General features: G+C 63.2%; 51 protein-coding genes and 1 tRNA gene (1 of these 52 running past the window's edge). 20 read left to right on the forward strand and 32 right to left on the reverse strand.

Annotated features, from left to right (window positions below; translation table 11 throughout):
• Positions 1–905: 905 nt before the first annotated feature.
• Both KIO76_RS29080 and KIO76_RS29085 read right to left on the reverse strand, forming a co-directional pair.
• Positions 906–1,748 (reverse strand): alpha/beta fold hydrolase, encoded by an 843-nt coding sequence (locus KIO76_RS29080; RefSeq protein ID WP_213327402.1) that lies wholly within the window; start codon positions 1,746–1,748, stop codon positions 906–908.
• 346 nt (positions 1,749–2,094) lie between these two features.
• Positions 2,095–2,532 (reverse strand): DsrE family protein, encoded by a 438-nt coding sequence (locus KIO76_RS29085; protein WP_213327176.1) that lies wholly within the window; start codon positions 2,530–2,532, stop codon positions 2,095–2,097.
• 314 nt (positions 2,533–2,846) lie between these two features.
• On the opposite strand from KIO76_RS29085, the gene KIO76_RS29090 reads away from it, so the two are divergent.
• Positions 2,847–2,923: transfer RNA gene (locus KIO76_RS29090), tRNA-Arg, on the forward strand.
• A gap of 418 nt (positions 2,924–3,341) precedes the next feature.
• Here the strand turns inward: KIO76_RS29090 and KIO76_RS29095 are convergent.
• Positions 3,342–4,484, reverse strand: coding sequence for a recombinase family protein (locus tag KIO76_RS29095; RefSeq protein WP_291976264.1), 1,143 nt, complete (start codon positions 4,482–4,484; stop codon positions 3,342–3,344).
• 517 nt (positions 4,485–5,001) lie between these two features.
• Here KIO76_RS29095 and KIO76_RS29100 point away from each other — a divergent pair.
• From KIO76_RS29100 to KIO76_RS29110, 3 genes are all read left to right on the forward strand, one after another.
• Positions 5,002–5,160: a hypothetical protein gene (locus KIO76_RS29100; RefSeq protein ID WP_213327178.1), complete on the forward strand. Its 159-nt coding sequence runs from the start codon at positions 5,002–5,004 to the stop codon at positions 5,158–5,160.
• A 308-nt stretch (positions 5,161–5,468) separates the two neighbouring features.
• The gene (locus KIO76_RS29105) at positions 5,469–5,636 is read left to right on the forward strand and encodes a hypothetical protein (protein ID WP_213327179.1); all 168 of its coding nucleotides are present in this window, start codon (positions 5,469–5,471) and stop codon (positions 5,634–5,636) included.
• Positions 5,637–5,870: 234 nt separating this feature from the next.
• Entirely contained in the window at positions 5,871–6,197 is a 327-nt protein-coding gene (locus KIO76_RS29110) for a DUF736 domain-containing protein (protein ID WP_213327180.1), read from the forward strand.
• Positions 6,198–6,573: 376 nt separating this feature from the next.
• Here KIO76_RS29110 and KIO76_RS29115 read toward each other — a convergent pair whose 3' ends face one another.
• From KIO76_RS29115 to KIO76_RS29200, 18 genes are all read right to left on the reverse strand, one after another.
• A complete protein-coding gene (locus KIO76_RS29115) occupies positions 6,574–7,518 on the reverse strand; it encodes an electron transfer flavoprotein subunit alpha/FixB family protein (protein WP_213327181.1) in 945 nt (314 codons plus the stop codon).
• The gene (locus KIO76_RS29120) at positions 7,518–8,264 is read right to left on the reverse strand and encodes an electron transfer flavoprotein subunit beta/FixA family protein (RefSeq protein WP_213327182.1); all 747 of its coding nucleotides are present in this window, start codon (positions 8,262–8,264) and stop codon (positions 7,518–7,520) included. The genes KIO76_RS29115 and KIO76_RS29120 overlap by 1 nt, the downstream gene beginning before the upstream one ends.
• A gap of 94 nt (positions 8,265–8,358) precedes the next feature.
• A complete protein-coding gene (locus KIO76_RS29125; RefSeq protein ID WP_213327183.1) occupies positions 8,359–9,183 on the reverse strand; it encodes an MBL fold metallo-hydrolase in 825 nt (274 codons plus the stop codon).
• 183 nt (positions 9,184–9,366) lie between these two features.
• The gene (locus tag KIO76_RS29130; protein WP_213327184.1) at positions 9,367–10,116 is read right to left on the reverse strand and encodes an aspartate/glutamate racemase family protein; all 750 of its coding nucleotides are present in this window, start codon (positions 10,114–10,116) and stop codon (positions 9,367–9,369) included.
• On the reverse strand, positions 10,113–11,495 hold the full coding sequence (locus KIO76_RS29135) for an MmgE/PrpD family protein (RefSeq protein WP_213327186.1): 1,383 nt from the start codon (positions 11,493–11,495) through the stop codon (positions 10,113–10,115). The genes KIO76_RS29130 and KIO76_RS29135 overlap by 4 nt, the downstream gene beginning before the upstream one ends.
• A gap of 12 nt (positions 11,496–11,507) precedes the next feature.
• Positions 11,508–12,701, reverse strand: a complete 1,194-nt coding sequence (locus tag KIO76_RS29140) for an acyl-CoA dehydrogenase family protein (RefSeq protein ID WP_213327187.1) — start codon at positions 12,699–12,701, stop codon at positions 11,508–11,510.
• Complete coding sequence (locus KIO76_RS29145) at positions 12,694–13,632, reverse strand: hydroxymethylglutaryl-CoA lyase (protein WP_213327188.1); 939 nt, start codon at positions 13,630–13,632, stop codon at positions 12,694–12,696. Before KIO76_RS29145 ends, KIO76_RS29140 begins: the two co-directional genes overlap by 8 nt.
• Positions 13,625–15,028 carry an MmgE/PrpD family protein gene (locus tag KIO76_RS29150; RefSeq protein WP_213327190.1) on the reverse strand — a complete coding sequence of 468 codons (1,404 nt, stop codon included), beginning with the start codon at positions 15,026–15,028 and terminating at the stop codon, positions 13,625–13,627. Before KIO76_RS29150 ends, KIO76_RS29145 begins: the two co-directional genes overlap by 8 nt.
• Positions 15,028–15,720, reverse strand: coding sequence for an ABC transporter ATP-binding protein (locus KIO76_RS29155; protein WP_213327192.1), 693 nt, complete (start codon positions 15,718–15,720; stop codon positions 15,028–15,030). Before KIO76_RS29155 ends, KIO76_RS29150 begins: the two co-directional genes overlap by 1 nt.
• On the reverse strand, positions 15,720–16,457 hold the full coding sequence (locus tag KIO76_RS29160; protein WP_213327194.1) for an ABC transporter ATP-binding protein: 738 nt from the start codon (positions 16,455–16,457) through the stop codon (positions 15,720–15,722). Before KIO76_RS29160 ends, KIO76_RS29155 begins: the two co-directional genes overlap by 1 nt.
• On the reverse strand, positions 16,454–17,461 hold the full coding sequence (locus KIO76_RS29165) for a branched-chain amino acid ABC transporter permease (protein ID WP_213327196.1): 1,008 nt from the start codon (positions 17,459–17,461) through the stop codon (positions 16,454–16,456). The genes KIO76_RS29160 and KIO76_RS29165 overlap by 4 nt, the downstream gene beginning before the upstream one ends.
• 3 nt (positions 17,462–17,464) lie before the next feature.
• Positions 17,465–18,331, reverse strand: a complete 867-nt coding sequence (locus tag KIO76_RS29170) for a branched-chain amino acid ABC transporter permease (RefSeq protein WP_213327198.1) — start codon at positions 18,329–18,331, stop codon at positions 17,465–17,467.
• A 15-nt stretch (positions 18,332–18,346) separates the two neighbouring features.
• Complete coding sequence (locus KIO76_RS29175; RefSeq protein ID WP_213327200.1) at positions 18,347–19,525, reverse strand: ABC transporter substrate-binding protein; 1,179 nt, start codon at positions 19,523–19,525, stop codon at positions 18,347–18,349.
• A gap of 90 nt (positions 19,526–19,615) precedes the next feature.
• Entirely contained in the window at positions 19,616–20,425 is an 810-nt protein-coding gene (locus tag KIO76_RS29180; RefSeq protein ID WP_213327201.1) for an enoyl-CoA hydratase/isomerase family protein, read from the reverse strand.
• Entirely contained in the window at positions 20,406–21,569 is a 1,164-nt protein-coding gene (locus tag KIO76_RS29185; RefSeq protein ID WP_213327202.1) for a CaiB/BaiF CoA transferase family protein, read from the reverse strand. The genes KIO76_RS29180 and KIO76_RS29185 overlap by 20 nt, the downstream gene beginning before the upstream one ends.
• A 1-nt stretch (position 21,570) precedes the next feature.
• Positions 21,571–23,295, reverse strand: a complete 1,725-nt coding sequence (locus KIO76_RS29190; protein WP_213327203.1) for a hydantoinase B/oxoprolinase family protein — start codon at positions 23,293–23,295, stop codon at positions 21,571–21,573.
• 1 nt (position 23,296) lies between these two features.
• Positions 23,297–25,333: a hydantoinase/oxoprolinase family protein gene (locus KIO76_RS29195; RefSeq protein ID WP_213327204.1), complete on the reverse strand. Its 2,037-nt coding sequence runs from the start codon at positions 25,331–25,333 to the stop codon at positions 23,297–23,299.
• Positions 25,334–25,400: 67 nt separating this feature from the next.
• A complete protein-coding gene (locus KIO76_RS29200; RefSeq protein ID WP_349629442.1) occupies positions 25,401–26,588 on the reverse strand; it encodes a LacI family DNA-binding transcriptional regulator in 1,188 nt (395 codons plus the stop codon).
• 65 nt (positions 26,589–26,653) lie between these two features.
• Here KIO76_RS29200 and KIO76_RS29205 point away from each other — a divergent pair, with 65 nt between their 5' ends.
• The 16 genes from KIO76_RS29205 (at position 26,654) to pyc (ending at position 45,499) form a co-directional block, all read left to right on the forward strand.
• A complete protein-coding gene (locus KIO76_RS29205; protein ID WP_213327205.1) occupies positions 26,654–27,571 on the forward strand; it encodes an acetaldehyde dehydrogenase (acetylating) in 918 nt (305 codons plus the stop codon).
• Between the two features lie 13 nt (positions 27,572–27,584).
• Positions 27,585–28,607 (forward strand): 4-hydroxy-2-oxovalerate aldolase, encoded by a 1,023-nt coding sequence (gene dmpG, locus KIO76_RS29210; RefSeq protein WP_213327206.1) that lies wholly within the window; start codon positions 27,585–27,587, stop codon positions 28,605–28,607.
• A gap of 347 nt (positions 28,608–28,954) precedes the next feature.
• Positions 28,955–30,178: a branched-chain amino acid ABC transporter substrate-binding protein gene (locus KIO76_RS29215; RefSeq protein ID WP_213327207.1), complete on the forward strand. Its 1,224-nt coding sequence runs from the start codon at positions 28,955–28,957 to the stop codon at positions 30,176–30,178.
• A gap of 97 nt (positions 30,179–30,275) precedes the next feature.
• Positions 30,276–31,208: a branched-chain amino acid ABC transporter permease gene (locus KIO76_RS29220; protein WP_213327208.1), complete on the forward strand. Its 933-nt coding sequence runs from the start codon at positions 30,276–30,278 to the stop codon at positions 31,206–31,208.
• The gene (locus KIO76_RS29225; protein ID WP_249730232.1) at positions 31,205–32,470 is read left to right on the forward strand and encodes a branched-chain amino acid ABC transporter permease; all 1,266 of its coding nucleotides are present in this window, start codon (positions 31,205–31,207) and stop codon (positions 32,468–32,470) included. The genes KIO76_RS29220 and KIO76_RS29225 overlap by 4 nt, the downstream gene beginning before the upstream one ends.
• The gene (locus KIO76_RS29230) at positions 32,467–33,243 is read left to right on the forward strand and encodes an ABC transporter ATP-binding protein (RefSeq protein WP_213327209.1); all 777 of its coding nucleotides are present in this window, start codon (positions 32,467–32,469) and stop codon (positions 33,241–33,243) included. The genes KIO76_RS29225 and KIO76_RS29230 overlap by 4 nt, the downstream gene beginning before the upstream one ends.
• A 23-nt stretch (positions 33,244–33,266) precedes the next feature.
• Complete coding sequence (locus tag KIO76_RS29235) at positions 33,267–33,962, forward strand: ABC transporter ATP-binding protein (RefSeq protein WP_213327405.1); 696 nt, start codon at positions 33,267–33,269, stop codon at positions 33,960–33,962.
• A gap of 79 nt (positions 33,963–34,041) precedes the next feature.
• Positions 34,042–35,184 carry an acyl-CoA dehydrogenase family protein gene (locus KIO76_RS29240; protein WP_249730234.1) on the forward strand — a complete coding sequence of 381 codons (1,143 nt, stop codon included), beginning with the start codon at positions 34,042–34,044 and terminating at the stop codon, positions 35,182–35,184.
• 41 nt (positions 35,185–35,225) lie between these two features.
• On the forward strand, positions 35,226–36,398 hold the full coding sequence (locus tag KIO76_RS29245) for a thiolase family protein (protein ID WP_213327210.1): 1,173 nt from the start codon (positions 35,226–35,228) through the stop codon (positions 36,396–36,398).
• On the forward strand, positions 36,395–36,790 hold the full coding sequence (locus KIO76_RS29250; protein WP_213327211.1) for a Zn-ribbon domain-containing OB-fold protein: 396 nt from the start codon (positions 36,395–36,397) through the stop codon (positions 36,788–36,790). Before KIO76_RS29245 ends, KIO76_RS29250 begins: the two co-directional genes overlap by 4 nt.
• Positions 36,787–37,710 carry an SDR family NAD(P)-dependent oxidoreductase gene (locus KIO76_RS29255; RefSeq protein WP_213327212.1) on the forward strand — a complete coding sequence of 308 codons (924 nt, stop codon included), beginning with the start codon at positions 36,787–36,789 and terminating at the stop codon, positions 37,708–37,710. The genes KIO76_RS29250 and KIO76_RS29255 overlap by 4 nt, the downstream gene beginning before the upstream one ends.
• Before the next feature lie 26 nt (positions 37,711–37,736).
• Positions 37,737–38,591: a MaoC/PaaZ C-terminal domain-containing protein gene (locus tag KIO76_RS29260; protein WP_213327213.1), complete on the forward strand. Its 855-nt coding sequence runs from the start codon at positions 37,737–37,739 to the stop codon at positions 38,589–38,591.
• A gap of 16 nt (positions 38,592–38,607) precedes the next feature.
• Positions 38,608–40,224 carry an AMP-binding protein gene (locus KIO76_RS29265; protein WP_213327214.1) on the forward strand — a complete coding sequence of 539 codons (1,617 nt, stop codon included), beginning with the start codon at positions 38,608–38,610 and terminating at the stop codon, positions 40,222–40,224.
• 60 nt (positions 40,225–40,284) lie between these two features.
• Entirely contained in the window at positions 40,285–41,037 is a 753-nt protein-coding gene (locus KIO76_RS29270; protein WP_213327215.1) for an SDR family NAD(P)-dependent oxidoreductase, read from the forward strand.
• A gap of 25 nt (positions 41,038–41,062) precedes the next feature.
• Positions 41,063–41,734 carry an EthD domain-containing protein gene (locus tag KIO76_RS29275; RefSeq protein ID WP_213327216.1) on the forward strand — a complete coding sequence of 224 codons (672 nt, stop codon included), beginning with the start codon at positions 41,063–41,065 and terminating at the stop codon, positions 41,732–41,734.
• 303 nt (positions 41,735–42,037) lie between these two features.
• Positions 42,038–45,499, forward strand: coding sequence for a pyruvate carboxylase (pyc, locus tag KIO76_RS29280; RefSeq protein WP_213327217.1), 3,462 nt, complete (start codon positions 42,038–42,040; stop codon positions 45,497–45,499).
• A 306-nt stretch (positions 45,500–45,805) separates the two neighbouring features.
• Here the strand turns inward: pyc and KIO76_RS29285 are convergent, their stop codons facing one another.
• The 11 genes from KIO76_RS29285 to KIO76_RS29335 form a co-directional block, all read right to left on the reverse strand.
• Positions 45,806–46,813 carry an NADPH:quinone oxidoreductase family protein gene (locus KIO76_RS29285; RefSeq protein ID WP_213327218.1) on the reverse strand — a complete coding sequence of 336 codons (1,008 nt, stop codon included), beginning with the start codon at positions 46,811–46,813 and terminating at the stop codon, positions 45,806–45,808.
• Between the two features lie 35 nt (positions 46,814–46,848).
• Positions 46,849–48,792 carry a 3-hydroxyacyl-CoA dehydrogenase NAD-binding domain-containing protein gene (locus tag KIO76_RS29290; RefSeq protein ID WP_213327219.1) on the reverse strand — a complete coding sequence of 648 codons (1,944 nt, stop codon included), beginning with the start codon at positions 48,790–48,792 and terminating at the stop codon, positions 46,849–46,851.
• A gap of 65 nt (positions 48,793–48,857) precedes the next feature.
• Entirely contained in the window at positions 48,858–49,913 is a 1,056-nt protein-coding gene (locus tag KIO76_RS29295) for a phosphotransferase family protein (protein ID WP_249730235.1), read from the reverse strand.
• Positions 49,906–51,117: an acyl-CoA dehydrogenase family protein gene (locus tag KIO76_RS29300; RefSeq protein ID WP_213327220.1), complete on the reverse strand. Its 1,212-nt coding sequence runs from the start codon at positions 51,115–51,117 to the stop codon at positions 49,906–49,908. The genes KIO76_RS29295 and KIO76_RS29300 overlap by 8 nt, the downstream gene beginning before the upstream one ends.
• A gap of 14 nt (positions 51,118–51,131) precedes the next feature.
• Entirely contained in the window at positions 51,132–51,884 is a 753-nt protein-coding gene (locus tag KIO76_RS29305) for an SDR family NAD(P)-dependent oxidoreductase (protein WP_213327221.1), read from the reverse strand.
• 14 nt (positions 51,885–51,898) lie between these two features.
• Entirely contained in the window at positions 51,899–53,080 is a 1,182-nt protein-coding gene (locus KIO76_RS29310; protein ID WP_213327222.1) for an acetyl-CoA C-acyltransferase, read from the reverse strand.
• A gap of 11 nt (positions 53,081–53,091) precedes the next feature.
• Positions 53,092–53,874, reverse strand: coding sequence for an SDR family oxidoreductase (locus KIO76_RS29315; RefSeq protein ID WP_213327223.1), 783 nt, complete (start codon positions 53,872–53,874; stop codon positions 53,092–53,094).
• Entirely contained in the window at positions 53,871–55,043 is a 1,173-nt protein-coding gene (locus KIO76_RS29320; RefSeq protein WP_213327224.1) for an NADH:flavin oxidoreductase/NADH oxidase, read from the reverse strand. The genes KIO76_RS29315 and KIO76_RS29320 overlap by 4 nt, the downstream gene beginning before the upstream one ends.
• Positions 55,044–55,059: 16 nt before the next feature.
• A complete protein-coding gene (locus tag KIO76_RS29325; RefSeq protein ID WP_213327225.1) occupies positions 55,060–55,830 on the reverse strand; it encodes an enoyl-CoA hydratase/isomerase family protein in 771 nt (256 codons plus the stop codon).
• 20 nt (positions 55,831–55,850) lie between these two features.
• A complete protein-coding gene (locus tag KIO76_RS29330) occupies positions 55,851–57,014 on the reverse strand; it encodes an acyl-CoA dehydrogenase family protein (protein WP_213327226.1) in 1,164 nt (387 codons plus the stop codon).
• 17 nt (positions 57,015–57,031) lie between these two features.
• Positions 57,032–57,671: the 3' portion of an acyl-CoA dehydrogenase family protein gene (locus tag KIO76_RS29335; RefSeq protein WP_291976290.1), read on the reverse strand. 242 nt of this gene lie beyond the right edge of the window; 640 of the gene's 882 nt are visible here — the last part of the coding sequence; the start codon falls outside the window, past its right edge; its stop codon occupies positions 57,032–57,034.

The following is a 57,671-nucleotide window of genomic DNA, read 5'->3' on the forward strand; positions in this document are numbered from 1 at the left end:
TCCATCACCCCTGATTTTAGTGAAAAGGCCACTAAGCGGGATGATTCGACTCCGCCGTTATGCGGCGTCAACAGTTTTTTGATCAAATTTTATTACCACAAAGCGCGGTGTAACGGACGCCTCGTTATCATGCTTAGAACGAGTAAGGTCTCGGAGCCAGTCAGGAATCGAAGGCACGGTCCATCCCGGCCAGGCACCAAGGTCAGAATCACCCCCAAAACACCCCACCGAACATGTACCGATCATGTTCATGAAAGGCCCACAAACCAACCCGAAGCCAGAACCGCCATGTTCAGCACAGGTTGACGTCAAGTGGGGCAGGAAATCCTCCAATCCCAGCAATCTCAGACGCTAAGCGAAACAGACAGCGAGAATGACACTCTGGATTAGCGCTAGAATGAGCAGGGACACGTCACAGAGACGCACGAGCTAAATAGCTAGAGCGAGATAGCGCAAACAGACAAAGAGCGCTCAGAAGCGATCCCACCGACATAAGCCCTGGCCAAAGGGAAAAGCAAACCGAGTGATCCGCACGAAGCGTCTCCCAAGTGAGAGATCCGGACATAGGGAGCAAGAACGGGGAGTGGGAAGGGCAGGGGAGCGCGTAAAGAGGGGTGAAGTGGGGGAGAGGTTTGGAGGGTAGAGAGGGGAGGGATGTGTGAGGTGTGGGGAAGCCACCATCTCCTAGCCTTCCCACGCATACCCAAGGATAACATCCCCGACAGACACCGATTCACAACCTGCAGCTTCTGATGCACTCTCAAACAGTTAGGGTTCTCGACATCGGCATAGAGCGCGGCGGAGCGGTCGCTATAGTTCGGCTTCATGGCTGGACTTCCCTCGCAGGGCTTATGGGAAAGCGCGTTGTGAAGGCGCCCCGGCGCACTCGCCGGAGCGCCGCTCCATCAGCCCTTCACGAAGGCGAGCAGGTCGGGGTTGATCACATCGGCATGGGTGGTGAGCATGCCGTGCGGATAGCCCTTGTAGAGCTTCAGCGTCCCGTGCTTCAGCAGCTTGACCGACTTTTCGGCCGCATCCTGATAGGGCACCACCTGGTCGTCATCACCATGCAGGACGAGGGTCGGCACGGTGATCGCCTTCAGGTCCCCGGTCTGGTCGGTCTCCGAGAAGGCCTTGATGCCGTCATAATGCGCCTTGGCCGAGCCGATCATCCCCTGCCGCCACCAGTTCTGGATGGTGCCGGGGATCGGCGTCACGCCGGGGCGGTTGAAGCCGTAGAACGGCCCGGAGGGCACATCGAGGAAGAACTGGGCGCGATTGGCAGCCAGGGCGGCGCGGAACCCGTCGAACACCTCGATCGGCGTGCCCTCGGGATTGGTCGCGGACTTGACCATGATCGGCGGGATCGCCGACACCAGAACCGCCTTCGCGACGCGCCCCTGCGGCTGGCCATGTTTCGCAACATAGCGTGCAACCTCGCCGCCACCGGTCGAGTGACCGATATGGACAGCATTGCGCAGGTCGAGGTGCTCGGCCACGACCGAGGCGTCGGCGGCATAGTGATCTATGTCGTGGCCTTCGCTGACCTGCGACGAGCGGCCGTGACCGCGCCGGTCATGGGCGACGACGCGATAGCCGTGCTGGAGGAAGAACAGCATCTGGGTGTCCCAGTCGTCAGACGACAGCGGCCAGCCATGATGGAACACGATCGGCTGCGCGGTCTTCGGACCCCAGTCCTTGTAGAAGATCTCGACACCGTCCTTGGTGGTGACGTAAGCGGAAGTCATGTAGTGGGATCCTTTCGCGGTCTGGACCTGTAGTGATTGCGCGATGCTCTCTCCCATCGGCAGGAGAGCCGCAGCCGAGATGCCGGCTGCTCCGGCAAGGAAAGTGCGCCGGCTATGTACGGATGCTGGAAGATCCATCGGGAACACCTCGTCTATTCGTTCTGAGATCAGCTATACCGGCATTCCGGGGTCCCGGTCGGACATAGACACTCAAGATCAGGACATTCTGAAGTGCCGCTTTATGCGCAAGAAATAACTATAAGAGAAGTGTGCATTCAAAATATCGTAATATTATAAAAATGAACTAGACGAACTGAATTCAGAATCATAATTCTAATCTAGAAGCCTATTCGGTTATTTTAACATAACCGCTTTGCACGAGCTCGATCGTACGGGACATGGCGTCGGTGTTCACCGGGATGGACGGAAGCAGGTCCTCATTGCCCCAGCCATGAGCTTTGGCCGTTGCGCCGCAAAGTTCGACGCGAACACCACGATCCTGCAGGTCCTTGATCATGTGGTTGTAGGGATTGCCGGTCGAAATATTGCGATCGGCGTGGTAGGCATCATCGTGCAGCGTGACGTGGCCGGCATTGGTGTGGAAGACCGCGACCACGTCGGCGCTGACTTTCCAGTCCGCAGCGTCGCCCGTGATGAGTCGCATATGGAATATCGAGGCGGGAAGATCGCCCTCGAATGCCAGGCTGCCGACGCTGAAGACGGCCTTGACCGATTTCAGGACGACCGGGATGTCGATGGTCAGAGGCTTTGCGGTGGAGGTCATCGGATGGCTCCTCATTGAGTATCTTGACTGCCGCGGCTCAGCGCCGGGCTGATGGCGCCTTGCTCGCGCCGAGCGGGGATCGCAGGCCGGAGCGCGCACGTTCCGGCCGGGTCGTCAAACGCCCTCGAAGACAAGCCGAGTGAAGAACGCGGGCGAGATCACCGCCTTGCCCCACTTCTCGTCGAAGGCACGTGTCAAGCCGGCTGATGTGAAAAGTGCGGAAAAAAGAGTATTGGAATACAAGGGTTTACAAGGGTTGCACGTAGGGGCTTAACACCTGCACAAAATCCGCGTAAGCACTACGTAAGCGGTAAGCACCCGTAGCTCAGCTGGATAGAGCGTCGCCCTCCGAAGGCGAAGGCCACACGTTCGAATCGTGTCGGGTGCGCCACTTCCGTTCAAAACTGCGAACACCCAGATTGCGCGCGGCATTGCCCGCGATCGCCTGCTCCAGGGTGGATTTATCCCCGATGATACGGACGAGATCGTCATCGACTTCGATACGATCGACGACCGCCTGGATGTAGGCCTTGCGAAACGCGATGTCGCCGGAGGTAACGCTTTCGCGCATCAGGCGTCCGAACCGTTCGATGGCTTCCGGCTCCAGGACGGTCGGCGGAGCGGCTTGGGCCTTGATCCGCTCGAGCGCAGCGGTTGCGCGATCACGCTCCAGCTTGAGGGCGGCGATCCGCTCCTTCAGCAGGTCGTCAAGATCGGTCACGCCGTCCTCGACCATCTTGTAGAGACGCTTCAACCGATCCTCGGCCTGGCTCGCCTCGCTCTGGAGCGTGGTGATCCGACCATCGACCTCAAGCGCACGCTCGGCGCGCCCCGCCGCGAGGCCCGCGAGCATGGTCGTGAGCCGGTCCCGCTGGAACAGGTGGTCGACGAGATGATCGGTGACGAGCGTGTCGAGCCTGTCCATCCGAATGGCTCGTCCCCTTGCAGGCCGTCTTGCCCATCCGGCCATGGACAGAGCATGAGTAGTAGCGGTGGACCTGCCCCGATTTCGAGGTGCCGGTCCGCAGCGTCATCGCGCCCGAGCAGGTGGCGCAGGTCGCAAGACCGGTCAACAGGATCGGGCCGGTGACGACACGCGGCGGCGTGGTCATCGGGGCGTTGACCTTCATGCGCGTCTGCACCGCGTCGAATTCGTCGCGCGGGATAATGGCCGGCACCTCGACAACGATGTGCTCGCTCGCCGGTTTCTGGGTCAGCGTCTTGGCCTCGCGCTTGTTGAAAACCCATTCGCCGATATAGACGGTGTTGGTCAGGATGCCGTGGACGGTCGCGACGCCGAAGCGGGCTCCCTTGCGCGTGCGGTAGCCGCGCTCGTTCAGCCAGCAGGTCACCTGCTTGATGCCGAGCGGTCCGCTCGTCCCGTCACCCGACCGGTAGAGCTTGAAGATCTGCCGCATGGTCTCCGCTTCGACCGGATCCTCGACGAGCTTCTTCTTGGTCCGGTTGCCGCGCTTCTCGACTTCAGCGGTGGTGAAACCGAGCGGAACCGGCGAGCCATTATAAAAACCTTGGCGTGCATTTTCTTTCATTGCACGTAAAACGTGTTTTGCGTTCTCCCGGCTCTGATATTCGTCGAAGAGTGCAATCACCTGGCGCATCATCACCTGAGCCGGATCGTCTCCCAGTTCCTGGGTAATAGAAACAAGGCGCACGCCCGCCTTCGCGAGCTTGCGGATATACATCTCCAGCCCGAAGGCATCGCGGAAGAAGCGGCTGAACGAGTGGACCAGGATCATGTCGAACGGCCGATCGTCGTCGCAAGCGCGCTCGATCATCTTCTGGAATTCCGGCCGGGCATCGTCGGTCGCCGAGGCGCCGGGCTTGACATATTCGGCGACGAGGTTCCAGCCTTTGCCGGCACAGAAAGCGAGGATCTGCTTGCGCTGATCGAAGATCGACAGGTCAGACTCGGCTTGCCTTCCGGTCGACACACGAAAGTATCCACACGCTCAAACGGAGCCGTCCGATATCGTCGACACAAAATTCGACTTGTGGAGATACTGGTTCATCTTTGCCTTCCCGCGCAGATCGATTTCAGATTGGAGCATAATTCTTGTTGTAGATCAAATGTTTACAACGAGACGACGAACGATATCCTCACTCGGATTGATCTCGCGCCAGTGACAACGGGGGCAAACCGGCGCTCGCTATCTCTCAGCCCCAGTTTGGCGGCGCCTGACCGCCGCCTCGTCGTCATCCGCTTGCCGGTGTATCCAACAAGGAGCCGATACGGGTCGGCGCCGTGCCCTGCATGCCCCGAGGGGAGCCCGGCCCCAGCGTCGAGCCAGGCCGACCTTCTCTCTGAGACCGCGAGCATACCGGCAGGCGGCGCGCGTCAAGGACGGGCGGTTCCCCCACCCGCCGGCAGGCCGGTCGCTGCGCGATCCCTGACCCGATCCTCCAACACCCGGTCAGCGACCTCCGTTATCGAGACAACGGAGGTTCACCATGACCAACTTCTTCGACATCCATGCCGAAATCGCCGAATTGCGCGCGGAACTCGCCGAGTGCATCCTCACCCGCAAAGAGCGCGCCACGACCCTTCGCCGCCTCGAAACCTTGCTCGTCGAGGTCGAGCGGCACCGCGAAAAGGAGGAGGGAGCATAAGCTCCCTCCTATTCTGACGCCGGTCGCGTCAGCGCGACCGGCGTCGTCTGTTCGGCCGGCGATGGCGATGCCCCACCGGAAGTGCTCCGCTGGGCAGGCGTGCTGCTCGCCTCGGCGCCGTCAGGCGAACGCAGCGCGGCGACCGATCACGTCATCATCGTCATCAAAGGGCGGGCAGGTCGATGGAGAGCGGGATCGACGTCTCCCGCCCATCCCGACAGCGCAGAGCGTTGGGCGCCGGGCGTCAGCATCATCCCGGTCGGACGGAGACAGGCGAACCGGCAGCATCTCCGTCGCAACGTCTCACCATGATCGCGCTTCACAGCCCGGACCGGATCGAGGCAGGCCGGCAGCCGGCGAGCCCCGGTGACGGTTATCGTGAACCCGCCGAGCCCGGCCAGATTCTCCTTACCCTGCCAGTTGCCGCGCTCCGAAACGGCCTCTCCAATGGGCTGATCTGGCCGAAGGACGGCTGACGCCTCGACCGCCTCAGGCGCAACAGCTCCGTCAAAACTTTCTTCCCCTGAGGGGTCACCCCACGCGACAGGTCGCGCGGGGACCCCGAACCCCTCATTCCTCGCGAAACAAGAAACTTCCTCCTCTGCTGTCAGGCCCCCTTTCGGGGGTGCGCCGGCGCTCGCCTCCGGCCTGCCGATCGCCATCGAGGCCGCACCGGTGCGGGCTCGAAGCAGACATCGAGGAGAACCACCATGGCCACCATCGGCACCTTCAAGCAGACCGCCACCAACGAGTTCGCCGGCGACATCGTCACCCTCAGCGTCCAGGCCAAAGGTGTCCGCATCGTCCCGGAGACCCGCATCACCGGCGAGAATGCTCCCAGCCACCGCGTCTTTGTCGGCCGCGCCGAGATCGGAGCCGCCTGGTCCAAGCGCTCCAGCGAGGGCCGCGACTATCTCGGGCTCAAGCTCGACGATCCCAGCTTCACCGCCCCGATCTTCGCCAACCTCTTCGACGACGAGGACGGCGAAGGCTTCAGCCTGATCTGGTCCCGCCCCAGCCGCCGCAGCGGCGAATGAGACCGGCACCCCAGCCCCGCCGGACATATCCGGCGGGGCATCGCCCAAGCTGTCGCGGAGACGGACCGGGCCGCGGAGACGCGCCCGGCTGATGTCATTGCTCCCGCCTCAGGCGGGCGGCTCGTTTCATATAGGCGAGAAGCGCATTGCCCTCCGGCTGCGCGGCGGGGCTTCCATCGGGGCCTGCGCTGCCGGCAGGCGGTTTCGGCAGAGCCCCTGGGAAAGCCAGCGTTCCCTCCGCAGGCTGCGGCTTTCGTCCGCGCGCGGGCTTGGTGCTCTTGCCCGCCGCAGGCAATCGAGCGGGGCCACAGGGCGGACGGCCGCCCTATGGCTCATGCTGATGCCGAGATCTGGTGATTCAGACGATGCTGCTCGGCTATTGTCCGATCTTGGCGAGCTCGGCCTCGAGCTCGGGCAGGACGGTGAAGAGGTCGCCGACGAGGCCGTAATCGGCGATCTGGAAGATCGGCGCCTCCTCGTCCTTGTTGATGGCGACGATGACCTTCGAGTCCTTCATGCCAGCGAGATGCTGGATCGCGCCGGAGATGCCGACGGCGATGTAGAGTTCGGGCGCGACCACCTTGCCGGTCTGGCCGACCTGCCAGTCGTTCGGGGCATAGCCGGCATCGACCGCGGCGCGCGAGGCGCCCATCGCGGCGCCGAGCCGGTCGGCCACCGGCTCGATCACCTTGCCGAAGTTCTCGGCCGAAGCCAGCGCCCGGCCGCCCGAGATGATGATCCGGGCGGAAGCCAGCTCCGGCCGGTCGGACTTGGCGACCTCCTCGCCCTTGAAGGACGAATTGCCGGGGTTCTCAGCCGCCGAGACGTTCTCGACCGCAGCCGAGCCGCCTTCGCCCGCCGCCGCGAAGGAGGCGGTGCGGATGGTCAAGAGCTTCTTGGCGTCGGTCGACTGCACGGTCTGGATGGCATTTCCGGCATAGACCGGGCGCTCGAACGTGTCGGGCGAGACGATCGCGCTGACATCCGAGACCTGCATCACGTCGAGCAGGGCGGCGACGCGCGGCAGCACGTTCTTGCCGGTCGTGGTCGAGGGCGCGACGATGGCGTCGTAGCCAGCGGCCAGCTTGGCGATCAGCGCGGCGAGCGGCTCGGCCAGCGCATGGCCATAGGCCGCGTTATCGGCAAGCAGCACCTTCTCGACGCCGGCGAGCTTGGCGGCCGCATCGGCCGCGCCCTTGGCGCCCTGGCCGGCGACGAGGACATGCACGGGGCCGCCGAGCTTGGCAGCGGCGGTCAGCGCCTTGGCGGTGGCGTCCTTGACGGAGGCGTTGTCGTGTTCGGCGATCAGCAGCGTGGTCATCAGATCACCCCGGCGGTCTTGAGCTTGGAGACGAGTTCGGCGGCGTTGGCCACCTTGACGCCGGCGGAGCGGCCGGCGGGCTCGACCGTCTTCAGAACCTTGAGGCGGGGCGCGACATCGACGCCGAGCGCATCGGCCGAGGTCTCGTCGAGCGGCTTCTTCTTCGCCTTCATGATGTTCGGCAACGAGGCATAGCGCGGCTCGTTGAGGCGCAGATCGGTGGTGACGATCGCCGGCAGCTTCAAGCCGACCGTCTGCAGGCCGCCATCGACCTCGCGGGTGACGTCGACCAAGCCGTCGCCGACCACGACCTTCGAGGCGAAGGTGCCCTGGCCCCAGCCGAGCAGGGCTGCGAGCATCTGGCCGGTCTGGTTGCAGTCGTCGTCGATCGCCTGCTTGCCGAGGATGACGAGGCCGGGATTCTCCTGCTCGACCACCTTCTTAAGGAGCTTGGCGACGGCGAGCGGCTCGACCACGCCGTCGACCTTCACGAGGATGCCGCGATCGGCGCCCATGGCCAGCCCGGTACGGATCGTCTCGGCCGCCTGCGCCGGGCCGATCGAGACAACGACCACTTCGGTCGCCTTGCCGGCTTCCTTCAGGCGCAGCGCCTCTTCCACCGCGATCTCGTCGAACGGGTTCATCGACATCTTGACGTTGGCAAGCTCGACGCCAGAACCGTCAGCCTTCACGCGGATCTTCACGTTAAAGTCCGCTACCCGCTTAACCCCGACTAGAATTCTCATCGGATCACCTTTATTTTGTCATGGAAATCAGGGACGATCGACTTTGTCGAACGCGGCCAAGGCCATCACACCCGCGCCGGCAGGCCGCGCGCAGCTATTTGCGCAGCACACTCCATATCTCGCCGATCTGCTCCACACGGTCTTCTGCGTGCAGCTTCTCGAGATGGGCCAGGACGTTGCGCTCGGCCGCCCGCCGCAGCCAGGGATCCGTCTTGGAGTAAAGCCGATCCATCAGATCCCAGGCGTTGGACGGCCCTGAGCGCAACGCTTCGTAGATCGCCTCCTCCCGTTCGATCCGGCGATTGAGAAGGTCCGCGACATAGGGCGCCGGATCCGGCAGCGGCGGGCCATGGCCCGGGAGGTAAAGACGATCGTTCCGCGAGAGCATCAGGCGAAGGCTTGCGCAATAGGTGGCCATGTTGCCGTCGGGTGGAGAGACGATGCTGCTCGACCACGACATCACGTGATCCGCGCTGAAAACGATTCCGTCCCGAGCTACGAAGCACAGATGGTCGCTCGCGTGGCCCGGCGTGTGAAGCGCGACCATTCCGGCCACGACGTCGCGATCCTGGACGAGAACATCCGGCTCGAAGGCCGGATCGGCCACCCGATGGAAGGCGAAGGTCGGTGCTCCCGTTTTGGCCTTGAGGGAGGAGGTGGCACCCAGATGGTCTGAATGCGTGTGGCTGAGGAGAATGGCGCAGACCTTGCCGCCCGTCGCCGTGATGATGTCGTCGAGGTGACCGGCGTCCTCCGGTCCGGGGTCGAGCACGATGACGCCCTCATCCGCCTCGATGAGGTAGGTATTCGTGCCGTGATAGGTCATGAGGCTCGGATTGTTCGCGACGATGCGCCTGATACCCGGCAGAACGGGCAAGGCTACGCCTCGTTGTGGCTCCGGCTCCTCGAGAAATGCCAATCTTCAGTCCCTCCGGGGCATATCCAGGGCTCCAGCCCGACGCGAAACGCTCCGAGCCGCCGGCGTCTGGGCGCGTTGAAATCACGCGGCGGGGAGAACCTGCCGACCATGGCGATGAGGCTGGCCCGACAGATCGGTCGAGGCAAACAATAGTTCAGGGTGGGTCAATTCAACGGGGTTAGGTCATTGTCGGTACGTCCATGCGCGGCCGGGCCGCAAATCCGTCGTGCGCCAGAGATCTGCCATCATCATCGCTTGTCGCCAGGCGACCGCGAACACGTCGAGTACTGGCGCGCCGGCAACGCTGGAAAGGCCCGCACCGGTGATAAGTCGGGCCAGTACCCCTTCGGCCGGGACGATTACGTCGGCACCCTTCGCGACAAGGCGTTCCGCAGTGGCGCGGAAATTGGCGACGATGGCCTGCGGATTGCCGTAGGCGCTCGCCAGTTCGAACTCGTCCACCGGCGGCTCCAGCGACGCGACTTCGATGACGCGGCTTGCAAGCGCATGTTTTTCGACAGAGCTCCGCGCCATCCACTGCACGTTTGGCGCATTGGAAATCAGCCCCGCAAAGCGTCCCAACGAGCATGAGGTGGTCAGCGCCGCCTCGGTCATCGAAACGACCGGAATATCGACGGCGGTGCGCGCCTCGCGCAGAAAAGGTTCGCTGAACGAGCCGATGACGAAGGCATCGAAGCCCTGGCGCTCGGCCTCGACGGCCAGATCGACGATTTGGGACAGCGCGCGGTGATAGGTCGCGGAATTACCAAGGGCTTCGGTCGGCGATTTTCCGCCATACGTCCCGGATGCGAGGCCGTTGACCGTCACGGTTACATCCATCGGCAAGACGTTTGCGGCATGCTGACTAATGGCCGCCCGATAGGCGGAGATATGGTCGAGTTCGTTGACTGACTGATGCCAGATGCGTGTCATGCAGTGTCCCTTTTGAGAGCCGGCGCGGTCGACAGGTCCAGGTCGCGCAGTGAGGCCAGCGTGGTGAGATCACGCAGTTGCGCCCATAGACGAGGGGCTGCATCCGCTCCCAGTGCCAGTGTCACGCAGGCGGTGAATTTTTCCATGAGTTCCGCATCGCTCAACGGCCTCTGCCAGCTACCCCGCGCATGGCTGACGGGTGGGCTGGACACGGTGTCGCCCGTGACCGTGGTCACCGCGACCTGGTCGAATGGCGCAAAAGTCTCGTCCCCCGCCATGCGTTCGTCGGTCGTCGTGATCGACACTTTTTCGAACTGCGACTGGACGTCGGCACGCTGGACGAAGGCGTCCGTCAGTTGATCCAGCCCGACCATCCGTGCCACCAGCGCCGAGGCCATGGCAAACTCCATGCTGAACTTTGCCTCCAGCCCGGTCCGCGGGCGGGCATTGCGCAACATGCCGTGCTGTGTGGAGCCGGTTCTAACCTGGATAAGGGCGACCTGATCCGGCGTCAGTGCCCGATCTTCGACGAGGCCCAGCATGGCATCGATGGATCGGTGGGTGGCATAACAGGTCGGGTATCGCTTGATGTTGACGCCGTTGCGCTCCAGCCGCCAGGGGCGGCCTGCATCGAGCGGCTGATGGAGCAGGGGCGCGCCGGAAGGCGAGTGGGCCTTCAGAAACCCGGACCGATGCTCGATCGTGTCAGGCGAGGCGGTAAAGCCGTCGCGGGCCAGCCGAGCCGACATGATGCCGGACTGTGCGGCGCGACCGACATGCAGCGATTTCGTCATGCTGCCAAAATTCGAGACAAGGCCCGATGCCAGCGATGCCGCGAGCGCCAGGGCGTGCGTGGTCTGCTCCGCATCGAGCCGATAGAGCCGGGAGGCCGCAGCGGCGGCGGCGATCGTGCCCATCACCGCTGTCGGGTGAAAGCCTCTGTCGTGCAACTGGCCGGTTTCGAGCGCCTGCAACTGGGCCCAGACTTCGTAGCCGGCGGCATAGGCGGCAAGCGCCTCTCGCCCGCTTGCCCCTTCGGTCTGTCCCACGGCGAGAATGGCCGGGGTCAGCGCCGCGCTCGGATGCCCGGACAAGGCGACGTCGTCGTAGTCGAGGACATGGGCGGCGGTGCCGTTGACGAGCGCCGCATCCGCTGCCGAAAGCCTGCCGCCCGTCACCGCCTCGGTGGCAAAGTTGTTGCCCGTCGCCGCGGCCACGGTCGCGGCGACCAGTTTCGGCGCCGGTTCTCCGGCGCCGGCAAGCATCGTGCCGATACAGTCCAGCATGCCGATATTGGCCGCTTCCAGTGCCAGTGCCGGAATCTCCTCGAAGCGGAGCCGGGAGACGAACTGGCCAAGCCCGCGTGTAACCTCGGTCATGAATTGCCCAGCTCAATAGGATCGCGGCAGGCCGAGCACATGCTGCGCCACATAGGCCAGCACCATGTTCGTGGATATCGGCGCCGTCTGGTAAAGGCGCACCTCACGCCATTTGCGCTCGATGTCGTATTCCTGCGCGTAGCCGAATCCGCCGAAGGTCTGGAGGGTCGTATCGGCGGCCTTCCATGTGGCTTCCGACGCCAGCATCTTGGCGATGTTTGCTTCCGGCCCGCAGGGCAGGTGCGCATCGAACATGGCGGCGGCCTTGCGGCACATCATGTCGGCCGCCTCCAGTTCCGCATGGGCGCGGGCGAGCGGGAACTGGATGCCCTGATTCTGGCCGATCGGCTTTCCGAACACGACGCGCTGTCCTGCATATTCGACGCCGCGCTTCAGGAGCCAGCGACCATCGCCGACGCATTCGGATGCGACCAGGATCCGCTCCGCGTTCATGCCATCGAGGATATAGCGGAAGCCCTTGCCCTCCTCGCCGATCAGGTTCTCGGCAGGTACGACGAGATCATTGATGAAGACCTCGGTGGTGTTGTGGTTGATCAGCGCCTTGATCGGCCGGATGTCGATGCCTTTGCCGCATGCTTCGCGCAGGTCGACGAGGAAGACCGACAGCCCGTCCGTGCGTTTCGTGACCTCCTCGGCTGGTGTGGTGCGCGCAAGAAGCAGCATCAGGTCGGAATGCAGCGCCCGCGATGTCCAGACCTTCTGGCCGTTGATGATGTAGTGGTCGCCATTGCGCACGGCGCGCGTCTTCAACTGGGTCGTGTCGGAGCCGGTGTTCGGTTCCGTGACGCCGAATGCCTGCAGGCGAAGCCGCCCGGCGGCGATCTCCGGCAGATATTTGCGCTTCTGCGCAGGGCTGCCGTGGCGCAGAACAGTGCCCATGATATACATCTGAGCATGGGCGGGGCTGGCGACGCAGCCGCTGGCATTGATCTCCTCGAGGATGACGGCTGCCGCCCGCAGCGGCAGGCCCGACCCGCCATAGTCCTCCGGCACGAGTGCGGCCAGATAGCCCGCCTCCGTCAATGCGGTGACGAACGCGGTCGGGTAGCCGCGTTCGTCGTCCAGATTGCGCCAGTAGGCGCCGTCGAACTTCTCGCAGACTTTGCGCACGCCTTCGCGCAGTTCGGGATAGTCCTCGCCTATGGCGATCGAAACGCTCTCCGGCGCCGGGCTGGAATCATGCATGCGCTTGGCTCGTCTTTCCCGAATAGGTTTTCGGAAGGCCGGCGCGGGCGATGGCACCGGAAAAGCGTTCGCCTGGCAGCCAGTCCTCGACCCGCCCGCGCAGGGCGATGAGCTTTCCGATATCGATACCGGTGTCGAAGCCCAGCTGTTCGAGAAGAAACGCTGTGTCCTCGGTATTGATGTTGCCGGTCGCGCCGGGCGCGAATGGGCAGCCGCCCAGCCCGCCGAGCGAGGAATCGAACGCCCGGACGCCGACTTCGAGGGCTGCCGTAACATTGGCGAGGCCGAGACCGCGCGTATCGTGGAAATGACAGGAGACCGGCAGCGGTGAAACGGCTGCGATGACTTGGGCCATGATGCGGCGCACGGCACCGGGATCGCCATAGCCGACCGTATCGGCAATCACGATCTCGTCGGCGCCCATCTGCGCATAGCGCGCCGCGATCTCCACGACCCGCTTTTCCGCCACCGCGCCCGAAATGGAACAGCCGAAAGCCGTCGCCACACACCCTCCGAGGTCGATCCGGGGGCCGTCTCGCAGATTGCGCTCGGCCACGATCCGCTCGAACTCGGCGAGCGATTCGTCGGTGCTGCGGCGTACATTCGCCTGATTATGCGCCTCGCTGGCCGAGAGCACGAAATTGACGAGCGGCAGGCCGCTTGCGAAGGCGTCGCGGGCGCCGCGCAAATTCGGAACCAGCGCCGCCGCTCGGAACGTGCCGATGGCCAACGCACCACGGGCCACCTCGCCGGCATCGGCAAATTGCGGCACGACCTTGGCCGGAACGAAGGAGGTGACCTCGATCTCCCGCATTCCGGCCTCGGCAGCCAATCTGCACCAGTCGAGCTTTCGCCCGGTGGACAGGATGTCATGGGCCATCTGCAGGCCGTCGCGCGGGCCGACTTCGCGTATATGGACCTGGTCACGCATGGGCTCGTCGTCCTTCCGTCTGCAATGCCGCGCGGATCGCATCGAATATGTCGGCAACCGGCATCGGTCTCTCGCCCGCCGCAGCGCCCAGTATCCGGGCCGCGAGATCTCCGGCCGCATCGGCTTGCAGGCCCGCACGCGAAAACCGCTCCCTGAACACCTCCACGGCGCGCGCTTCGTTCTGGAAGAGCAGTGTCTCGGGCGCCTCTTTCGCATCCGCCGTGACAATGGACCCGTCCTTGAGCGTGACGGTGACGGTCGAATCGAGTGCGCCGCGTTCGTCGTCGGGCACGATGGTCGTCTTCGCGACGAGCGCGTTCAGAAGCGGATCCGAGCGGCCGGTCGTGCCCATCTCGTAGGTCAGGTCGCCATGTATCAGCATGGCGGCGACGGCAAAGGCCGTGCTGGCCTGCGTCTGCACGATCCGTTCGAACGGCCCCTTGAAGGCCGTGCCGGGATACTCGCTGTAGGGGCGCCAGAGGGTGACACGGATCGAGCAGATGCGCGCGGGCTCGATGCCATGCGCGCGTGCGGCACGCGCCGCCATCACGGCCGGCATGTTGTCGCCCAGCGTCGCGAAGGGTTTTGCCATGATTTGCAGCATGATCGACGGGTCGGGATCGGTCTTCCAGGCGTCCGGCGGAGCGTCCATGCCGGCAAGCGCCATGAGGAAGCCACGCCGGCCGCAGAGCGCATCCGGCGCGCCGACCACGCCCTGTTGCGCCATCAGCGCGGCGAGCAACCCGCCCTGCGCCGCGCGACCGTTCTGGATGCGCCATTCGTCCGAGCCGCAGCGCACCGGCTCCAGCGTGCCGCCGGTGGTGGAGGCGGCAATCGCGACAGCGGATGCCGCCTCGTCAGCGCCGAGACCCAGCGCGGCAGCGCCTGCCGCCGCCGCGCCGATCGTCCCGAATGTCGGGCTGGTGCGCATGCCGCGCGCAATCAATCGGCGCGAGACGATCTCGTCCACACCGAGCCAGTTCATCACCGCATAGCCGGCGACCAGTGCCCGAAGCGCCTGCGCGACCGAGCCGCCCGACGCTTCCACGAGCGCGATGGCGACCGGGGGCACCAGCGAGCCGGGATGCGACCACGAGACGTGATCGGTATCGTCCTGGAAATGCGCGTGCACCGCGATGCCGTTCGCGAACGCCGCATCGGCTGGGCTGGCACGGGTTCCGTCCGCCCAGATGCTGGAAACGCCCTGGGACGTGGGCAAGATGACCCGGCGTGCGGCTTTCGCCGTCGTTTCCTCGCGCGCGACGACCGCAAGTCCAAGCGCGTCGATGAGGCAGATAGCAGCCTTGGTGGCGACATCGTTTCGAAGCGGCCGGGTCGCGGCCTGCGCCAGATACTGGCCGAGCCTTTGTGTGGACGTGAAGGTGCCGGTCGTCATCACAGATATTCCTCGGAAAGCGCGACGTCCCGGATCTCCGCAACGGTGCCCTGGCGCCGCACGGCCCCGCCTCGCATGACGTAGCCGCGTGTCGCGAGCTTCAGCGCCGGACGCGCCATTTGTTCAGTCATCAGGATGGTGATGCCGCGCGCCTGCATCTGCCGGATGGCATCGCTGATGCGGGCGATCCAGACCGGTGCGAGCCCGAGAAACGGCTCATCGAGCAGGAGGAGCTTTGGGAACGAACTCATGGCGCGGGCGAAGGCGACGATCTGCTGCTGGCCGCCGGATAATTGTCCGGCCGGTTGCCCGGCGCGCTCCTTCAGCATGGGGAAGACTCCGGAGAGCCATTCCCAGGCTTCGGCCTGCCGGGCGCGGCCGCGGCCGATGGCGCCGGCCATGACATTGTCGTAGACCGACATGCTGGCGAAAACCCGACGGCCTTCGGGCGAATAGCCGATGCCAGCCAGAGCCCGCCGGTCGCACGAAAGCCTGCCGATATCCTGCCCGTCGAAGCGGATGCTGCCTTTCTGCGCGTCGGTGAGCCCGATCACCGCGTTGATGAGGCTGGACTTGCCGGCTCCGTTGGCGCCCACGAGAAGCACGGTCTCGCCCTTGGCCACCTCGATCGAGACGCGCCGTAGCGCGACGATGCCGCCATAGCGCACGTCGAGACTGTCGACGGACAGCATCACGCCTCCTCCTCTTCCTGCGCGCCGACATAGGCGTCGATGACGTCCTTGCGGCTCAGCACCTCCGCGGGCGGTCCCGATGCGATCAGCCTCCCAGCATCGAGCACGAGGATGTTCGGACAAAGCCGCTTCACGAGATCCATGTCGTGCTCGACGATCATCACGCTGCATCCGAGATTGCCGCAGGCACGGCCGACGAAACTGTCGATACGCGTGCGCTCCCGGCCCTCCAGGCCGGCGGCCGGCTCATCCATCAGAAGCACGCGCGGCGAGGTGACATAGGTCAACATCAGGCCGAGCATCTTCTGCAGGCCATAGGGCAGGCTGTCGCTTCGCTCGTCGAGGCGCTGCGACAGTTCGAACTCCTCCAGCATGTCGGCGATCGACGCCCAGGCGACCTGCCGGCTGCCGGCAAACCGCATGGCGCGGGAGATGTTTTCCCTGACCGAGGCCGTCTTGAACGTGTTGGTCTGCTGAAACGTGCGCACCACGCCCGCACGCGCCATGCTGTGCATTTGGGCGCCGGTTACGTCCTGCCCTCCCAGCCGCACGCTGCCGGTGCTCGGCGGCAGCTTGCCGCAGACGATGTTGATCAGGGTCGTCTTGCCTGCTCCGTTCGGCCCGATGACGCCGAGGATCTCGCCGGGATCGAGCGAGAAACTGATCTCGTCGAAAACGAGCACGCCGCCGAACCGCTTGGAAATGCCGACGATTTCGAGTTTCGCCTTTTCGGTCACGGGCGTTCCTCCGTGGCGGCAAGGCGCAGGGGCTGGTTTCGGCCCTTCATCAGCGTCGCGAGGTTGAACAGAGTGCCGACGATGCCGGCGCGAGCGCTGAGCACGACCACGACGATCAGCAGGCCGAAGAGCATCTGCGAATATTCGCCGCGCAGCGAGAACAGTTCCGCCGCCCAGACCAGCACGCCGGCGCCGACCAGCGGCCCGAGTATCGAGGCCTGTCCGCCGATGAAGGCATAGGCGATGAAATTGACAGAGGAGAGTGGCGCAAACGAAGTGGGATGGGCAGTCAGAAGCATGTTGACGAGCGCGAACCCGGCCAGCCCGGAAACGCCGCCTGCGATCACGAAGCCGAACGCCTTGTAGTGCCAGACCACCAGGCCGAGGCTCTGCGAGAGCATCTCGTTTTCCTCGATTCCGGCGAATTGCTGGCGAAAAACCCGGGTCACGACGGCGGTAACGATGGCGGCGACCAGGGCAAGGCCGATCGTGGTCTGCACGACGGCGCGGTTGTCGGCGAGGCTTACGCCGAAAAAGGTCAATGCCGGCATGCCGATCAGCCCGTTCGATCCGCCCGTCAATGTCGGTGTCTCGAACAGCAGAAGCTGGGTGATTTCCGTCAGCACGAAGGTGACGAGCACGAAGTAGACGCCACGCAGCCGGAGCACCAGCGCGCCGATGGGCAGGGCAAAAAGCGCTGGGATGAAGAAGCACAAAAGGCCGATGACGATGACGTCGGTCATGCCGTAGTTGAGCCCGCAGATCGCGGAGGTATAGCCGCCGATCGCCATGAAGGTCGGCACGGCGAAGGTCATCAGGTTCATGCGCAGCATGATGTAGACGCTGAACGACGCCGTGGCCGCGATCAGGATCTGGTTGGTCAGGGAATAGGCGAGTGGGTTTGCCGTCAGTACCGGCACCGCGAAAGCGGCGGCGATGATCACGATGACGGCGATTTCGGCGGCTCCGGCTTTGCGCAGGAGCGTGGTCAGCGAGGTGCTCATGGGTCAGGCCTCCCGCGCCGTCTGGCCCATGAGCCCGGAGGGCCGGATGACCAGGACGATGAGAACCACGACGAACAGCAGCAGCGCACCCTTCGAGCCGCCGAGATAGACTGCGGAATAGGCTTCCACCATGCCAACCGCGAAGGCGGCGATCGTGGCGCCGGCAATGCTGCCCAGCCCGCCCAGGATGACCACGAGGAAGGAGATCGCCAGGACAGGATCGCCGACATGCGGCGCAAGCGAAAGGATCGGCGTGACCAGCGCGCCTGTCAGGCCGGCAAGGCCGGTGGCGAGCGCGAAGGCGAGCGGAAAGAGCAGGGTCGGACGCATGCCCTGGGCCATCGCCACGCGGCGGTCGTCCGCAAGCGCCCGCAGCGCCCGGCCGAAATCCGTCTTGTAGATCACGAGGTAGACCAGCACGATGGCGGTCAGGCAGACGCCGATGACCACGATATTTTCCAGCGGCAGATAGAGCCGCCCCGCCCGCAAGACGCCCTGGAGCGGGAAATCAAAGGCCGGCGATTCCGGACCGAAGGTCGCGAGAATGCCGCTCGACATCATCAGATACAGGCCAAGCGTCAGCATCAGTGTCGCCAGATGATCGTCGATCACCCGTTCGAGCAGGAGACGCTCGAACAGGAAACCGAGGACGGCGGTCGACGCTGCGGCTAGGGCGACGGCGAGTGCGTAGGGAAGGCCGAGGAATTGCACGGCGGAATAGGCGACATACCCGCCGAGCACATAGAATCCGCCATGAGCAAAGTTCACGACGCCGAGGATTCCGAAGATTAGCGTGAAACCTAGGGCGAGAAGCGCGTACTGCCCTCCAAGACTGATGCCGATGAGCCCGGTCGATATGATGCCTTCCACGTCATGCCCTCCGAGCTATTCGCGGGCTGCCGGCATGGACGTGACCGGCTGCACGGTGCCGCCGGAGACCACGCCCATCCCGAAGGGGAAGGAGAGTTCCTGGTTGATGCCGAAGAATTTCTGGCCGACCCAGTAACCGTCGCCGATCTGCTGGTCAGAGACCGGCATCTTGCGGAGAATCTCGGCGATCTTTGCCGTGTCGGTGACGCTCTGGGCTTCGATGGCCGCCTTGACGACCATGCGGGCCGAAATAACCCACTGGTAGAACAGATTGTTCTCCGGCCTGTCCTCGCCCATCAGCGCCTTGTAGTCGCTGTCGAGCTTGCGGGTATTATCGTCGATGACGATCGGCTCGAACCAGTAGAAGTCCTTGAGAACCGCGTCGCCGCCAGCAATGCGCGAGATTTCGCTATAGCCCGGCCCGCCGAGACGGCCGATCGCGCCTTGAAAGCCTGCCTGCCGCAACTGTTTGACCAGAGTGCCGGCATCGCCTGGGGGCGAGGAGGCGAGATCGACCGAGCCAGGGTTGGCGTTCATGATGCGCGTGACGATCGGCGCGAAATTGGTTGTGCCGCGCTGGTAGTATTCCTCGGTCGCCTTGACGCCGTTGGCCCTGAACGCTTCGGCGTTGACTGACGCGATGTCGGTGCCGCCCTGGTCGTTCGGCGCGACGATGACGACGCTGTCGAATTTGAACTTCTCTTTAGCCACCTTGATGATCGGGTCCGCCCAAACGGAGGGGCCGGGGCTCATGTGGAAGACCAGCGGCCATTGCGGCCCGATCGCGTTCTTGGCGTAGCTGCTGACCATCAGGAGCATGTTGTTGCGGGTCGCGATCGGCTTCATGCCGGTGACTTCAGGCGAGCCTGCACCGCCGATGACGATCTTGACGCCCTGGCTGGCCAGCGTGTTGGCGCCGGCAGCCGCCCCCTCGACCGTGTATTTGCCGTCGATCGATACAACTGAGAGCTTGACGGGCTTGCCGTCGATCTTGAACAGGTTGTCGCGATTGGCTTCCGCTACGGCGAATTCCGTGGCCTTGCGGGCGGCGATGCCCCATTGCGCCGCGGGGCCGGATTGAGCGGCGACGACGCCGATCTTGGCCTCCTGCTGCGCAAGCACCGGGGCGCCTGTCAGGCCGAGCAGAGCCATGACGGCTGTCCCGGCAGTCAGCATTCTGCGTGTCGGTTTCATGTCTTCCTCCCATTGAAGAATGGCGTTTTGTGTGGGTTGCCGGGACCTGTTCTTGAATTCGATTCGGTCAGGTCTCGCGGCGGGGCCGTCTCAGCGCCCGATGAACACCGCCTCGCGCTTTTCGTTGAAGGCGGCGATCCCCTCTCGCCTGTCTTCGGTTGGGATCAGGCGGCTATAGGCTTCGATCTCGAAGTACATGCTGGTGCGTAGGTCCATCTGCAGGCCGTGGGCGATGGATTTCTTGGCCTGCGCGGTCGAGAGGGGGGCGTTCCGGCAGATGGTCGCGGCGGTCGCGTTGGCCTCGGCCATAAGCTGGCCGGCCGGCACGAGCCGGTTGACGACCCCCCATTCAAGCGCGTCTTGCGCGGAAAACAGGCGGCCCGTCAGCACCATTTCCTTGGCGCGCGCCGAGCCGATCCGGCGCGGCAGATGCTGCGTCCCGCCACCGCCGGGCATGATGCCGCGCAGGACTTCCGGAAAGCCGAACTTGGCGGTGTCCACCGCATAAGCGAAGTCGCACTGGAGCATCAGCTCCAGCCCACCGGCGACGGTCGCGCCGTTGAGCGCGGCGATGATCGGCACCGGGCAATCGTATATCGCCCGCATCATCCGCTCGAACAGATAGTGCTGGCGGGTGAAAGCCTCGTCGTCCATGCCGTTACGCTCAGCGAGATCGGCCCCGGCGCAGAACACGCGTTCGCCGGCACCAGTGAAGACAACGCAGCGATAGTGCCAAGGCTCACGCTCAAGAGCGGAGAACACGGTGATGAGATCGCGGCCCATCTGGGTCGTCAGCGAATTGGCGCGGTCGGGCCGGTTCAGCGTCACCTGCAACTGGTACTCGCCGCTCTCTTCCACCAGCAGCGTTTCGAACGGCTGCTCAAGCTCCTTCAGTCGCATCCTGTCCTCCCAAAATCGCCACATGCTCGCCGAGCTTCGGAGAGCGGCCTGCCACTGGCGGCCTCACCCCGTCGAAGGACAGGGGAATACCGACGATCTGCACGCCGTCGCCGGGAGTTTTTTCGATGATGCCGAGTGCCTCCGTCTGCGGCGATGCGGCAGACGTGGCGATCGTGTTGATGGGGCCCGCGGGGACGCCATTTGCCTCCAATCGCCTCTCGAGCTCCGCGACGGGGAACTTTGCGATTGCCGCTTGAAGCAGGGCGACAAGTGCCGGCTTGTTACGAATCCGCGCCGAATTGGTGGCATAGAGCGGGTCGGTGCCGTATTCCGGCATGTCGATGGCCACGCACAACGCCCGGAAGAGCCTGTCGTTGCCAGCGGCGATCAGAAGTTCGCCGTCGAGGCAGCGGAAACTCTGGTAAGGCACGATATTGGCATTGCCCGACCCGTGCTTGCCGGGCAGCTCGCCGGACGCCAGATAGTCCGAAAGCTGCACCGTGATCCACGCGAGCGAGGTTTCGTAGAGGGACGTGTCGATCGTCCGGCCGAAGCCGCTTCGCTCCTGTTCGAGGCAGGCGGACAGGATGCCGATGACGGACCACATGCCCGAGCCCATGTCGTTGAGAGACACAGGAACGCGTACCGGCTCGCCGCCCGGATTTCCGGTCAGGCTCATGAGGCCGCTCACAGCCTGCACCAGCGGATCGTAGCCCGGAGCGTCGCGCAGCGGCCCGACTTGCCCGAACGCGCTAATGTTGCAGTATATCAGCCCAGGCTTTTTGGCGCGCAGCGTCTGCGCATCCAGACCGATCCTCTCGACGGTGCCGGCCTTCATGTTCTGGACGACGATATCGGCCTCGTGGAAAATGAAACGCTTCAACCGCTGGACTGAAAGCGTGTCGCGCAGGTCTGCGACTATGCTCTTCTTGCCGCAATTGATGGCGTGGAACATCACGGCCATGCCGCCGGACGAGGCCACGCCCCAGTCGCGGGCATAGTCGCCGCTGCCAGCCGGCTCGATCTTGATGACCTGCGCACCGAGATGCGCAAGGATATGTCCTGCATAGGGAGCCGCAAGACTATGGCCCAGTTCGACCACCGTCTTACCCTCAAGGGGGAGTTTGGAGGAGAATAGGACCATCTCAGGCGATTCCCTTAAGGGCCTGCTGCGCCACTTCGACCTGGTAGTCGTCCTCCATGGCCGCCTGCGTGATGTAGCCGTCGTCGAGATCGGCCAGCACCTTCGCCTGCTGCCGCTCGCGGGGATCGCCGTAACCGCCGCTCCCGGCCGGCTGCACCATGACACGGTCCCCCTTGTGCACGACGATATGGCCGCCGCGGGCGGTGACCGGATGGACGGAGCCGTCGGCCCGTCGCACTTCGGCTTTGAAGGCGCTGCCGGTTGCCCCTCCGAACTGGCCGCGCGGCGGCTGGTGCTCGCGCTCGCCCGATACCGTGAAGGTCGCCTCGTCGAACAGGATTCGATATACCCGCCGCGCCGCAAGCCCGCCGCGATTGCGGCCGGCGCCGCCGCTATCGGCCACCAGCGACCATTCGTCGATGGCGAGCGGATAGGTCTGCTCGATCGATTCCACCGATTGCGCGCCGGCATTGCCGACATAGACGCGCACGGCGCTGATCCCGTCCTTGCCATGCCGAGCGCCCATGCCGCCGGCATGCACGTCGATCATGCTGAGATATCTGCGGCCGGTGCGCTTGACCCGGTCCTCGTCGGGATCGGCACCGCTGAACACGCCCGCGCAAGCCGCGCAGTTGCTCTGGCCTACGACCCGTTCCGGCACCGCCGTGGCGAGCGCCTGCAAGAGCAGGTCGATGACGCGCGGCGACGTCTCGGTGACGCCCGAAACGACCGAGGCCGGGAATTCGCAGTTGAGCACCGAGCCCTTCGGTGCGGTGATCCTCACCGGCCGATAGCAGCCCTGGTTGATCGGAATCGTGGTGTCGGTGATCGCCTTGACCGTGAACCAGGTGCTGTTGCAGGTCACCGAAAACGGGCAGTTCACGCCCCCGCGAACCTGTCGGCCGCTGCCGGTATAGTCGAACTCGATCTCGTCGCCGGATTTGCGGATCGTCACCTTGAGCGGCACTTTGGCGCGCACGCCATCCACCTCGAAGACACCGTCGATCTCGTCCTCGGCGGAGTATTCGCCGTCCGGGATCTTGCGCAGCGCGTCGCGCATCAGCTTCTCGGAATGATCCAGAGAGCGCGACATGGCGGAGGCGATCGCTTCGGTCCCGTATTTGCGCGTCAGCGAGGCAATGCGCTGGTCACCGACATAGCAGCCGGCATATTGGGCCAGCACGTCGAGAAGCCGGGTTTCCGGATCCCGCGTGTTCTGCAGGATCATGGTCTGGACGTCGGTCACGACCTCGTCGTTGCGGTAGAGCCTGACCGGAGGAATGCGCACGCCTTCGCCGAAAATGTCCCAGGTGTCGGCCGCATAGCTACCGGGCGACTGGCCGCCGATATCGCTCCAGTGACCGCGCGTCATGGTGAAGGCGACGATCTCGCCATCGACGAAGACCGGTCGCGTGAACTGCACGTCGGAGTGATGGTTGCCGCCGCCGAGATAGACGTCGTTGGAGATGATAACGTCGCCGGGTCTCAGGTTCTCCCGGCCGATCGCCTCCACGGACACCCGCGTCGAGACCACCGCCGAGCCGAGCATGGTGGGAATGTCGTTGCCCTGCGCGACGAGCTGCATGTCCGCGTCGAAGATGGCCGCCGATGCGTCGCCGCCGGAATGGATGATGGGGCTGCCCGCCGTACGGGTCATCGCCACCTTCATCTCGCGGGCGATGGCATAGAGGCTGCTGCGGATGATTTCGTAGGTAATGGTGTCCATCTCAGAGCTCCACGATGAGATTGCTCTGCGCATCGATATGCGCCCTCTGGCCTGCCTCGAAGACAAGGCAACTGCTGGCTTCCTCGATGACCGCGGGTCCGTCTATGCGGGTGCCGGAGGCAAGACCTTCGCGGCGGAAGACCGGCACGTCGCGGATCTGGCCGGAGAGATAGATCGCCCGAGTGCGCTTCTCCCCGCTGGCTGCATGTCGCTCGATGCTCGCGTCGATCGAGCCACGCCAGCCGGTTTCCGCCTCGCCCTTGACGCGGATATTGTTGCAGACGAGCGGATGGTCGCGCCGCACGAAGTTCCAGTGGCGCATATGCGCCTCCTCGAAGCTCTTGCGGATCTGCCCGAGATCGATACGGCCCTTCGGCACGTCCACCGTGATCGGTTCCGGCTGGCCGGCGTAACGGCAGTCGATCTTGCGCTGGAAGGTGAGCGCCACGTTGGCGAGCGCGCCGCCGAAACGGCCGCCGACCGTTTCCTCCAGATTGCTGAACGCCTGTTCCAGCCCTTCCGGTGCCAGCCCGTCCAGCTGACGCTCGATGGCCACCTGCTGGTCGCTCGACTGGTCTGCCACTGTCATGCCGAACGCACTGAACAGGCCGGGCAGGGCAGGCACCACAACCCGCTTGATTTCAAGCTCGCGGGCGAGCTCGACGGCATGCACGGGGCCCGCGCCGCCATAGCATACATAGGTGAAGTCGCGCGGGTCGTAGCCGCGCTCGACGGTCATCAGCCGCATCGCCTGCGCCATCAGCGCGTTGGCGATGGCGCGTACCGCATGGGCGGCCTCCACGACTGAAACGCCGAGCGGCGTCGCCAGGTGCTCCTCGACCGCGCGGTGCGCAGCCTCGCGGTTCAGTTTGAAGCTGCCGTTGAGGAACGTGTCCGGGTCGATGTAGCCAAGGATGACGTTGCAATCGGTCACAGTCGGACGCTGGCCGCCACGGCCATAACAGGCCGGGCCTGGGTCCGCCCCGGCGCTTTCCGGCCCGATGCGCACGCCGCCGCCCGCATCGATCCAGGCGATGGAGCCGCCGCCGGCGCCGACCGAGTCGATGTCGATGGTCGGGGAGCGGACAGAATAGGTGTGCAGCAGGCCGCCGTTGCGGATTTCCGGTCGCCCCTCGCGGATCAGAGACACGTCGAAGGTGGTGCCGCCCATGTCGCCCAGCAGGATGTTTTCGACGCCGATCTTCTGCGCCAGCCGCGAGGTCGCGCTGACGCCGCCGGCCGGGCCGCTTTCCAGAAGCACGACCGGGCGCGACTCCACCAGTTCGGCCGAGGCCAAACCGCCATTCGACTGCATGAACATGATCTCGCCACGGAACCCGAGGCGCCGCAATTCTTGCATGAACGATCGGATGTAGCGGTTACAGACCGGACCGAGCATGGCGTTGATGACCGTCGTGCTGGTCCGCTCGTATTCCATCAGCTCAGGATTGACGTCGAAGGACGCCGTCACGAACTGGTCGGGCAGGCGGGCGCGCAGCGTCTCCAGAACCTGCCGCTCATGATCTGGATTGACGTAGGAATGGATCAGGCAAATGGCCACCGCCTCGATGTCCGAACGGCGGATCTCCTCGGCCAGGGTCTCGACCTCTGCCATATCCAGCGGCTTTTCGACCGCGCCCGTGGCGGAAATCCGCTCGTCGAGTTCAAGGCACCAGCGGCGGCGCACCAAGGGCTTGGGCGCATCGAACTGCAGGTCGTAGAGATCGGCGCGATCATGGCGATAGACGCGGCGGATCTCCAGGATATCGCGAAAACCCTTCGTCGTGATCAGCGCGGTCCTGGCGCCCTTGTGCTCGACGATCATGTTCGTGGCCATGGTCGTGCCGTGACCGATGAAGTCGATCTCGCCACTCGACAAGCCGCTGATCCGGAGGATTTCGTTGAAGCCGTTAATGGCGCCGATCACCCGGTTAGCGGGAGTAGTTGGAACCTTGACTGACCAGTGCCGGCCGCTTTGATCGTCGATCAGCACGACGTCCGTGAACGTGCCTCCCACGTCGATTCCAAGTCTCCTCATGAACTTCCTCCAACGTAGAAACGTTTCCACGAAAGCCCCTCAAAACGGGCAGCCGGTGGCTTGATTATCAGGCAGGTACGGGACCGCAGGAATCCCGCACGATGAGTTCCGTAGGGAAGATCTGGCGCTGCACCGGGCAGTCGGGCCGCTTGATGCGGTTCAGCAGGAACCGCGCCGCTGCCGTGCCCAGGCGGTCGTGATCCCAGCGGACGACTGTCACGGACGGCGAAAAAAGCGAGGCCAGTTCGCTGTCAGCGCCGCCGATCACCGAAATATCGCGCGGAATCTGCAGCCCGCTGTCCTTGACCGCGCGCAACACCCCAGGAAGCATAGCCGTGCCGCCCGCGAAAATGGCGGTTGGGCGATCCAGCAACTGGAGCAGTCGCAGCGTCTCCTCGTAGGTGTAATCCGCGCTGAACGATCCCATGCGCACGAGATCCTCCGGAACGGAAAGCCCGCGCTCGGTGAATGCTTGCCGGAACCCTTCAAGGCGCTCGACGACCGGGCGCACGGCTTCCTGACCCGAAAGCACGGCGATCCGGCGGTGTCCGAGGTCGATCAGGTAGCGGATCGCGTGCTTCACGCCCCGCAGGTGGTCGATGAGCACGGAATCCAAATGGACCGGCGTCTGCCGATCGAGAAGCACCACAGGTGCATTGAGCTTCTCCAACGCCTCATTCAGCGCGGCATTTCCTTCGGTCGATGTCGCAATCACCATGCCGTCCGTGCGGCGCATGGACAGCTTATGGAGCATCTCCACCTCGCGCTGGGGATCGTGATAGGACGAAGCCACCATCAGCCCGTAGCCTTCCGCGTCGACTGCGGTTTGCATGGCGTTCACGAAGACGCTCAGGACAGGGACCGTAAGATCTCTCACGATGCATGCAAAGGTTTTGGTTTGGCCGTTGCGCATCGACTGCGCGATCGGATCCGGGTTGAAATTCAAACGCTTGATGGCGCCGGACACCCGTTCCCGAATATCGTCGCCGAGTGCGCCGTTACCGTTGATGTAACGGGATACCGTGCCGACGCCGACGCCCGCTTCCATGGCGACATCCTTCATGGTCAGCCGCCCGCTGCGCGCGCGCCCTGCTACCCGGTGCTTCGGCGTCTTCGGCTCGTCCGGGGCGTCAGGCCGGCCTTCTGGATGCTTGGTGTCTGCCACGGACGATCCCGAAAATCTGTTGGCGATGCAGTCTTGCTGCGTCAGGTATTTCATGCAATGGCTGGAAACGTTTCCACACTGGTAGGTCATCGATAGGGCCAAGTCAACGGCTCCGCCGAAATTATCGGACCAGCCACCAGGCTTAGGAGGAGTTCATGGAAAAACGAACCCAGGTAGCGATCATCGGCTCGGGTAATATTGGCACCGACCTGATGATCAAGGTCATGCGCAACTCCAAACGGCTCGAAATGGGCGCCATGGTCGGCATCGACCGGGAGTCGGAGGGTCTCAAGCGGGCGGAAAGGCTGGGCGTTGCCGTCACGCATCAGGGGCTGGAGGGGCTCCGTTCGCTGCCGAATTACGGCGATATCGACATCGTCTTCGACGCCACCTCGGCCTCGGCCCATGAGCGGCACAGCGAGGTCCTGCAGAGCGACGGCAAGATGGTGATAGACCTGACGCCGGCAGCCATCGGCCCTTATGTCATCCCGGTCGTCAATCTCGAGCAGCAGCTCAAGGGGCGGAACCTCAACATGGTTACCTGCGGCGGCCAGGCGACGATCCCGATCGTCGCCGCGATCAGCAGCGTCACTCAGGTTCACTACGCCGAGATCGTCGCGTCCATCGCCTCCAAATCCGCAGGCCCCGGAACGCGGGCCAATATCGATGAATTCACCGAAACCACGTCGCGCGCCATCGAGAGCGTCGGCGGGGCGACGCGTGGCAAGGCCATCATCGTTCTCAACCCGGCCGATCCGCCGCTGATCATGCGCGATACCGTGCTGTGCTTCGTCGACGAAGCGGACACCGCGGAAATTGCAGCCGCTGTGGAGGCGATGGTCGCGAAGGTTCAGAGCTATGTGCCGGGTTACCGGCTGAAGCAGCAGGTCCAGTTCGAGCGCGTCGGCGGCAACAATGCCGCCGGTGCTCCCGTTGGCGGTCCGAAATCGGGCATCAAGGTCACCGTTTTCCTGGAGGTCGAAGGTGCTGCGCACTACCTGCCCGCCTATGCGGGGAATCTCGACATCATGACCTCGGCGGCCCTCGCCACCGCCGAACGCCTGGCCAGTTGAAGGGAGCGCACACATGAAGCGGAAAATCTTCATCCAGGACGTCACCCTGCGTGACGGCATGCATGCGATAAAGCACCGTTATTCGCTCGATCAGGTTCGCGAGATCGCCCGAGCGCTCGACGAGGCCGGTGTGGACGCGATCGAGATCGCCCATGGCGACGGCTTGTCGGGATCGAGCTTCACCTATGGCTTCGGCGCCCACAGCGATCTCGAATGGATCGAGGCCGTGGCGAGCGTCGTCACGCGAGCCCGGGTGACGACCCTGCTTCTGCCCGGCATCGGCACGCTGCACGATCTGCGCGAGGCCTATCGGGCGGGCGCCCGTTCGGTGCGGGTCGCGACGCTCTGCACCGAGCCGGATGTCGGAAAGCAACATATTGAGATGGCACGCGAAATCGGCATGGACGTGTCGGGCTTTCTGATGATGGCGCACAAGCTCGATCCTACGCAACTCGCCAAGAACGCTAAGTTGATGGAGAGCTATGGCGCTCATTGCGTCTACCTGACGGACTCGGCTGGCGCGCTGGTCATGAATGGCGTGGCCGAGAGGATCAAAGCTATGGCGAGCGCGCTGGATTCGAAGACCGAGATCGGTATTCACGCCCACCAGAACCTGTCGGTCAGCGTCGCCAATTCGATCGTTGCGGTGGAAAATGGCGCCTTCCGGGTCGATGCCTCGCTGTCGGGTCTGGGCGCCGGTGCCGGCAATACGCCGCTTGAAGCCTTTGTGGCGACTGCCGACCGGATGGATTTCGACCACGGCTGCGATCTCTTCAAGCTCATGGACGCGGCCGAGGATATCGTGCGCCCGTTGCAGGACCGGCCGGTGCGTGTCGATCGCGAAACGCTTTCGCTTGGCTATGCCGGGGTCTATTCGAGCTTCTTGCGACATGCCGAACACGCCGCCCAGCAATACGGTGTCGATACGCGCGCCATTCTCGTAGAACTCGGCAAGCGCAATGCCGTCGGTGGGCAGGAGGATATGATCGTCGATGTGGCGCTGGACCTATTGAGCAGAGCGCAAGCCGCCGCATGACAAGTTCAGGAAGCCTCAGGTCGGGACATGCCGGAGGCTTCGGCGCGGACCTGGATTATCCTCGCCGGCGAGGTTGACCGCGCGTCTGCCGATTGCATTTGCTGGCGAACGCCCTTCGGAAGGCTCGCGGGCGAGGATGGCTGGGTTAAAAACATGCTTGACAAGCACCTGGAAACGTTTCCATATCAGGCAAAGAAATAGAGCAGGGACGGTTTGCGAGCCGGCCCGAAAAATGCGGTCTTGCGTGGCGCTGTCGGCATTTTGACGCGCACGCAGGCATCAAAAAGATTTGGGTAATCAGGAAACGTTTCCAGATTCACTGGAACTTGCTTCGGGAGGGAATTGGGATGAGGACGCTTCTCACGATGGCGGCAGCGGTATCGATGTTTGCCGGCTCCGCCGCGGCTGACGTCAAGGTTGCCTATCTGGACACGTTGTCGGGTCCGTTCGGTGCGATCGGCGAAAACGGCCTAACAACGTTTCAACTTGTCGCCGAGCAGATCAATGCGGCGGGCGGGATCAAGGGCGAAAAACTCGAGATCAAGGCGTATGATAACGGAGGCACGCCGGAGGGAACGCTGCTGCAGATGCAGAAGGCGATCGATGGCGGTGCGCGCTTCGTGATGATTGCCAATGGCTCCGCGCTCGCTGCGGCGCTCGTCGACGGCGTCAACAAATACAATGCCCGCAATCCCGGAAACGAGGTCTTGTATCTCAACTGGGGTGCGTCGGCGCCCGAGCTCACCAATGAGAACTGCTCCTTCTGGCATTTCCGCTTCGCGCCGCATTCCGGCATGGCGGTCAACGCGCTGACGGATTTCGTCAAGAACCGGACGGATATCAAGAAAGTCTACCTGATCGGCCAGGACTACGTTTTCGGCCGCTCCGTGCTGGAGGCTGCGGTCGAGCAACTCAAGGTGAAGCGCCCGGATGTCGAGATCGTCGGCAAGGAGTATCATCCGGTCGGCAAGGTGAAAGACTTCACGCCCTATGTGCAGAAGATCATCACCTCCGGCGCGGACGCGGTGCTGACCGGCAACTGGGGCCAGGACATGGTTCTTCTGGTCAAGGCCGCCGCGGATTCCGGCGCCAAGATGCCGTTCCTGACGGTCTTCGGGGGCTCACGCGGCACGATCGCGGCACTCGGACAAGCCGCGGTCGGCAAGCTGCTCTTCGTCAACGAAGGCAACAACAACATGGACGTGCCGAAGGACCAGTCGGATCTGGTGGCCGAATACAAGAAGCGCTTCCCCGAATACGACTATCTCTACCACCGCAACCGCACCACGCTCGAGATGCTCAAATTGGCCATCGAGAAGGCCGGTTCCAGCAAGGCGCTCCCAGTCGCCAAGGCCCTGGAAGGGCTGACCTATAATGATCCCTACGGCCCGGTGACGATGCGCGCGTCGGATCATCAGCTGCAGCTCAACCAGTATGTCAGCGTGGTCGCTGAAGGCGTGAAGGTGACGTCGGACGGCACGCCCTATGGCTGGAAACTGGTCGAGGGCGGCGAGGTCCCGATGGCGGCCGGAGAGATGGAAACCACCTGCAAGATGAAGCGGCCCAACTAAGGCCGTTCTTCATGCGCGACGCGGCCTCGCATGATGTGCGGCGTCGCGTTCACCGAGCGAAAGCTGCCGGGGCGCTGCCCGGTCTGGCAGGGAACCCATGCAGACGATTATTTTTTCTCTTATGAACGGCGCGATCTACGGTCTTTTGCTGTTCATGCTGTCCAGCGGATTGACGCTGATCTTTTCGATGATGGGCGTGCTGAACTTCGCGCATGCGAGCTTCTACATGCTCGGCGCCTATCTGGCCTTCACCGTGACCGGCGCGACCAATTACTGGATTGCCCTGTTCCTGGCGCCCATCGTCGTCGGCATCGTAGGCATGGGGGTCGAGAAATGGGGATTGCGCCGCGTCCATGCCAACGGGCATGTCGCCGAACTGCTTTTCACCTTCGGGCTGGCCTACGTCATCGATGAGGTGGTGAAGATCATCTGGGGACGCAATGCTGTCAATTACCGGGTTCCCGATGCGCTCAACTTCCCGCTTTTCAATCTCTATGGCGCGGACTTCCCGGCTTATCGCATCTTCATCATCGTCGTCGCAGTAGCCATGCTGGCCGGCCTGTGGTTCATCCTCCGGCGCACCCGCGCAGGCCTGATCATCCAGGCGGCGCTGACGCATCCGCAGATGGTCGGACATCTCGGCCATAATGTGCCAGCCGTTTTCACGATGGTTTTCGGCGTCGGTTGTGCGCTGGCGGGGCTCGCGGGCGTGATCGGCGGGAACTATTTCATCACAGAGCCGGCAATGGCCTTGCAGATGGGGCCGATCGTCTTCGTGGTCGTCGTCCTCGGCGGTCTCGGCTCGCTGAGCGGCGCCTTTATCGCCGCCATGCTCATCGGCATGCTCCAGACCTTCGCGATCTCGATCAACCTGTCCGTCGCCGACATATTCGGCTTCACAGGTCTGTCGCCGAGCAGCGAACTCGGACGCATCACCATTTCGTCGCTCTCGGCCTCGGTGCCGTTTCTGCTTCTGGTCGTGGTCCTGATGGTTTGGCCGGCCGGCCTGATGGGGGAGCGTGAGGCATGAGCGACGCATCCCTGGCCATGTCCGAGCAAAAGGCGTCCGACATGAAGAAACATGCAGGCGCCATCCTGGGGTTCGGCCTGCTCCTGGCTGTCATGATCGTCATCCCGATGTTTGGGCCTTCACGCGGCGCCTATACGCTGCTCAATCATATCGGCATCAGCATCGTCTTTGCGCTCTCCTTCAACATGCTTCTCGGCGGCGCCGGCATGCTGAGCTTCGGACATGGGGTTTATTTCGGGCTGGCCGGCTTTTCCTGCGTGCATGTCATGCAGTGGATTGCCGCTGGCGAGGGCATCTGGGCCCATGTCCCGGTTGCCTCCATGCCCGTTATCGGCTTCGCCATGGGGGCTCTGGTCGCTGCGGTGATCGGCTGGCCGTCCTGCCGGCGCTCGGGCACGGCATTCGCCATGATCTCGCTCGGCATTGCCGAATTGGTCGCTGCCGCCGGCTATCTGTTCGACAGCTTTTTCGGCGGAGAGGTGGGCGTCGCCGGCGATCGTATGGCGGGACCGGTTTTTGCCGGCCTGACGCTCGGTCCTGTGAGCGAGGTCTACTGGTTCATCGCCTTCTGGACGTTTGTCGGCTTGCTCGGCACCTATCTCTTCACCCGCACGCCGCTGGGCCGCCTCAGCGAGGCGACACGCGACAACGCGCAGCGCGTGCAGTTCGTCGGCTATGATCCGACCCGCATCCGCTATCTCGTGTTCATCATCGCCGGCGGCTTTGCCGGCTTGGCGGGCGGTATGGCAGCGGTGCAGAACGAGATTTTCACGCTCAGCGCCTTTTCTCTCCAGGCGTCAGGCGCGGTGCTGATCGCGGCTTATCTCGGCGGTATCCGCTATTTCAGCGGCCCGATTCTCGGCGCCGTGCTGATGACCTGCATCCAGTCCAGCCTGTCGGATTATACCAGTGCGTGGCTGCTCTATATCGGCCTGCTGTTCATCGCTGTCGTCATGTTCTCGCCGAACGGCTTCGCTGGCATCGCCTACGGCTTCTGGCAGGGGCTGCGCTCGCCGGCGCCGCAGCAGTTCCTGCGGCGTTCGGCGGTTCTGGCCGTGGCTGCGACCGCGATCGCCACTGCCGTCGTCATCTTTTCGGAGGTCGCGATCCGCTGGTCGGAGGGCAAGGGCGAGGTGTTTGCGCCCTTCGGCCGGGCTCTGCGGCATGACGGCATGCTGACGTTGGTCGCGATCGCCGTTCCGCTGGCGATCGGGGTTGCGGCGATCAGGCGCCTGAACCTGCTCGAGGGCCGCAAAAGATGAGTGATCACATTCTCGAACTGCGCAACCTCAGAAAGAGTTTTGGCGCGATCAACATTATCCAAGGTGTCGACCTTGCGGTGCGTCGCGGCGAGCGTCACGCGATCATCGGCCCGAACGGGGCCGGCAAGTCGACCTTGTTCAACCTGATTTCCGGGCTCCTGCAGCCGAGCTCAGGCGAGGTTCTTCTGAACGGCCAGTCCATCGGCGGGCAGCCGGCCTTCGAGATCAACCGCAAGGGGCTGTCCCGCTCGTTTCAGGTCTCCAACATCTTCGCCAACATGTCGGTTTACGAAAACGTGCGCTGCGGCGTGCTGCGTTCGGCCCATACAGGCTACGCCTTCTGGAAGTCGGTCGACGGGTTGCAGGAGGTCGCGGACAAGACGCGTGCCATCATCGAAGAGGTCGGCCTGTCCGACAAGTCGGCGCAGATGGCGGCGCTCCTGCCCTATGCGGACCAGCGAACGTTGGAAATCGCCATGACCATTGCCGGAAACCCGGATGTGGTCCTGCTCGACGAGCCGACCGCCGGCATGTCCAACTCCGAGACGGAACGGGCCGTGGCGCTGATCGACAAGGCGACGAGGAACAAGACCCTGCTGATCGTCGAGCATGACATGAGCGTGGTCTTCGGCCTGGCCGATCGGATTTCGGTGCTGGTCTACGGCAAGATCATAGCCACCGGCACGCCGGCCGAAATCCGCGGCAACCCGGCGGTGCGCGAAGCCTATCTCGGCGAGGAAGCCGACCATATCGACGCGGGGTATGCGGCATGACCGCGGTTTCCACAGCCGAGCCGATCCTGTCCGTGCGCGATCTGCATGCCTATTACGGCAAGTCGCATGTCCTGCACGGGGTCAATATCGAGGTCATGCCGGGTGAGGTGATCGCACTTCTCGGCCGCAATGGCGTCGGCCGCTCGACCACCGCCAAGGCGATCATGGGCGAGGTCGCACCTCTCGGCTCGATCCGCTTCAAGGGGCGCGATATCGCCGGTCTCGCCAATTACCAGATCGCCCGCCTAGGGCTGGGCTATGTGCCCGAAAGCCGCGACATTTTCCCAAGCCTTACCGTCCGGCAGAACCTGATGCTCGGCATCAAGGACCTGCGCAGGCCCGGACGCTGGAGCGTGGCACAGGTGCTGGACATGTTCCCGAACCTGAAATCGCGCGCCGACAGCCCGGCCGGCGTCCTGTCCGGCGGCGAGAAACAGATGCTCGCCATCTGCCGCACGCTGATGGGCGATCCCGACCTCGTCATCATCGACGAGCCGACGGAAGGCCTTGCGCCGAAGATCGTGCAGCAGGTGGGCGACATGATCGCCGGCATCGCAAAGGCCGGAGTGGCCATCCTTCTGGTGGAGCAGAAACTCTCCATCGCGCTCAGGATCGCCGACCGGGTCTATGTCATGGGCCATGGCGACATCGTCTATGCCGGTACGCCGGAGGCGTTCCGCGAGCGCGACGACGTGCGGCGGGAATGGCTTGAGGTTTGAGAGCGGCCTGCAAGGCCCGTGGGGAGCGTTCGAAGCCAACGTGTCCGCCACATACCGGGATTTCAGAGGAAGAGTCTAAATGAAATTGCTGCGCAGTGAGGATACGCAGGAACAGGCGATGTTCCGCCGTAGCGTCCGCACCTTTATGCGGGGGCTGGCGGAGCAGGAGGCCGGTTGGGAAGAGGCCGGCATGGTGCCGCGCTCGGTGTGGCTGGAAGCCGGCGAGCTCGGCATTCTCGGGCCGACCGTCCCCTCCGAATATGGCGGGCTCGACCTCGACCGGCGGTTTGCGGCCATCGCCATCGAGGAGCAGGCACGCGCTCTTCTGGGCGGCCCCGGCTTTTGCGGCCATTCCAACATGACCACGCCCTATATCACCCGCTACGGGTCCGAGGAGCAGAAGGCAAAATGGCTGCCCAAGACCGTGACCGGCGAGATCGTCATGGCGCTGGCGATGACGGAGCCGGATGCCGGTTCTGACCTGCAGAACATCCGCACCACGGCGATCCGCGACGGCGACGATTATGTCGTAAACGGCTCGAAAATCTTCATAACCAACGGCATTTCGGCGGATCTGGTGATCGTCGCATGCAAGACCGATCCGGCGGCGCGGGGACGCGGCATCTCTCTCTTCGTTGTCGAGGCGGATCGCGCGGGCTTCCGCAAGGGCCGCAACCTGAAGAAGCTCGGCCGCAAGATCCAGGATACGGCCGAGCTGTTCTTCGACGATGTGCGGGTGCCGCATACCAATCTCCTCGGCAATGAGGGTGAGGGCTTCCGCTACATGAAGACGGAGTTGGCCTGGGAGCGTATCCAGGCCAGCGTCGAAGCGCTGGGCGCCTGCGAAGGCATGATGGATGCGACCATCGAATACACGCGCAACCGCAAGGCGTTCGGCAGGACCGTGTCGGAGTTCCAGAACACCCGGTTCAAGCTGGCGGAACTGGCGACGGAAATCCAGGTGATTGCCGTCATGGTCGACCGCTGCATGGACCTCGTCTGCGAGGACAGCCTCGATGCGTCGATCGCGGCCATGGCGAAGCTGAAATCCACCGAGCTGCAAGGCCGCGTCGCCGATGAATGCCTGCAGCTGCACGGCGGCAATGGCTACATGCTCGAATATCCGATCTGCCGCGCCTTCGCCGATGCCCGCATCCAGCGCATCTGGGCCGGAACCAGCGAGATCATGAAGGAAATCATCGCGCGCGACGTCTTCAGCTAAGGGCCGCACCCCGGCGACCATCCACAACGAAAGGCCCATTTATGACGATCAAGGGCACGGCCTGCATCGTAGGTGCCTATGAGCACCCGACGCGAAAGGCTCCCCATCTCACGCTGGCGCAGATCCACGCCGAATCCACGCTCGGCGCTCTGCGTGACGCCGGCCTCGGCAAAGCGGATATCGACGGCTATTTCTGCGACAGCGAGGCTCCCGGCCTCGGCGCCAACTCGATGGCGGATTACATGGGGCTGAAGCTTCGCCATGTGGACACGACCGAAACCGGCGGGTCGTCCTATCTCGCCCATGTCAGCCACGCCGCGCAGGCGATTGCGGCGGGCAAGTGCAATGTCGCGCTGATCACGCTCGCCGGCCGGCCGCGCTTCGAAGGGAGTTCGGTCTCGTCGCAGTCACCCTTCCTCAGTCCGACCATACCGGACGTGGATTTCGAGGTCCCGTACGGCGCGGCGCTCGTCAATCTCTACGCGCTGTGCGCCGCCCGGCACATGCACGAATACGGCACGACCAGCGAGCAGCTCGCCTGGATCAAGGTCGCGGCCTCTCATCACGCACAGCACAATCCGCATGCCATGCTGAAGACCGTGGTCACGGTCGAGGATGTCGTGAACTCGCCGATGATCGCCGACCCCCTGCATCGGCTCGATTGCTGCGTGGTCAGCGATGGCGGCGGCGCGCTGATCGTCGCCCGCCCGGAAATTGCCAGAAGCCTGAAAAGCCCGCTCGTTTCGGTCATGGGCGCGGGCGAGGCGATCAAAACGCAGAATGGCGGCCGCATCGACGTGACCTATACGGCTGCGGCGGCCTCGGGCCGCGCCGCCTTCGCGGAAGCTGGCGTTACGCCGTCCGACATCGACTACGCCTCGATCTATGACAGCTTCACCATAACGGTCCTGATGCAGCTCGAAGATCTGGGCTTCTGCGAGAAGGGCAAGGGTGGCCGCTTCGTTGCCGATGGCAACCTGATCTCGGGCGTCGGCAAGCTGCCCTTCAACACCGATGGCGGCGGACTCTGCAACAACCATCCCGGCAATCGCGGCGGCATCACCAAGGTCATCGAGGCCGTGCGGCAATTGCGCGGCGAGGCGCATCCTGCCGTGCAGGTTAAGGACTGCCGCCTGGCGCTCGCGCAGGGGATCGGCGGGCCGCTTTCGACCCGCCATGCCAGCGCAACCCTCGTTCTGGAGCGCCAGTCATGACCGAATCCGTTCCGGCCTTCGCCAATCCCGAAACTGCGACCTACTGGGAAGCGGCATCCAAGGGGAAGCTTCTGCTCAAATCCTGCAACGCCTGTGGCGCGGTGCATTTCTACCCGCGCAACATCTGTCCGCATTGCTTTTCCGACGAGACCTCCTGGGTGGAAAGTCGCGAGCGTGGGAAGATCTATACGCTCAGCACCATGCGGCGCGCCGGCGCCCCTTACGTGATCGCCTATGTGTCGCTGGAGGAGGGCGTGGCGATGCTCACCAATATCCTCTGCGACGATCCCGCCGACCTCGCCATCGGCGACGCCGTCGACGTGGAATTCATCGAGCGGGACGGCCGGTCCGTCCCCGTTTTCAGGAAACGCGAAGCAGGAGCCTCGGAATGACGATCCGGTTCGACGGACGGACAGCGCTGGTCACGGGCGCCGGAAACGGTCTGGGGCGGCACTATGCGCTGCTTCTGGCCAGCCTTGGCGCGAATGTCGTCGTCAACGATCTCGGCACCGGGCTGGACGGCAGCACCAGCGGCGACAGCCCGGCAGACCGGGTGGTGGAGGAAATCCACGCGGCGGGCGGGCAGGCGGTCGCCAATGGCGACAGCGTCACCGATCCGGCGGGCGCACGGCGCATGGTCGATCAGGCGGTCGCGGCGTTCGGCGGGCTGGATATTCTCGTATGCAATGCCGGCATTCTGCGCGACCGCTCGCTTCTGAAGATGACGGACGAGGATTTCCGCGCCGTCATGGACATCCACATGATGGGGAGTTTCTTCTGCGCGCGGGCGGCTGCGGCGGTCATGGTCGAGAGAGGCTATGGTCGCATCGTTCTCACCACCTCGCCGTCCGGGCTTTACGGCAATTTCGGCCAGTCGAACTACGCGGCGGCCAAGATGGCGCTCGTCGGTTTTGCCAACGCGGTCAAGCTGGAGCTGGGCCGCAAGGGCGTCCTCATCAACTGCCTGGCGCCGTCGGCCACGACGCGCATGACCGAGGCCTTGCTGGATAGCGAGACCGCCGAGGCGATGAAGCCGGAATATGTGGCGCCCATGGTCGCCTATCTGTGCAGCGAGGCCTGCAGTGAGAGCGGCGGCATCTTCACCGCCGGCGCGCGCCATTTCGCGATCAATCGCATGGTGCATGGCAGGGGCGTGACCTTCGGCGAGGGCACGCCTGACGTCGACGACATCGCAACCCGCATCGATGAGATCGTCTCGCTGGACGGAGCGCAGGCCTTTCCGTCCATCGGCGAGCAGACGGCACGTCTGATGGACGCCTATCGCGTCGCGAAGACCGGCATGCGGCAGTGACGACGGCGGCACAAGGAGCAGGAAACGTGCTGACCTACAAGCACCTGAGAGAATACCGCCCGCCCGAGGCGCGCGCCACGTACGGCACGCGGGAGGTTATCCTCTATGCGCTGGCCGTGGGCGCCGGCGCCGATCTTCCGGCCGGAGAGGCGCTTCCCTTCGTTTACGAAAAAGGGCTGAAACCCCTGCCTTCATTCTACAGTATCCTGTGCTGGCCGACCAATGCCTGGCTGCCGCAGCTCGGCGTCGACCTGAAGCGGCTCCTGCACGGCTCCGAACGGCTGGAAATCCTCCAGCCGCTGGCGCCGGAGGGATCGATCGTCGTCCGCTATCATATCGGGACGGTCGCCGACCGCGGCGCGGGCAAGGGCCTGATCGTCGATGTCGTCGCCGAAGTGTTTTCCGCGAGTGACAACAGTCTTCTGGCGCGTGCCACGAGCTCGCTGTTTTGCATGGGGGATGGCGGGTTGGACGGCGCGCCCAGGGCGGAACGCGTCGAGCCGGAGCCTCTGCCCGACCGCGGGCCGGATGGCATCCTGGAGGTCGAGACGCGGCCCGACCAGGCCGCTCTCTATCGGCTGTGCGGCGACGGCAATCCGATCCATATCGATCCGGATGCGGCCCGCGGATTGGGGCTCGAGAAGCCGCTTCTTCACGGCCTGTGCACGCTCGGCATGAGCGTTCACGCTCTTGCCCGGCAGGATGCCCGCGTCGCGGATGGCCTCGTCGCGGAGGTGGGTGCCCGCTTTTCGGCGCCGGTATATCCCGGCGAGCGGCTTCGCCTGGAGTTGTGGCGCGAAGAGGGGCGCATACGGTTCGTGACGAAAGTCGGCGCGGACAGAACCGTTCTCAAGGACGGTGTGCTTGGATTCAGGCGATAGGCGGAGCAGCGCACACATGTTCGAGGCGAAGTACGACAATACGCAATGGAGCCTGCCGGTCGTGGTGGCCGCGCAGGCGAAAAGCCTAGGGGACAAGCCCTTTATCGTCAGCATCGGCGAAGGCGTGCTGAGCTACGCGCAGGCAAACGAGGATGCCCGACGCGTCGCGGACTATCTCAACGGTCTCGGTATCCAGCCGGGCGACCGGGTGATCGTCATGACCCCGAACAGCCTCGATTTCATCCGCATCTGGATTGGGCTGGGACGGCTCGGCGCCATCATGGTCGCTATGAATACCGGCCTCAGCGGCCCGATCCTCGAATCGCAGGTCCTGCGTTCGAAGGCCCGCTACGCCATCGTCGGCGGCCAGTGCATCGCGCCCCTGGCCGAGGTCCTTCATCAGGCACCCGATGTCGGGACGATCGTGGTGGTTGGCGCGGAAGCATTCCCCGGACATGAGGCCCGCCGTATCCTGCCCTTCGCAGGCTGGCGCGGCGCCGGGCTTTACGACGGCCCCATGCCGCGGCCGCAGGACATTGCCTGCATCCTCTATACCTCCGGCACGACGGGGCCTTCGAAGGGCGTGCTCATGCCGCATGCCCATTGTTACCTCTACGGGCTGGGCATGGCCGACAACACGCTGATGACGCCGGACGACGTGCTCTACGACGTGCTGCCGCTCTACCATGTCAACGGCCTGTTCATTCAGGTCTATGGAGGTCTGGTTTCCGGCGCGGCGGTCGTCATCCGGCCGAAATTCAGCGCCAGCGCCTGGCTGGACGACGTGATCTCCCATGGCGTGACACTGACCGTGGTGGTGGGCGCCGTCATTCCCTTCGTGCTCAACCAGCCACCGAGCCCGAGGGACAGGCAGCACAAGCTGCGGCTCGTCATGCCCGGCCCCAATCTGACGGAGCATGAAAAGGTCTGGCGCGAGCGCTTCGGCGTGCCGGAAATCGTTTCCAGCTACGGCATGACGGAATGCAACATCCCGACCTACGAGAAGGTGGGCGACACCCGGTCCGGCTCCTGCGGCAAGGCATACGGACCCTATTTCGACGTGCGCATCGTGGATCCGGATACCGACCGCGAGATGCCGCGCAACAGCGTCGGCGAGATCGTCGTGCGCCCGAACGCGGCGAGCGGCTTCATGGCCGGCTATGACGGCATGCCGGAAAAGACGGTCGAGGCCACCCGCAATCTCTGGTTCCATACCGGCGATGCCGGGCGGATGGATGAGGACGGCTTCGTTTTCTTCATCGACCGCATCAAGGACCGTATCCGCAGGCGCGGCGAGAATGTGTCCTCCTACGAGGTGGAGGAAGCGCTTGAACGCCTGGACGCGATCAAGGAAGCCGCGGTCTTCGCCGTGCCCTCGGATCTCGACGACGGCGAGGACGAAATCATGGTCGCTGCCGTGCTGGTGGAAGGCCAGGCCATCGGGCCGCAGGACATCGCCCGCTTTGCCGAACAGGTCCTGCCGAAGTTCTGCCGCCCCCGCTACATCGAGATCGTCGACGCCCTTCCGCGCACCAAGACCGAGAAGGTGCAGCGCAATCTGCTGCGCGAGCGAGGCCTGACGGCCGGCGCCTTCGATGTGGCGCGGGCAGCCTTTGTCGGCGCCGGAAGCTGACGGAAACGCGGGCAAAACGCAGCCGGCGGAAGCGCCAGCGCGCCGCATCGGGAGGATGACATGGATCTCCATCTGCAAGGGCTCCGGGCTCTCGTGACCGGCGCGAGTATCGGTATTGGCCGCGCCATCGCGTTGTCGCTTGCCGCCGAAGGCGTGGAGCTGGCGATCGTGGGCCGCCGCCCGAACCTGCTGGACGAGGTGGCGGAGGCCTGCCGTCAGGCCGGATCGCCGAAGGTCGGCACGATCGAGGCGGACATGATGGCGCCCGACGCACCGCAGACCGTCACGGCGCGCGCCATGGAGACGCATGGCGGCATCGACATCCTGGTCAACTGCATGGGTGCCAGCAAGACGATCGGCCTGGACGAAAGCGAGGAGGATTGGGAGGCGTCCATGACGCTGAACTGGCTACGCCACCGGCAGGTCGCCAAATACGTCCTGCCCGGAATGCAGCAGCGGCGCTGGGGCCGCATCCTGAACGTCACCGGTCCCAGCGAGGTCATGGGGCTCAATTCCGCCGGCGTCGCCAAGGTCGCGGTCCATGCTTGGGCGAAGGGCGTGTCGGACCTCGTGGCGAAGGACGGGATTACCGTCAACTGCATTGGTCCGGGCAAGATCCATTCGGAGCAGATGACGCGACTTTATGCGCCTGAACGCGAAAAGCAGTTCTCCGAGGACCTCATTCCCATGGGGCGCTTCGGCGAGCCGGAAGAACTGGCCGACCTGGTGACGTTCCTGGCATCGCCGCGGGCGGGCTACATCACCGGCACGGTCATTCCCGTCGATGGCGGCTTCAAGCGCTACATGTTCTGAACCGGCAGATCGTAAAGGGATATCGATGATAAAGCTGATCTTCTGCTACCGCCGGAAGCCGGGCATGCCGGTCGAAGACTTCCAGGCTTACTGGAGTGACACCCATAGGCGGCTGGCCGCGAGAATTCCAGGCCTGCGCCACTACGAGCAAAACCATGTGAAGCCGTCAGCCTATGCCCGGACGGTCGCGCCGATTTTCGACGGCGTCGAGAAGTTCTGGGTGGATTCGGTCGAGGCGCTCCAGGCGATGCGCGCTGGCGCCGCTTTTGGCGCGGCGAGCGCCGACCTCGACATTTTCACCGACACCGCCGCGACGAAATCGATCGTCGCGCAGGAGGCCGTGATCAAGGACGGGCCGCGCTCCGACGGCATGCTGCGGCTGATCGAGTTTCTGACCCGCCGGCCGGGCATGGAGACCGCTGCCTTCCATGACCACTGGGAAAAGATCCACGGGCCACTGGTGGCAAAACAGCCGCAGATCCGGCGTTATGTGCAATCCCACACGCTGATGGAGGAATACGCCGAGCCGACATGGCCCGATTACGACGGCGTGACGGAGGCATGGTTCGACGGCACGGACGCGATGCGCGAGGCGGTAGCCGCTCCTCTCTGGGCCGAGGTGTTACAGGACGAGGAGAATTTCGTGCCTAAGAACACGCCGTTCATCCTGTCCATCGACCGGACCGTAACGCTGTAGGGACCGCAAGTATCGCTTCGCAACTGAATGGGTTCTGACTCGCTGTGTGGGCAAGTGGCAGAATTCTGCCCGGTGCAGCGCCGGACCAGCCCGACCGTACATGCGCGCTTTATGGCCTTGAGGCGATTGGCCTGCCCTTTGAAAGGGCCAGATCACTCGTCTCAAGCTTGTGAACGCCAAATGTACGGCTGCGGAAAATCGATCTCCTCCAAGCTCGTCTGATCGGTGCTCAATGACCCCAGTTCTCAGCAGAACTGCGTCGCATGCAGCCGTGAGACGCTGTGCAAGCGCGGGACTGTCAATATGGTCAAGACCATCACAAAGATCCTTGTCGCCAACCGGTCTGAGATCGCGATCCGCGTCTTTCGGGCGGCCAATGAGCTTGGCCTCAAGACGGTCGCGGTCTGGGCCGAGGAAGACAAGCTCTCGCTCCACCGCTTCAAGGCGGATGAGAGCTACCGGATCGGGCGTGGTCCGCATCTGCGGAAGGATCTCGGCCCGATCGAGAGCTATCTGTCGATCGACGAGGTGATCCGGGTGGCGAAGCTATCGCACGCCGATGCGATCCACCCCGGATATGGATTGCTCTCCGAAAGTCCGGAATTCGTCGAGGTCTGCAACAAGGCCGGCATCGCCTTCATCGGCCCGACTGCCGATACGATGCGGCAACTCGGCAACAAGGTCGCGGCCCGCAACCTCGCCATTTCGGTCGGCGTGCCGGTCGTGCCCGCCACGGATCCGCTGCCCGACGACATGGCGGTGGTGGCGCAGATGGCCGAGACGATCGGCTACCCGGTGATGCTCAAGGCCTCCTGGGGCGGCGGCGGGCCCGGCATGCGCGTCATACGCGCCGCCGCCGATCTCGCTCGCGAGGTCACCGAAGCGAAGCGTGAGGCCAAGGCCGCCTTCGGCAAGGACGAGGTCTATCTGGAGAAGCTCGTCGAGCGGGCCCGCCATGTCGAGAGCCAGATCCTCGGCGACACCCATGGCAACGCGGTCCACCTTTTCGAACGCGACTGCTCGATCCAGCGGCGCAATCAGAAGGTCGTCGAGCGGGCGCCCGCCCCTTATCTCACCGACGCACAGCGGGCCGAGCTCGCCGACTACTCCCTGCGCATCGCCAGGGCGTCGAACTATGTCGGCGCGGGCACGGTCGAGTACCTGATGGATGTCGACACCGGCCGATTCTACTTCATCGAGGTCAATCCGCGCATCCAGGTCGAGCATACGGTCACCGAGCTCGTCACCGGGATCGACATCGTCAAGGCGCAGATCCACATCCTCGAAGGCCATGCCATCGGCACGGAAGCCTCAGGCGTGCCGCCCCAGGAGGCGATCCGTCTCAACGGCCACGCACTCCAGTGCCGCGTGACGACCGAGGACCCCGAGCAGAGCTTCATCCCGGACTATGGCCGCATCACCGGCTATCGCGCGGCTTCCGGCTTCGGCATCCGGCTCGATGGCGGCACCGCCTATCCCGGCGCGGTGATCACGCGCCACTACGACCCGCTCCTGGAGAAGGTCACCGCCTGGGCGCCGACGCCGCATGAGGCGATCGCGCGCATGGATCGCGCCTTGCGCGAGTTCCGGATCCGCGGCGTCGCGACGAACCTGACCTTCCTCGAGGCGATCGTCGGCCACCCGTCCTTTGCCGATCTGAGCTACACGACCCGCTTCATCGACACGACGCCCGAGCTTTTCCGGCAGGTGAAGCGGCAGGATCGTGCGACCAAGCTGCTGAGCTATCTCGCCGACGTGACGGTGAACGGCCATCCCGAGACGCGCGACCGCGACCGCGCTCCGGCCGATGCCGCCGCGCCCGTGCTGCCTTTCGTCGACGCGCCGATCATGCCGGGCACCCGCGAGAAGCTCGCCGAGCTGGGTCCGCAGGGATTTGCCCGCTGGGTGCGCGACCAGAAGCAGGTGCTGCTCACCGACACCACCATGCGGGACGCCCACCAGTCGCTTCTTGCGACGCGGATGCGGACGTATGACATCGCCCGGATCGCGCCGGTCTATGCGAGCGCGCTGCCGAACCTGTTCTCGCTCGAATGCTGGGGCGGGGCGACCTTCGACGTCGCCATGCGCTTCCTGACGGAGGATCCCTGGGAGCGTCTCGCCCGTATCCGCGAAGGCGCGCCCAACATCCTGTTCCAGATGCTGCTGCGCGGCGCCAACGGCGTCGGCTACAAGAACTACCCCGACAATGTCGTGCGCTATTTCATCCGCGAGGCCGCCAGGGGCGGGATCGACGTATTCCGAATTTTCGACTGCCTGAACTGGGTCGAGAACATGCGCGTCGCGATGGATGGCGTTCTCGCCGAGGGCAAGCTCTGCGAGGCGGCGATCTGCTATACCGGCGACATCCTCAACTCCGCCCGGCCGAAATACGATCTGAAGTACTATGCCGGCCTCGCCGCCCAGCTGGAAAAGGCGGGCGCGCATATCATCGCGGTCAAGGACATGGCCGGGCTGCTCAAGCCGCGCGCCGCGCAGATCCTGTTCAAGGCCCTGCGGGAGGCGACGGACATTCCGATCCATTTCCACACCCACGATACCTCGGGCATCGCCGCCGCGACCGTGCTGGCCGCGGTCGAAGCCGGCGTCGACATCGTCGATGCGGCGATGGACGCCTTCTCGGGAGGGACCTCGCAGCCCTGCTTGGGCTCGATCGTGGAAGCCCTGAGCGGCACCGACCGGGACCCCGGGCTCGACACGGCCTGGATCCGGCGCATCTCGTTCTATTGGGAAGCCGTCCGCAGCCAGTACGCCGCCTTCGAGAGTGACCTGAAGGGCCCCGCCTCCGAGGTCTATCTCCATGAGATGCCGGGCGGCCAATTCACCAACCTCAAGGAACAGGCCCGCGCGCTCGGGCTGGAGACGCGGTGGCACGGCGTGGCGCAAGCCTATGCCGATGCGAACCGCATGTTCGGCGACATCGTCAAGGTGACCCCCTCCTCCAAGGTGGTCGGCGACATGGCCTTGATGATGGTCAGCCAAGACCTCACCGTCGCCGATGTCGAGAGCCCGGACCGCGATATCGCCTTTCCGGAATCTGTCGTCTCGATGCTGAAGGGGGATCTGGGACAGCCGCCGGGAGGCTGGCCCGAGGCCCTGCAGACGAAGGCCCTGAAGGGCGAGGCGCCCTTTACCGCTCGCCCCGGCTCGCTCCTGCCGGACGCCGACCTCGCCGCCGAGCGCAAGACCGTCGAGGCACAGCTCGGCCGCCCCGTCAGCGGCCCCGAATTCGCCTCCTATCTGATGTATCCGAAGGTCTTCACCGACTTTGCGATGGCGGCAGAGAAATACGGCCCGGTCAGCACCCTGCCGACGCCGGCCTATTTTTACGGTGTGGCGGTCGGTGAAGAGGTGCTGCCCGAGATCTACACCGGCAAGACGCTCGTGATCCAGCACCAGGCGACCGCGGAGCCCGACGAGCAGGCGATGGTCAAGGTGTTCTTCGAGCTCAACGGCCAGCCCCGAATCGTCAAGGTGCCGGACCGCAACCGCGTCGCCAGCCGGCCGGTTTGCCGAAAGGCGGAAGCAGGCCATCCCGGCCAGGTCGGCGCGCCGATGCCCGGGGTGATCTCCACCGTGGCCGTGTCCGCAGGACAGGCGATCAAGGCCGGTGACGTCCTGCTGTCGATCGAGGCCATGAAGACGGAGACCTCGCTGCATGCGGACCGCGACGGTACGGTGAGCGAGGTGCTGGTCAAGGCCGGCGACCAGATCGACACCAAGGATCTGCTACTCACACTGAGCTGACCGGACGCACTCTCTCAGGTGACTCCGTCAGCACTGCTGCTGATTTCAGGAGTCCGCACCGTCATCCAGGCCAGACTATTGCTGCTGGGATTTCCGATCAAACTAAGGGATCGTGCTTGTCACCTGCGCCGCCCGCCACACGTCTGGGCGAGCATACGGCTGAGTTGGTGAACCTGAGCGGCCCCCGATGAGTCGATCGCTAGATGGCCACTAGCCCGGAACGCGACCGGAAATGCGTCTGCAATATCTTCGCTCGAAAAACTATACGGGAGGCGGCGCACATTGCCGCCGCACCCCATGGCAAGCTCACGTCTTAAGGTTCCGAAGATCAATCGCGATCTTGCCGGCCGCGGCGCGAGCCTTGATCAAAGCGATGCCATCTGACGCTTTATCGAATGGAAGGACAACGGTGGGCTTGGGCCGCAAACGGCCAGCCTTGATGTGCTCAAGCATGGCGCCCACTTGGCTCGAAAAAGCATTCGGATTTCGCCGCAGAACTTCACCCCAGAAGACGCCGCGAATATCGCAACCCTTTAGGAGCGGCAAATTGAGAGGCAGGTTCGGAATCCCTGCGGTAAAGCCAATGACGAGATATCGACCTTCCCAACCGACCGCCCTCAGCGCCGGCTCGGCGTAGAGGCCGCCCACCGGATCCACGACCACATCAATCCCTGACGGGCCTGCGCTGCTCTTCAAGGCCGCGCCCAATGGCCTTTGGTCCGTGGTCGTCATTTCGGCCGGATACTCGATCACGACATCCGCGCCCGCTGCCAACGCGGCGTCGAGTTTCTCGCGGCTACTGGCCGCTGCTAGCACGATACCGCCGAGCGCCTTTGCGACCTCGCAGGCAGCTTGTCCAATTCCGCCTCCTGCGCCCAGCACAAGAACTCTCTCCCCTTCCTTCAGGCCTCCACGTTCGACAAGGGCATGCCATACGGTGCCGTATACGAACGGGAAAACAGATGCTGAAATCAGGTCGAATTCTGCAGCTATCGCGGCGCAGTTTGAGGCATCGATCACGACGAGCTCTTGCAGAGCGCCGAACAATGTTACGGCGACCACCGCATCACCGACACGAAAGCCAGCAACGCCCTCGCCGACCATCTCCACCATACCTGCCAGTTCCCCACCCGGCGAGAAGGGTCTCTCGGGCTTGATCTGATAGAGGTCTTCAATGATCAAGCCGTCCGGGAAATTGAGCCCGACGCCGGCCGTTCGAACCAGCAGTTGTCCCGGACCAGGTACAGGCGCGGGTATATCGGCCCAGTGGAGAGTGTCTGGGCCGCCGGGCTCGCGGCTAAGCAACGCCTTCATAGTATACTCCAGAGAACTGTTTTTACGGGTGAGCTTCAGCTTTGTGTCGAGGCCTCAAGCTCCGCAGCAAACATCGGACCACCGCGATGGCGCGGAAAACCGTATCCATTCAGATAGACGACATCGATGTCGGTTGCAGAAGCGGCATGTCCTTCTGCGAGAATCGCGGCCCCCTCCTTTGCCAATGCCTCGGTGAGCTCCGCCACGATCTCCCCGCGTGAATATGAACGCGGTGTGCGCCCGATGCTGCGTCGCGCCTCTTCAAGGAGTTGTTCAGCTGCCTTCGCAGGCACCCCTCTGGCTTTTCCAGGCGTGAAATCGTACCAGCCGGCACCCGACTTCTGGCCCAGGCGACCAGCCGGGGTCATGATCTCTCCGATTGGAGAGATATACGTTTCCGGGAACCGTCGGCGTCGATCTAAACGCACGCGATGGGAAACGTCGTTCCCTACCAAGTCGAGCATCCGGAACGGCCCCATAGCCATTCCCCATTCCTCCAGAGCATCGTCGATCTCATAGGGGCTGACACCCTCTTCGACCATAAGGTATGTCCGGTCCAGGTAAGCCTCGAGCATCCGGTTGCCGATGAATCCGTGGCAACTACCGGCCACGACAGCGACCTTCCCGATCCGTTTTGCAAAATCCAGTGCTGTTGCAAGGGTTTCTCGAGAGGTCTCATCACTCCTCACAACTTCGAGCAAACGCATGACGTTTGCTGGAGAGAAGAAATGCAGTCCTACGACACGCGGCGGATCGGATGTTCTCGATGCGATTTCATTGATGTCGAGCATCGAAGTGTTCGAGGCCAGGATCGCATCGGGTCTGCAGATCTTATCCAGCATCGAGAATACCTCGTGCTTGACATTCATGTCTTCAAACACCGCCTCGATCACCATATCGACCGACCGCAAGTCTGGAAGATCTTCATGGTATGTAATGCGGGACAATGCAGAGTCTCGCTGCGGAGCGGAGATGCGATTCTTCTCCACGTCGCGATCAAACATTGTACCGATCGCGTTTTGGGCGGCGGTGAGCGCCGCGGGATTGGCATCAACCAGTCGAACCGAGATCCCGGCTCGGGCGACTGCTATCGCAATGCCGCGGCCCATCGTCCCGCTGCCGACGATGCCGACGGTTTCGATGCGTTTCGCTTGGACCGTTGGTCCGTCAAGCTTGCCGGCGGCTCGCTCCGCAAAAAAAGCATAGCGCAGAGCCTTGGCTTCAGGGCTGTTTTCAAGCTCATTGAAAATGCGGCTTTCGAGCGCAATTCCTTCCTCGAACGGCAACTTCGCTGTCGCGGTGATGGCCTCGAGCGCGGCGATTGCAGCCGGACGCAACCCTGGAGTTCGACGGGCTTCAACTGCTGCCATTACAGCTTCGGCGTCGACAGCTCGGTCGCGGAGCAGAGACTGCTGCCGAGCGCCGCTAGCGAGGTCCTGGGCAATTTTAGTGGCTGCGTTGACGACATCATCGTCGATAGCATCAAGCAATCCGCTCCCGGCCAGGTCACGAGCACTTCGCACGCGCCCGGTGACGATCATGTCGACCGCATCGGCCGGTTGCACCGCCCGCGGAAGCCGTTGGGTGCCGCCGGCGCCCGGGATGATGCCGATATTGACCTCCGGCAGTGCCAATCGGGCATCGGGTTTTGCGGCACGCGCATGCGCTGCTAGGGCGAGTTCAAGACCGCCACCCATGCAGATACCTGAAATTGCAGCGATTACCGGTTTCGCGCTGCCTTCGACAGCCTGGAGTATCTGCGGGAAATCCGGTGCAGCCGTTGCTTTCGGAGTGCCGAATTCGCTGATGTCGGCGCCAGCCGAGAAGGTCTTCTCAGACCCGAGAAGAACAATCGCTTCAATTGAGGGATCGTCATTAGCACTTCTCAGTTGTTCCACGATCGAGGCGCGGAGAGAATGTGAAAGCGCATTTACAGGCGGATTGTCCAACTGGACGTAACGGATCTTCTCGCTGCTCATGGAGTCCTCGTCTTGATGGGCACGTCACGAATAGCCTCCTGATCGAGGCCGTTCGCCCGTGGCTATTAGTTTGGATGGGTCAGCTCCCTGGCGGCTTCCCATGCTCTTTCCGCAAAACGCACCGCCAGTGGTCCAACCGCAGCCGCGTCGGCGGAGGCCGCGTTGCCCGCGCGAGCGCGGTCGGCAATGCCGACGAAAATCACTGCGAAGCGGAAAAGCGCAAAGCATACGTGGAATGGAGTCAACGGCACTGTCGGCACGGCGCTCCCATAATAGCGGCGCACAAACTCGTTCTCGGTCGGAAGTTGCAAAGACTCCAAATCGAGACCCAGCATGCCTCCATACTCGTCGGGAGCGGAGCGCCACGGCATACAGCACAACCCCAGGTCTGCGAGGGGATGACCAAGCGTAGAGAGCTCCCAATCAAGGATTGCGACCACCTCCGGCCGCGTGGGATGGAAGAGCATGTTTCCAACCCGGAAGTCGCCGTGAGCGATCGCGATTCGACCGTCTTCTGGTGGCTGGTGATCGCTTAGCCAGGAGATCACTCGGTCAAGGGCGGGAATGCGATGCGATGGGGATTCATGGTACTGACGTGACCAGCGCGTAATCTGGCGCTGGAAGTAATTCCCGGGTTTCCCATAGTCCGACAAGCCAATTGCATTTGGATCGACCGCATGCAGTTTCGCCATGGCGTCGGCTGTTGCGTAATAGAGCGGCCGGCGTTCTTCTGGTGCAACGTCCGTGAGCGAGCAATCGTGAAAGACGCGACCTTCTACGCGCTCCATCAGATAGAAAGGTGTCCCAACGACCCCAGTATCTTCGCACAGCATCAATGCCTTCGGCGCCGGCACATCGGTCTTCTCCAGTGCCTTGAGCACGCGATACTCGCGCTCAACCGCATGTGCGCCCGGCAGGATTTCGCCAGGCGGCTTCTTACGGAGGACCATGCGGCGGCCCCCGTGGTCGACGAAGAAGGTCGGGTTGGACTGACCGCCGCCGACCCGGTCGAGTTTGAGGGCCCCCCTTCCAAATGCGGCATCGAGATAAGCGCTGAGCCTCTCCATCGAGAACTCGACGGATCCGGCTCGAGCCGCCGACCCTTCATGAACCTCAGTCATTTGAAGACGCTTCCCAGCGCCAGAAGTCTGCGCCGTGCTTCTCAAGATGATTGTTCAGAACCATCTTGTGCACTTCGTCAGCGCCATCGACGAGGCGCGCCTGTCGGGCGTATCGGTAAATCCATTCCAGCACAGTGTCTTTTGAATAGCCGCGTGCACCGTTGATCTGGATGGCGATGTCAGCGGCTTCATGGAGCAAATTGGCGACGTGAACCTTCGCCATCGAGACCTCTTTGCGGGCGAAACGACCGCGATCGAGTTCCCAGGCAGCCTTCATCACCAGCAATCGGCCGATCTCTACTTTCATGGCGAGACCGCCCAGCATCATTTGGATCGACTCGCGATCCGCTAGCCGGACGCCGAACCCGGAACGTTCGGAGGCGTAGGCGCGGGCGATCTCAACGCAGCGCTTCGACAGGCCGAGCCAACGCATGCAATGGGTTAGCCGGGCTGGGCCCAGTCGGATTTGCGTCGCCTTCAGCCCGTCACCCTCGTTCATAATGACTTCGGAGGCCGGGATTTCCAGGCCATCGAACACGAGTTCGCAGTGGCCTCCGTGCTCCTCCGGCCCCATGATTTCGATCCGGCGTTCAATGCGCCAACCCGGCTGATTGCGATCGAACAAGAAAGCTGTCAGTCCCTTGCGGGGATCGTCAGAGGTTTTGGCGATCAAAATGAAGTGCTGCGCTTCGTCCGCACCAGTGATGAACCATTTGCGGCCGGTTATGATGTATTTTCCGCCACGTTTCTCAGCCCTTGTTTGAATCATGGAAGGGTCCGAGCCCCCGCCGGGCATCGGCTCCGTCATGGCAAAGGCGGAGCGGACTTTTCCCCCCACGATTGGTTTTAGCCAGCGCTCCTTCTGAGTTTCCGTGCCCACGGCTTCCAGAAGCATCATGTTGCCATCATCGGGCGCCGCGGAATTGAAAATGACGGGCCCAAAGATCGAACGGTTCATGGCCTCATAGCAAACCGCCATGCCCATCTTGCCGAGGCCTTGTCCGCCCGTGTTCGGCTTGAGCTGAAGGCACCATAAGCCCTCAGCTCGCGCCTCGGCGCGCAGTTTGTCCGCGAGATCGAGCCGGATGTTGTCGTGCTCGTCGTAGCTTGAACGGTTAGCTTCTAGCGGGAGCACCTTGCTCTCAACAAAAGCGGCGATGCGCGTCCGAAACTCTTCGATGCGCGGTGATACAGTGAAGTCCATGAGACGATCCGCAGTCAGAGACTAGAGACGAGGTGGCCGCCATCGACAACGATCGACGTCCCGGTGATGTAGCGACCCGCGTCGGAGGCAAGCAGCAGCAGCGCGCCGTCCAGATCAGCTGGCCTTCCGAGCCGGCGATGCGGAATGCGCTTGATAAGAGCCTTGCCCTGCTCGCTTTCGAAGAACTCGCGGTTGAGATCTGTCTCTATGTAACCAGGGCAGAGCGCGTTGACGCGGATGCCGTAGCGAGCCCATTCGAGCGCGAGTGCCTCGGTCAGCCTGACCACGCCTGCCTTGCTGGCCGTGTAGCTCGCCACACCACCAGCGACGCGGTGCCCCAGAATCGAGGCCACATTGATAATGGACCCGCCGCCATTTGCTTTCATGCGCCGTGCCGCGGCTTGCGCCATCAGGAAGACGCCGCGCAAATTGGTATCGACAACACGATCCCAATCCGCAGCGGTGATATCCAGCGCGGGCTTTGCGTCGGTCACACCTGCATTGTTGATCACAACGTCGGCGCGCTCGCCCGAGTCGTGGATCTGCGCAAAGGCCCGACCGATCGAGTCCTCCTCGGACACGTCCAGCCTCACTGAAATGGCCCGGCCGCCATTTGAGGTGATTTCGTCTTTGAGCGCTTCCAAAGGCTCGAGACGCCTGGCAGCGAGAATGACGCTATGGCCATTTTGTGCAACCAGGCGCGCGAAATGCGCGCCTAGGCCCGATGAAGCACCCGTCACCAAGACGGACAGGGTTTCGCTGGTCATCAAGCGCTTCTCCGTCAAACAATTTCGAATAGGCCGGCAGCACCCATCCCGCCGCCCACGCACATCGTGACCACGGCATATTTGGCGCCTCGGCGATTTCCCTCGATCAAGGCGTGCCCCGATAGGCGCGCGCCGCTCATGCCATAAGGATGGCCGACGGCAATCGCCCCGCCGCTGACGTTGAACTTCTCGGGGTCGATACCAAGGCGATCGCGGCAGTAGAGCGCCTGAACCGCGAAGGCTTCGTTCAGTTCCCAAATCCCGATGTCGTCAATTTTGAGGCCATGCCGCTCTAGCAACCTCGGAATGGCGACGACCGGGCCGATGCCCATCTCGTCTGGCGCGCAACCCGCGACGTTGAAGCCGCGGAAAATACCGAGAGGCTGAATTCCCCGGCGCTCAGCCTCCAGCGAGCTCATCATGACGTGAGCCGAGGCGCCGTCCGACAGCTGAGAGGCGTTGCCCGCGGTGATAACACCGCCATCTCGGACCGGCTTCAGGTTTGCCAAGCTTTCAAGAGTGGTTTCGGGACGGGGGCCTTCATCCTGTGCGAGGGTAATGTTCTTGTATGAAACGTCGCCGGTCTGCTTACCGACAGTCGCCATTCGGACCGAAATCGGCGCGATTTCTGCGTCAAAGCGATTGGCTTCCCGAGCTACAGCCACCCGACGCTGGCTCTCGAGCGCAAATTCATCCTGCTGTTCGCGAGATATATTGTAGCGCTTGGCGACGACCTCCGCCGTATCGATCATCGGCAAGTAGACGTCTGCGGCTGGACCGCTGGCCTCTTCGTCGACAAGGCGAAAGCGGTTCTGGTGGTTGTTTTGAACGAGGCTAATGGACTCCAGGCCGCCAGCGATGCCGATCGACAAGCCATCGTTCCGGATCGCATTCGCAAGGACGGCCATCGCCTGCAGACCAGAGGAGCATTGGCGATCGATGGTGGTGCCAGACGCGGTAACCGGTAGGCCAGCCGTCAGCGCTGCGCGGCGTGCGACGTTCAAGCCAGTCGTGCCCTCCGGAAGTGCAGACCCCATCACAACATCCTCGATTTCCGCGCCCTCAATATTGGCGCGCTCCAGGGCATTGCGAATTGCGTGTGCGCCGAGCTGGGCACCGGATGTGTCATTGAAAGCGCCGCGATAGGCCTTGCCGATCGGCGTGCGGGCGGTCGCGACAATTACTGCTTCTCTCATGACCTGTCCTCTCAGGAAATTTGGCGCTGGGTGAGTTTGGACATGCCGCCGATCCAGCGATCATAGTTTTCAGATTTTTTGCTGCAGTATTCCGCCACGATCTTGTGCGGAAGGATCAGAAAACCTCCCTCATCAAGGCCCTTCAGGGTGGCCTGGGCGACGTCCTTAGCGCTCAACACGCCATCGGAGCTTTCCGGCCCCTTCGGCAGATTATGCAGAAGTTCGGTATCGACCCCTTGCGGGCAGAGAACCGCAACACGGATGCCCTGGTGACGATGGGAAAATGCTATGTTTTCGGCGAAGCCGATGACCGCATGTTTGGTCGTGCCGTACACGGCGCTTCCCACTTGGTTCAGCAACCCCGCCGCAGAGGCGGTGACGACAAAAGTCCCCCCTCCACGGCCGATCATCCGAGGCAAGAGGAAGCGCGCCGCCCTGACGTGCGCTAGGACATTGATTTCCCAGGAACGCTGCCAAATATCGTCCCCAGCGAAGGCCGCATTGTCAGACGGCCCGCCAAAACCCCATGCCACACCAGCATTGGAGCAAAACGTACCGATTGCACCTTCTTCGGCCTCGATGCGCTGGAGAACAGCTTCAAATGCGCTGGCATCGGTTACATCGACGCCGAAGGCACGGCCCCCGATCGATTCTGCAACCGCTTCTGCCGCCTCGGCATTTTTATCGAGTACGACGACTTTCGTAGCGCCGTCTCCCGTGAAGGCTTCGCAGAGTGCGCGCCCGATACCCTGGGCGCCCCCTGTAACGACTACGAGGCCGTGGCGATTACTCATTCCGCCGCCTCGGGTAGCTCAGCCCAACCGGTCAGGCTTTCGCCCCGGTTCCGGAGCGAAGACCCCCATTTGGTCAACCACCAGCCGTACTGTTCCGGCCAGTCTTCAAATCCGCCGGTCAGGCCGAAATGTTCTGCGGCATGGTGCGCCCAGAAGGGGTTGAACAGCATCTGGCGCCCCAGGAAGATCAGATCGGCCCGTCCATCTTGAAGAACCTTCTCTGCAAAGTCCGGGGTGCGGATCATGCCGACGGCGCCGGTAGCTATCTCGGCCTCCCGGCGGATGCGTTCGGCGAAGGGCACTTGATAGCCGGGTCCGCGGGCCAAATTGGCGTTTGTGGATCCTGCGCGCAGATTGCCGCCTGTCGAGCAGTCGATGAGGTCGACGCCGAGTTCCTTCAGTTTGCGCGAGAAGATCACACTGTCTTCAATCTCCCAGCCGCCCTCGATCCAATCGACGGCAGAGATCCGAACGAAGAGGGGCATAGAATCGGGAATGACCGCGCGCACCGCGCGAGTGACCTCCAGCGGAAGGCGCATGCGATTCTCGAGGCTGCCGCCATACTCATCTGTGCGCATGTTGGTGAGCGGGGAAAGAAATGTTTGAAGCAAATAGCCGTGCGCCATGTGGAGCTCGACGATGTCGAAACCTGCGAGCACCGAGCGGATCGCCGCAGCGACGAATGCGTCGCGCACCCCCTCAATGCCGCTATGGCTCAGCGCGGTCGGCGTCCGGTAGCCTTCAGCGAATGCGATCTCCGAAGGACCAACGGGCGGCCAAGTTTCCTCTCCCATTTCGATATCTCGATCGGAGAGCGGCCCGTTGCCGCGGAATGCTCGCTGCTGGCCCGCTTTCCGGCCTCCGTGGCCGATCTGGATCGCAGACTTTGATCCATGCAGTCTGATCGCCTGCGTGATCTGGCGCAGCCCGTCGATGTGTCCATCTTCCCAAATGCCGAGGTCGCCATTGCTGATGCGGCCTTTCCGGACCACGGAGGTCTGTTCGATAAAAACGAGACCGGCTCCGCCCTGAGCGAATTTTCCGTAGTGAACGAGGTGAAATGGCGTGACGTAGCCATTATGGGCGGAATACATGCCCATTGGTGAAACGACGATCCGGTTGTGTAGTGGGACGCCTCGGAAGACCGGCTTTTCAAAAAGCTTGACCATGATGTTCCTGCCTTGATCAGCGCGCCTGGAATTGGGCTGGGCGGCGTTCGGCAGTCGCGCGAACACCTTCGGCAAAATCTTCCGTCTCACGGAGCCACGACTGTTCATCGAGTTCCCGTTTCAGGCGTTCCTCCACGCGATCCGCCAGACCAAGGCGAAGAGTTTCGCGTGTAGATTTTACGCCCAAGGGTGAGCTTTCTGCGATCTCCTGAGCGAGCTTCATGGCTTCGTCTCGCAGGCTTTCAGCCGGGGCGAGCACATCACACAGGCCGATGCGGAAGGCTTCCTCGCCCTTGACGCGGCGCCCGGTCAGCATGAGCAAGGAGGCCGTCGTGTTACCGACCAGCTCCGGCAACGTGACGGTCAAGCCGAAGCCGGGATGAAACCCGAGGCGGGTAAAGTTCGCTGAGAAGCTTGTTTCCGGTGTAGCCACTCTGAAATCAGCCGCGAGAGCCACTCCGAGACCGCCGCCGATCGCATGACCTTGCACAGCAGCGACGATCGGCTTCTTGCCACGGAAGATCCGAAGCCCTTGGTCATAGAGCTGTCGCGAATCTGCTCGACGTTCTTCTGGCGTTTCAGGCTGGTTGCCGGTGAAATTCGCTCCGGCGCAGAAAGATTTTCCGTTTGCGCAAAGCAAGGTGACGCGCACGTCCTTGTCGGCATCCGCCACGTCGAGTGCGTCTGCGATTAGGGCGAGCAGCTCTTTATCGAAGTAGTTATGTGGCGGCCGGTTGATTTCTGCGACCTGAACATAGCCGGCTCGTGAGATGAGAAGATCGGACATTTTTATATAATCCCGAATGTTCAGCGAAGACCGAGGCCGCGAGCGATGACGCCACGGAGGATTTCGGTCGTCCCGCCCTGAATGGTAAGCTTCGGCGCAATTCGGGCCGTGAACTGGAGCACATGCTCGAAGTCGTCGTAGAGAGCAGTATCCCGGGATACGAAAGCAGCCGCATGGCGCACGCGCTGCGGCAACTCCTGTTCCCACAGCGTACCCAGATCCTTCACAATGGCGGCTTCGGACACGGGCTCGCGTCCTGCCTCAAGCATGCCGGCGATCGAAACCGACATGCGCCGAAGCGAATGCAACTCAGCGACCAAACGGCCGATGGAGTCTGCTAGCCGAGGGTCGGGGCGGTCGCCTGCGAGTTCAACAAGCTTGCGGAGCGCTGCGAACGTTTCGAGAAAGCGCTCAGGGCCACTGCGCTCGTAAGCAAGCTCGGTCGTTGCCTGCTTCCAAGCTCCATCGACTTCACCGATCAGTCGCTCATCTGGAATAAACGCGTCGTCGAAAACGACTTCATTGAAATCACGGATGCCGCTCATCTGGTGAATGAGATTGCACGTAATTCCAGGCGTTTTCATATCGACCAGAAACGACGTCAGGCCATGCCGGCGGTTCTCGGTAGTCGGCGGGCTGGTCCGAAATAGACCAATCATGTAATCGGCGTGGTGAGCGTTTGTGGTCCAGGTCTTGGAGCCGTTGATTTTCCAACCCCCGGGCGCTCGCGTGGCCTTGCACTTGGCGGCAAAAAGATCCGAGCCGCTGTCGGGTTCAGACATCCCAATGCAGAAGCAGGCTTCACCTACGATGATTTTTGGAAGGACTTCCGATTTAGTCCGCTCCGATGCATACTTGATTAAAGTAGGCCCCGATTGTCTGTCAGCAGTAAAGTAGACGCTGGTTGGCGCATTTGCCGCCAACATCTCTTCATTGACAACGAAGCGATCGAGAAAGCTGCGCTCTTGACCTCCGTATTGGCGCGGCCAAGTCAGTCCAATCCATCCGCGGGACGCAACCTTCTTGGCAAAAGCCTTATGGACGTCCCAATCCTCTGTTGGAATATCCGGATTGAAACTTCCGGCGGCGATCTCGGACTGAATGAAGTCCCTCACTTCGCTTCGCAGACGCTGTACATCCGCGGGCAAGCGAAGGGGTTCAAATTCGAGTGTAGCTGATTGCATGTGGCTTCACCCCCAATCTATCGCGTCGCCAGAAGCGGCCAGAGCGACTGTGCTCCTCTCGCGGCCACCAGCTGTCCGAGCCTCTCGGACCACTGTGCCTCGTTGCCGTAGTCGTCGCGCCAAGCGAGAGCGCGAAGCGTTAGGCGATGGAGAATATGTTCGCGAGTTACGCCGATCGCCCCATGGAGCTGGTGCGCTATTGCTGCGCCTTTCTGAGCTGCGGCCGCCGCTCGAATCTTCGCGGAACTGATTTCCAGAATAAGTTCCGGATCATTGAACCCGCGAACCGCGGATAGTGTTTCGAACGCTTCCGCTGCGGATGTCGATGCGCTCAACGATACCGCGACCTCGCCGGCGAGTTGAGCGATACCGTGCTGGACGGCTTGAAACTTCGAGATCGTACGTTCGAAAGCGCGACGTTGGCCGGCATATTCGCTCGTCAGTGCTAGAATTTTTTCGAGGGCACCGGCGATTTGCATGGCACGGGCCGCACTCCCCATCAACAGCGTGGTGTGTTTCGTGAAGGTTGCAGGCGCAGGAGCGGCCTCTACTACCGGAGTATTCGCGAAGAATATGCTATCCGCAGGCTCATCAGCTAAACTGTCGCGATGCTGGATTGATGCCTTGTCCAGCTCGACCAGAACGACTGTGAGAATT

It is taken from the genome of Chelatococcus sp. YT9, assembly GCF_018398315.1.
Taxonomy (GTDB): domain Bacteria; phylum Pseudomonadota; class Alphaproteobacteria; order Rhizobiales; family Beijerinckiaceae; genus Chelatococcus.

What these genes read in the sequence shown, in the direction of transcription:
- KIO76_RS29080 (WP_213327402.1), bottom strand. Translation starts at nt 1,748, where the DNA reads ATGACTTCCGCTTACGTCACCACCAAGGACGGTGTCGAGATCTTCTAC.
- KIO76_RS29085 (WP_213327176.1), bottom strand. Translation starts at nt 2,532, where the DNA reads ATGACCTCCACCGCAAAGCCTCTGACCATCGACATCCCGGTCGTCCTG.
- KIO76_RS29100 (WP_213327178.1), top strand. Translation starts at nt 5,002, where the DNA reads ATGACCAACTTCTTCGACATCCATGCCGAAATCGCCGAATTGCGCGCG.
- KIO76_RS29105 (WP_213327179.1), top strand. Translation starts at nt 5,469, where the DNA reads ATGATCGCGCTTCACAGCCCGGACCGGATCGAGGCAGGCCGGCAGCCG.
- KIO76_RS29110 (WP_213327180.1), top strand. Translation starts at nt 5,871, where the DNA reads ATGGCCACCATCGGCACCTTCAAGCAGACCGCCACCAACGAGTTCGCC.
- KIO76_RS29115 (WP_213327181.1), bottom strand. Translation starts at nt 7,518, where the DNA reads ATGACCACGCTGCTGATCGCCGAACACGACAACGCCTCCGTCAAGGAC.
- KIO76_RS29120 (WP_213327182.1), bottom strand. Translation starts at nt 8,264, where the DNA reads ATGAGAATTCTAGTCGGGGTTAAGCGGGTAGCGGACTTTAACGTGAAG.
- KIO76_RS29130 (WP_213327184.1), bottom strand. Translation starts at nt 10,116, where the DNA reads ATGACACGCATCTGGCATCAGTCAGTCAACGAACTCGACCATATCTCC.
- KIO76_RS29135 (WP_213327186.1), bottom strand. Translation starts at nt 11,495, where the DNA reads ATGACCGAGGTTACACGCGGGCTTGGCCAGTTCGTCTCCCGGCTCCGC.
- KIO76_RS29140 (WP_213327187.1), bottom strand. Translation starts at nt 12,701, where the DNA reads ATGCATGATTCCAGCCCGGCGCCGGAGAGCGTTTCGATCGCCATAGGC.
- KIO76_RS29145 (WP_213327188.1), bottom strand. Translation starts at nt 13,632, where the DNA reads ATGCGTGACCAGGTCCATATACGCGAAGTCGGCCCGCGCGACGGCCTG.
- KIO76_RS29150 (WP_213327190.1), bottom strand. Translation starts at nt 15,028, where the DNA reads ATGACGACCGGCACCTTCACGTCCACACAAAGGCTCGGCCAGTATCTG.
- KIO76_RS29155 (WP_213327192.1), bottom strand. Translation starts at nt 15,720, where the DNA reads ATGCTGTCCGTCGACAGTCTCGACGTGCGCTATGGCGGCATCGTCGCG.
- KIO76_RS29165 (WP_213327196.1), bottom strand. Translation starts at nt 17,461, where the DNA reads ATGAGCACCTCGCTGACCACGCTCCTGCGCAAAGCCGGAGCCGCCGAA.
- KIO76_RS29175 (WP_213327200.1), bottom strand. Translation starts at nt 19,525, where the DNA reads ATGAAACCGACACGCAGAATGCTGACTGCCGGGACAGCCGTCATGGCT.
- KIO76_RS29180 (WP_213327201.1), bottom strand. Translation starts at nt 20,425, where the DNA reads ATGCGACTGAAGGAGCTTGAGCAGCCGTTCGAAACGCTGCTGGTGGAA.
- KIO76_RS29185 (WP_213327202.1), bottom strand. Translation starts at nt 21,569, where the DNA reads ATGGTCCTATTCTCCTCCAAACTCCCCCTTGAGGGTAAGACGGTGGTC.
- KIO76_RS29190 (WP_213327203.1), bottom strand. Translation starts at nt 23,295, where the DNA reads ATGGACACCATTACCTACGAAATCATCCGCAGCAGCCTCTATGCCATC.
- KIO76_RS29195 (WP_213327204.1), bottom strand. Translation starts at nt 25,333, where the DNA reads ATGAGGAGACTTGGAATCGACGTGGGAGGCACGTTCACGGACGTCGTG.
- KIO76_RS29200 (WP_349629442.1), bottom strand. Translation starts at nt 26,588, where the DNA reads ATGACCTACCAGTGTGGAAACGTTTCCAGCCATTGCATGAAATACCTG.
- KIO76_RS29205 (WP_213327205.1), top strand. Translation starts at nt 26,654, where the DNA reads ATGGAAAAACGAACCCAGGTAGCGATCATCGGCTCGGGTAATATTGGC.
- dmpG (WP_213327206.1), top strand. Translation starts at nt 27,585, where the DNA reads ATGAAGCGGAAAATCTTCATCCAGGACGTCACCCTGCGTGACGGCATG.
- KIO76_RS29215 (WP_213327207.1), top strand. Translation starts at nt 28,955, where the DNA reads ATGAGGACGCTTCTCACGATGGCGGCAGCGGTATCGATGTTTGCCGGC.
- KIO76_RS29220 (WP_213327208.1), top strand. Translation starts at nt 30,276, where the DNA reads ATGCAGACGATTATTTTTTCTCTTATGAACGGCGCGATCTACGGTCTT.
- KIO76_RS29225 (WP_249730232.1), top strand. Translation starts at nt 31,205, where the DNA reads ATGAGCGACGCATCCCTGGCCATGTCCGAGCAAAAGGCGTCCGACATG.
- KIO76_RS29230 (WP_213327209.1), top strand. Translation starts at nt 32,467, where the DNA reads ATGAGTGATCACATTCTCGAACTGCGCAACCTCAGAAAGAGTTTTGGC.
- KIO76_RS29240 (WP_249730234.1), top strand. Translation starts at nt 34,042, where the DNA reads ATGAAATTGCTGCGCAGTGAGGATACGCAGGAACAGGCGATGTTCCGC.
- KIO76_RS29245 (WP_213327210.1), top strand. Translation starts at nt 35,226, where the DNA reads ATGACGATCAAGGGCACGGCCTGCATCGTAGGTGCCTATGAGCACCCG.
- KIO76_RS29250 (WP_213327211.1), top strand. Translation starts at nt 36,395, where the DNA reads ATGACCGAATCCGTTCCGGCCTTCGCCAATCCCGAAACTGCGACCTAC.
- KIO76_RS29255 (WP_213327212.1), top strand. Translation starts at nt 36,787, where the DNA reads ATGACGATCCGGTTCGACGGACGGACAGCGCTGGTCACGGGCGCCGGA.
- KIO76_RS29265 (WP_213327214.1), top strand. Translation starts at nt 38,608, where the DNA reads ATGTTCGAGGCGAAGTACGACAATACGCAATGGAGCCTGCCGGTCGTG.
- KIO76_RS29270 (WP_213327215.1), top strand. Translation starts at nt 40,285, where the DNA reads ATGGATCTCCATCTGCAAGGGCTCCGGGCTCTCGTGACCGGCGCGAGT.
- KIO76_RS29275 (WP_213327216.1), top strand. Translation starts at nt 41,063, where the DNA reads ATGATAAAGCTGATCTTCTGCTACCGCCGGAAGCCGGGCATGCCGGTC.
- pyc (WP_213327217.1), top strand. Translation starts at nt 42,038, where the DNA reads ATGGTCAAGACCATCACAAAGATCCTTGTCGCCAACCGGTCTGAGATC.
- KIO76_RS29285 (WP_213327218.1), bottom strand. Translation starts at nt 46,813, where the DNA reads ATGAAGGCGTTGCTTAGCCGCGAGCCCGGCGGCCCAGACACTCTCCAC.
- KIO76_RS29290 (WP_213327219.1), bottom strand. Translation starts at nt 48,792, where the DNA reads ATGAGCAGCGAGAAGATCCGTTACGTCCAGTTGGACAATCCGCCTGTA.
- KIO76_RS29295 (WP_249730235.1), bottom strand. Translation starts at nt 49,913, where the DNA reads ATGACTGAGGTTCATGAAGGGTCGGCGGCTCGAGCCGGATCCGTCGAG.
- KIO76_RS29300 (WP_213327220.1), bottom strand. Translation starts at nt 51,117, where the DNA reads ATGGACTTCACTGTATCACCGCGCATCGAAGAGTTTCGGACGCGCATC.
- KIO76_RS29305 (WP_213327221.1), bottom strand. Translation starts at nt 51,884, where the DNA reads ATGACCAGCGAAACCCTGTCCGTCTTGGTGACGGGTGCTTCATCGGGC.
- KIO76_RS29310 (WP_213327222.1), bottom strand. Translation starts at nt 53,080, where the DNA reads ATGAGAGAAGCAGTAATTGTCGCGACCGCCCGCACGCCGATCGGCAAG.
- KIO76_RS29315 (WP_213327223.1), bottom strand. Translation starts at nt 53,874, where the DNA reads ATGAGTAATCGCCACGGCCTCGTAGTCGTTACAGGGGGCGCCCAGGGT.
- KIO76_RS29320 (WP_213327224.1), bottom strand. Translation starts at nt 55,043, where the DNA reads ATGGTCAAGCTTTTTGAAAAGCCGGTCTTCCGAGGCGTCCCACTACAC.
- KIO76_RS29325 (WP_213327225.1), bottom strand. Translation starts at nt 55,830, where the DNA reads ATGTCCGATCTTCTCATCTCACGAGCCGGCTATGTTCAGGTCGCAGAA.
- KIO76_RS29330 (WP_213327226.1), bottom strand. Translation starts at nt 57,014, where the DNA reads ATGCAATCAGCTACACTCGAATTTGAACCCCTTCGCTTGCCCGCGGAT.